This is a genomic window from Streptomyces sp. NPDC008125 (genome assembly GCF_042957125.1).
GTDB lineage: Bacteria > Actinomycetota > Actinomycetes > Streptomycetales > Streptomycetaceae > Streptomyces.
The window spans coordinates 1-57671 of record NZ_JBIBHR010000015.1; the positions used below are offsets into that span (position 1 = coordinate 1).

Annotated in this window: 42 protein-coding genes and 2 pseudogenes (1 of these 44 running past the window's edge); 34 read left to right on the forward strand and 10 right to left on the reverse strand. The window is 71.9% G+C overall.

The window, feature by feature from the left end:
* Positions 1 to 270: 270 nt before the first annotated feature.
* Complete coding sequence (gene mptB, locus ACFZAX_RS24290; protein ID WP_390964104.1) at positions 271 to 1767, forward strand: polyprenol phosphomannose-dependent alpha 1,6 mannosyltransferase MptB; 1497 nt, start codon at positions 271 to 273, stop codon at positions 1765 to 1767.
* 131 nt (positions 1768 to 1898) lie between these two features.
* On the opposite strand, the gene ACFZAX_RS24295 is transcribed toward mptB, so the two are convergent.
* On the reverse strand, positions 1899 to 4172 hold the full coding sequence (locus tag ACFZAX_RS24295; protein WP_390964105.1) for an FdhF/YdeP family oxidoreductase: 2274 nt from the start codon (positions 4170 to 4172) through the stop codon (positions 1899 to 1901).
* A 155-nt stretch (positions 4173 to 4327) separates the two neighbouring features.
* Here ACFZAX_RS24295 and polA point away from each other — a divergent pair, with 155 nt between their 5' ends.
* Entirely contained in the window at positions 4328 to 7039 is a 2712-nt protein-coding gene (gene polA, locus ACFZAX_RS24300) for a DNA polymerase I (RefSeq protein WP_390964107.1), read from the forward strand.
* Positions 7040 to 7349: 310 nt separating this feature from the next.
* Positions 7350 to 9077, forward strand: a complete 1728-nt coding sequence (locus tag ACFZAX_RS24305) for a lytic murein transglycosylase (RefSeq protein ID WP_390964108.1) — start codon at positions 7350 to 7352, stop codon at positions 9075 to 9077.
* Between the two features lie 488 nt (positions 9078 to 9565).
* On the opposite strand, the gene hrpB is transcribed toward ACFZAX_RS24305, so the two are convergent.
* A complete protein-coding gene (hrpB, locus tag ACFZAX_RS24310) occupies positions 9566 to 12118 on the reverse strand; it encodes an ATP-dependent helicase HrpB (RefSeq protein WP_390964109.1) in 2553 nt (850 codons plus the stop codon).
* A gap of 239 nt (positions 12119 to 12357) precedes the next feature.
* A complete protein-coding gene (locus ACFZAX_RS24315; protein ID WP_390964110.1) occupies positions 12358 to 13170 on the reverse strand; it encodes a methyltransferase domain-containing protein in 813 nt (270 codons plus the stop codon).
* Between the two features lie 433 nt (positions 13171 to 13603).
* Here ACFZAX_RS24315 and rpsA point away from each other — a divergent pair, with 433 nt between their 5' ends.
* On the forward strand, positions 13604 to 15112 hold the full coding sequence (gene rpsA, locus ACFZAX_RS24320) for a 30S ribosomal protein S1 (RefSeq protein ID WP_390964112.1): 1509 nt from the start codon (positions 13604 to 13606) through the stop codon (positions 15110 to 15112).
* 200 nt (positions 15113 to 15312) lie between these two features.
* Here the strand turns inward: rpsA and ACFZAX_RS24325 are convergent, their stop codons facing one another.
* Positions 15313 to 16275 carry a right-handed parallel beta-helix repeat-containing protein gene (locus ACFZAX_RS24325; protein ID WP_390964114.1) on the reverse strand — a complete coding sequence of 321 codons (963 nt, stop codon included), beginning with the start codon at positions 16273 to 16275 and terminating at the stop codon, positions 15313 to 15315.
* 367 nt (positions 16276 to 16642) lie between these two features.
* Between ACFZAX_RS24325 and ACFZAX_RS24330 the strand changes: the two genes are divergently transcribed.
* The 4 genes from ACFZAX_RS24330 to ACFZAX_RS24345 all read left to right on the forward strand — a co-directional run bounded on the left by ACFZAX_RS24330 (position 16643) and on the right by ACFZAX_RS24345 (position 20390).
* Entirely contained in the window at positions 16643 to 18169 is a 1527-nt protein-coding gene (locus ACFZAX_RS24330) for an FAD-dependent oxidoreductase (RefSeq protein ID WP_390964399.1), read from the forward strand.
* Between the two features lie 106 nt (positions 18170 to 18275).
* Positions 18276 to 19214: a PAC2 family protein gene (locus ACFZAX_RS24335; protein WP_386889356.1), complete on the forward strand. Its 939-nt coding sequence runs from the start codon at positions 18276 to 18278 to the stop codon at positions 19212 to 19214.
* An 88-nt stretch (positions 19215 to 19302) separates the two neighbouring features.
* Positions 19303 to 19923 carry a dephospho-CoA kinase gene (coaE, locus tag ACFZAX_RS24340; RefSeq protein WP_390964115.1) on the forward strand — a complete coding sequence of 207 codons (621 nt, stop codon included), beginning with the start codon at positions 19303 to 19305 and terminating at the stop codon, positions 19921 to 19923.
* A 98-nt stretch (positions 19924 to 20021) separates the two neighbouring features.
* Complete coding sequence (locus ACFZAX_RS24345) at positions 20022 to 20390, forward strand: tetratricopeptide repeat protein (protein ID WP_390964116.1); 369 nt, start codon at positions 20022 to 20024, stop codon at positions 20388 to 20390.
* 35 nt (positions 20391 to 20425) lie between these two features.
* Here the strand turns inward: ACFZAX_RS24345 and ACFZAX_RS24350 are convergent, their stop codons facing one another.
* On the reverse strand, positions 20426 to 20719 hold the full coding sequence (locus tag ACFZAX_RS24350) for a DUF6343 family protein (RefSeq protein WP_390964117.1): 294 nt from the start codon (positions 20717 to 20719) through the stop codon (positions 20426 to 20428).
* Positions 20720 to 20846: 127 nt separating this feature from the next.
* On the opposite strand from ACFZAX_RS24350, the gene ACFZAX_RS24355 reads away from it, so the two are divergent.
* Together ACFZAX_RS24355 and ACFZAX_RS24360 are read left to right on the forward strand one after the other, a co-directional pair.
* Positions 20847 to 21170, forward strand: coding sequence for an ADP-ribosylglycohydrolase family protein (locus ACFZAX_RS24355; RefSeq protein WP_390964119.1), 324 nt, complete (start codon positions 20847 to 20849; stop codon positions 21168 to 21170).
* 191 nt (positions 21171 to 21361) lie between these two features.
* Positions 21362 to 21508: pseudogene (locus ACFZAX_RS24360) on the forward strand (ADP-ribosylglycohydrolase family protein); the annotation flags it as partial.
* Between the two features lie 51 nt (positions 21509 to 21559).
* Here the strand turns inward: ACFZAX_RS24360 and ACFZAX_RS24365 are convergent.
* Complete coding sequence (locus ACFZAX_RS24365; protein WP_390964121.1) at positions 21560 to 21922, reverse strand: hypothetical protein; 363 nt, start codon at positions 21920 to 21922, stop codon at positions 21560 to 21562.
* 265 nt (positions 21923 to 22187) lie between these two features.
* Between ACFZAX_RS24365 and ACFZAX_RS24370 the strand changes: the two genes are divergently transcribed.
* The 5 genes and pseudogenes from ACFZAX_RS24370 (at position 22188) to ACFZAX_RS24390 (ending at position 28938) form a co-directional block, all read left to right on the forward strand.
* Positions 22188 to 23285: an SPFH domain-containing protein gene (locus ACFZAX_RS24370; protein WP_390964123.1), complete on the forward strand. Its 1098-nt coding sequence runs from the start codon at positions 22188 to 22190 to the stop codon at positions 23283 to 23285.
* Between the two features lie 398 nt (positions 23286 to 23683).
* Positions 23684 to 26641, forward strand: a complete 2958-nt coding sequence (locus ACFZAX_RS24375; protein WP_390964125.1) for an SNF2-related protein — start codon at positions 23684 to 23686, stop codon at positions 26639 to 26641.
* A gap of 74 nt (positions 26642 to 26715) precedes the next feature.
* Positions 26716 to 27999 (forward strand): SWIM zinc finger family protein, encoded by a 1284-nt coding sequence (locus tag ACFZAX_RS24380; protein WP_390964401.1) that lies wholly within the window; start codon positions 26716 to 26718, stop codon positions 27997 to 27999.
* Positions 28000 to 28082: 83 nt separating this feature from the next.
* The gene (locus ACFZAX_RS24385) at positions 28083 to 28814 is read left to right on the forward strand and encodes a hypothetical protein (protein WP_266703221.1); all 732 of its coding nucleotides are present in this window, start codon (positions 28083 to 28085) and stop codon (positions 28812 to 28814) included.
* A gap of 34 nt (positions 28815 to 28848) precedes the next feature.
* Positions 28849 to 28938: pseudogene (locus tag ACFZAX_RS24390) on the forward strand.
* 837 nt (positions 28939 to 29775) lie between these two features.
* On the opposite strand, the gene ACFZAX_RS24395 reads toward ACFZAX_RS24390, so the two are convergent.
* A complete protein-coding gene (locus tag ACFZAX_RS24395; RefSeq protein WP_390964128.1) occupies positions 29776 to 30987 on the reverse strand; it encodes an aminotransferase class I/II-fold pyridoxal phosphate-dependent enzyme in 1212 nt (403 codons plus the stop codon).
* 84 nt (positions 30988 to 31071) lie between these two features.
* On the opposite strand from ACFZAX_RS24395, the gene ACFZAX_RS24400 reads away from it, so the two are divergent.
* Together ACFZAX_RS24400 and ACFZAX_RS24405 are read left to right on the forward strand one after the other, a co-directional pair.
* Positions 31072 to 31743 carry a winged helix-turn-helix transcriptional regulator gene (locus ACFZAX_RS24400; RefSeq protein ID WP_390964130.1) on the forward strand — a complete coding sequence of 224 codons (672 nt, stop codon included), beginning with the start codon at positions 31072 to 31074 and terminating at the stop codon, positions 31741 to 31743.
* Positions 31744 to 31806: 63 nt separating this feature from the next.
* Positions 31807 to 32454 carry a uridine kinase gene (locus ACFZAX_RS24405; RefSeq protein WP_390964132.1) on the forward strand — a complete coding sequence of 216 codons (648 nt, stop codon included), beginning with the start codon at positions 31807 to 31809 and terminating at the stop codon, positions 32452 to 32454.
* Between the two features lie 88 nt (positions 32455 to 32542).
* Here the strand turns inward: ACFZAX_RS24405 and ACFZAX_RS24410 are convergent, their stop codons facing one another.
* On the reverse strand, positions 32543 to 33088 hold the full coding sequence (locus tag ACFZAX_RS24410) for a methylated-DNA--[protein]-cysteine S-methyltransferase (protein WP_390964134.1): 546 nt from the start codon (positions 33086 to 33088) through the stop codon (positions 32543 to 32545).
* A gap of 460 nt (positions 33089 to 33548) precedes the next feature.
* Between ACFZAX_RS24410 and ACFZAX_RS24415 the strand changes: the two genes are divergently transcribed.
* The 5 genes from ACFZAX_RS24415 to ACFZAX_RS24435 all read left to right on the forward strand — a co-directional run bounded on the left by ACFZAX_RS24415 (position 33549) and on the right by ACFZAX_RS24435 (position 40989).
* Positions 33549 to 34460, forward strand: coding sequence for an MHYT domain-containing protein (locus tag ACFZAX_RS24415; RefSeq protein WP_390964136.1), 912 nt, complete (start codon positions 33549 to 33551; stop codon positions 34458 to 34460).
* Between the two features lie 39 nt (positions 34461 to 34499).
* Positions 34500 to 36641 carry an excinuclease ABC subunit UvrB gene (gene uvrB, locus ACFZAX_RS24420; RefSeq protein WP_390964138.1) on the forward strand — a complete coding sequence of 714 codons (2142 nt, stop codon included), beginning with the start codon at positions 34500 to 34502 and terminating at the stop codon, positions 36639 to 36641.
* A gap of 150 nt (positions 36642 to 36791) precedes the next feature.
* Complete coding sequence (locus tag ACFZAX_RS24425) at positions 36792 to 37370, forward strand: TerD family protein (RefSeq protein ID WP_390964140.1); 579 nt, start codon at positions 36792 to 36794, stop codon at positions 37368 to 37370.
* Between the two features lie 260 nt (positions 37371 to 37630).
* Positions 37631 to 39586 carry a TerD family protein gene (locus ACFZAX_RS24430; RefSeq protein ID WP_390964142.1) on the forward strand — a complete coding sequence of 652 codons (1956 nt, stop codon included), beginning with the start codon at positions 37631 to 37633 and terminating at the stop codon, positions 39584 to 39586.
* A 347-nt stretch (positions 39587 to 39933) separates the two neighbouring features.
* The gene (locus tag ACFZAX_RS24435) at positions 39934 to 40989 is read left to right on the forward strand and encodes a TerC/Alx family metal homeostasis membrane protein (protein WP_390964144.1); all 1056 of its coding nucleotides are present in this window, start codon (positions 39934 to 39936) and stop codon (positions 40987 to 40989) included.
* Between the two features lie 96 nt (positions 40990 to 41085).
* On the opposite strand, the gene ACFZAX_RS24440 is transcribed toward ACFZAX_RS24435, so the two are convergent.
* Entirely contained in the window at positions 41086 to 41742 is a 657-nt protein-coding gene (locus tag ACFZAX_RS24440; protein WP_390964146.1) for an MBL fold metallo-hydrolase, read from the reverse strand.
* Positions 41743 to 41752: 10 nt separating this feature from the next.
* Positions 41753 to 42442 carry a maleylpyruvate isomerase family mycothiol-dependent enzyme gene (locus tag ACFZAX_RS24445; RefSeq protein ID WP_390964148.1) on the reverse strand — a complete coding sequence of 230 codons (690 nt, stop codon included), beginning with the start codon at positions 42440 to 42442 and terminating at the stop codon, positions 41753 to 41755.
* 176 nt (positions 42443 to 42618) lie between these two features.
* Between ACFZAX_RS24445 and uvrA the strand changes: the two genes are divergently transcribed.
* The 12 genes from uvrA to pgi form a co-directional block, all read left to right on the forward strand.
* Positions 42619 to 45657: an excinuclease ABC subunit UvrA gene (gene uvrA, locus ACFZAX_RS24450; protein WP_390964150.1), complete on the forward strand. Its 3039-nt coding sequence runs from the start codon at positions 42619 to 42621 to the stop codon at positions 45655 to 45657.
* A 335-nt stretch (positions 45658 to 45992) separates the two neighbouring features.
* A complete protein-coding gene (locus ACFZAX_RS24455; RefSeq protein WP_386889323.1) occupies positions 45993 to 46421 on the forward strand; it encodes a Rieske (2Fe-2S) protein in 429 nt (142 codons plus the stop codon).
* A 101-nt stretch (positions 46422 to 46522) separates the two neighbouring features.
* Positions 46523 to 48667 (forward strand): excinuclease ABC subunit UvrC, encoded by a 2145-nt coding sequence (gene uvrC, locus ACFZAX_RS24460; protein WP_390964153.1) that lies wholly within the window; start codon positions 46523 to 46525, stop codon positions 48665 to 48667.
* Positions 48664 to 49641, forward strand: a complete 978-nt coding sequence (gene rapZ, locus ACFZAX_RS24465; protein ID WP_390964155.1) for an RNase adapter RapZ — start codon at positions 48664 to 48666, stop codon at positions 49639 to 49641. Before uvrC ends, rapZ begins: the two co-directional genes overlap by 4 nt.
* Positions 49638 to 50672: a uridine diphosphate-N-acetylglucosamine-binding protein YvcK gene (gene yvcK / locus ACFZAX_RS24470; RefSeq protein WP_390964157.1), complete on the forward strand. Its 1035-nt coding sequence runs from the start codon at positions 49638 to 49640 to the stop codon at positions 50670 to 50672. The genes rapZ and yvcK overlap by 4 nt, the downstream gene beginning before the upstream one ends.
* The gene (gene whiA, locus ACFZAX_RS24475) at positions 50663 to 51652 is read left to right on the forward strand and encodes a DNA-binding protein WhiA (RefSeq protein WP_266703180.1); all 990 of its coding nucleotides are present in this window, start codon (positions 50663 to 50665) and stop codon (positions 51650 to 51652) included. The genes yvcK and whiA overlap by 10 nt, the downstream gene beginning before the upstream one ends.
* 446 nt (positions 51653 to 52098) lie before the next feature.
* A complete protein-coding gene (gap, locus tag ACFZAX_RS24480) occupies positions 52099 to 53109 on the forward strand; it encodes a type I glyceraldehyde-3-phosphate dehydrogenase (RefSeq protein WP_390964159.1) in 1011 nt (336 codons plus the stop codon).
* Positions 53110 to 53220: 111 nt separating this feature from the next.
* A complete protein-coding gene (locus ACFZAX_RS24485) occupies positions 53221 to 54432 on the forward strand; it encodes a phosphoglycerate kinase (protein WP_390964161.1) in 1212 nt (403 codons plus the stop codon).
* Between the two features lie 5 nt (positions 54433 to 54437).
* The gene (gene tpiA / locus ACFZAX_RS24490; protein ID WP_390964163.1) at positions 54438 to 55214 is read left to right on the forward strand and encodes a triose-phosphate isomerase; all 777 of its coding nucleotides are present in this window, start codon (positions 54438 to 54440) and stop codon (positions 55212 to 55214) included.
* 153 nt (positions 55215 to 55367) lie between these two features.
* Positions 55368 to 55604, forward strand: coding sequence for a preprotein translocase subunit SecG (gene secG, locus ACFZAX_RS24495; protein ID WP_266703172.1), 237 nt, complete (start codon positions 55368 to 55370; stop codon positions 55602 to 55604).
* 109 nt (positions 55605 to 55713) lie between these two features.
* The gene (locus tag ACFZAX_RS24500) at positions 55714 to 56049 is read left to right on the forward strand and encodes an RNA polymerase-binding protein RbpA (RefSeq protein WP_266703170.1); all 336 of its coding nucleotides are present in this window, start codon (positions 55714 to 55716) and stop codon (positions 56047 to 56049) included.
* A 233-nt stretch (positions 56050 to 56282) separates the two neighbouring features.
* Positions 56283 to 57671, forward strand: the 5' portion of a protein-coding gene (gene pgi, locus ACFZAX_RS24505; RefSeq protein WP_390964166.1) for a glucose-6-phosphate isomerase. The gene runs 264 nt beyond the window's last position; the window shows 1389 of its 1653 coding nt (coding positions 1-1389); its start codon is at positions 56283 to 56285; the stop codon falls past the right edge of the window.

Here is a 57671-nt window from a genome sequence, read left to right on the forward strand (position 1 = left end):
CTACGAACGCAAACCCGAGCACTTCCTCGCCTTCGTCGGCATAGCAGCAACCCTCATCTGCCACCGACGACTCACCAAATGAGACAACCTCTTAGGCGGCAGGTGTCCGGCGGACCGGGGGCTCGGAGCCGGGAGCGCGGAGTCGGCGGCTCGGAGCCGGGGCCCGGCGCGCGGACCGGGCCGCGTCGGCGGTCGGGGCCGGGCCGGGGTGTTCCCAGCCGGTCGTACGGCGGAGGGTGGCCGTTCACCGCGGTTCGGTAGGTTGGTCCGATGCGGGGACTGGGTGTCGTGGGATGTCGTCGGCTGGGACTGGCCGGTTCGCTGGGGGTCGGCGCGGGCGGCTGGGCCGCCGGGAGGCTGCCGGCGCACGACCCCTGGGGCTGGTGGACGGAGCGGGGCCATGCCGTGACCACCGCCGGGACCGTCCTCGTGTACGCCGGGCTCACCGCGCTCGTCGTCGCCTGGTGGGCGTACGGCCGGACCGGCGCCTCCGTACGGCACACGCTGGTGACGCTGACCTGGTGGGTCGCGCCGCTGCTGCTGGTGCCTCCCCTGTACAGCGCGGACGTCTACAGCTACGTCGCGCAGGGCGCGATGGTCCTCGAAGGCCACGACGTCTACAGCCAGGGCCCCTCGGTCCTGGACCCGGGGGGCTTCGCGGGCGACGCGGCGGCGAGCGTGGGCGGGCACTGGTCCGACACCCCCGCCCCCTACGGCCCCTTCTTCCTGCTGCTGGCGCGGGGCGCGGCGGCGCTCACCGGTGGCACCCTGGTCCCCGCGGTCCTGGTGCTGCGGCTGGCCGCGGTGGCGGCGCTGCTGCTGATCGTGTGGGCCGTGCGACGCCTGGCGCGCGAGTACGGGGCCGACGAGAGCGGGGCGCTCCGGCTCGCGGCGCTCAACCCCCTGCTGCTGATCCACGTGGTGGGCGGGGCGCACAACGACGGCCTGATGGCCGGGCTCGCGCTCGCGGGCGCGGTGTGCGCGCTGCGCGGCCGCTGGGTCCTCGGAGCCGTTCTGATCGGACTGGCGATGATGGTCAAGTCCCCCGCCGGACTGGCCCTGTTGTTCGTCGGCGTGATGGTGGGAAGATCCTCGGCCGGGTCGCCCGCGCGACGGATCGCGCGGGGAGCGTTCGGACCGGGGCTGGTCGCCGCCGCGACGGTGCTCCTGGTCTCCGTGGTGAGCGGCACCGGCTTCGGCTGGCTGCACACGCAGGGTGTCGCGGCGGCCATCCATACCTGGCTCTCCCTCTCCAGCGACCTGGGGGCCGGCCTCGGTGCCCTCGCCCACCTGGCGACGGGGGCGGACGGCGACACGGTGAAGTCGGCCGTGCAGCTCCTCGGGCTCGCCGCGGCGGGAGCCCTGATCGCACGCCTCGGGTGGCGGTCGGCGACCGGCCGCCTGGACCCCGTACTGGCGTTGGGCCTGGCGCTGACGGCGCTGGTGGTGCTCTCGCCGATGGTGCAGCCGTGGTACGTCCTGTGGGGCGTGCCGTTCGTCGCCGTACGGGCCTGCCGCGGTCCGGCCGGGCAGGGGCTCGCGGCGCTTTCGGCGGCCCTGGTGTACGAGACGCATCCCTCGGGCTCCACCCCCGGCATCGGCTTCGCGGTGGCGGGGGCGGTCGCGGTGGCGGGGGTGCTGCTGCTGCGCCGGGAGGCCGCGGCGGACCGGCTCGGGAGCGAGGGCGGCGGCGGGATCGGAGTGCCGGGTCCCCGCCGGGCCGACGGTGTGCGCGAGGGGGTGCGTGCGGGAGCGGCCTCGGTCTGAGCGGCTCCCGCACGAGCGGCCCGGGTCTGAGCGGCTCCCGCCCGAGCGGCCCCGGCCCCGCCCGGAGCCGCGTGGGTGCGTGCGGAGCCCGCTCTGCCCGGTGCCGTGTGCGGGCCGCCCGTGCGGCCGGGTCAGCCGGCGGGCTCGAAACGCACCACGACCGACTTGCTGGCGGGCGTGTTGCTGGTGTCGGCGGTCGAGTCGAGCGGCACCAGGACGTTCGTCTCGGGGTAGTAGGCGGCGGCGCAGCCCCGTGCGGTCGGGTAGTGGACGACGCGGAATCCGGGGGCGCGGCGTTCGGTGCCGTCCTTCCATTCGCCGACGAGGTCGGTGTAGGCACCGTCGGCGAGGCCGAGTGCGCGGGCGTCGTCGGGGTTGACGAGGACGACACGGCGGCCGTCCTTGATGCCGCGGTAGCGGTCGTCGAGCCCGTAGATCGTGGTGTTGTACTGGTCGTGGGAGCGCAGGGTCTGCAACAGCAGCCTGCCTTCAGGGAGTTCGGGGTACTCCACGGGTGCGGCGGTGAAGTTGGCCTTGCCGGTGGCGGTCGGGAAGCGGCGGGCGTCGCGAGGGCCGTGGGGGAGGGTGAAGCCGCCGGGGCGGGCGACGCGGGCGTTGAAGTCCTCGAAGCCGGGCACCACGCGGGAGATGCGGTCGCGGATCGTGCCGTAGTCCTTCTCGAACTCCTCCCAGGGGGTCTTCGAGCCGGGTCCGAGGACGGCGCGTGCCATGCGGGCGACGATGGCGGGTTCGGAGAGCAGGTGCGGGCTCGCGGGGGTGAGGTTGCCGCGGGAGGCGTGCACCATGCTCATGGAGTCCTCGACCGTGACGAACTGCTTGCCGCCGGCCTGGACGTCCTTGTCGGTACGGCCGAGGGTCGGCAGGATCAGGGCGCGGCTGCCGGTGACGGCGTGCGAGCGGTTGAGCTTGGTCGACACGTGGACGGTGAGGCGGGCGCGGCGCATCGCCGCCTCGGTGACGTCGGTGTCGGGGGTGGCGGCGACGAAGTTGCCGCCCATCGCGAAGAAGACCTTGGCGTCGCCGTCGCGCAGGGCGCGGATGGCACGGACCACGTCGTACCCGTGGTGGCGCGGCGAGGTGATGCCGAACTCCCGGTCGAGGGCATCGAGGAAGGCGGGCGCGGGGCGCTCGTATATGCCCATGGTGCGGTCGCCCTGGACGTTGGAGTGGCCGCGCACCGGGCAGACGCCGGCGCCCGGCCGGCCTATGTTGCCGCGCAGCAGAAGGAAGTTGACGACCTCGCGGATGGTCGGCACGGAGTGCTTGTGCTGGGTGAGGCCCATCGCCCAGCAGACGATGGTGCGCTCCGAGGCGAGGACCAGGCCGAGGGCCTTCTCGATGTCGGCGCGGTCGAGTCCGGTGGCGGTGAGGGTCTCGCCCCAGTCGGCTTCCCGGGCGGTCCGGGCGAACTCCTCGTATCCGTGGGTGTGTTCGTCGACGAACGCGGTGTCTACGGCGCCCTCCGTCTCCAGGACCAGCTTGTTGAGGAGACGGAAGAGGGCCTGGTCGCCGCCGAGGCGGATCTGGAGGAAGAGGTCGGTGAGGGCGGTGCCCTTGATCATGCCCTGCGGGGTCTGCGGGTTCTTGAAGCGTTCCAGGCCGGCCTCGGGCAGCGGATTCACCGAGATGATCTTCGCGCCGGCGTGCTTGGCCTTCTCCAGGGCGGAGAGCATGCGCGGGTGGTTGGTGCCCGGGTTCTGCCCGGCGACGATGATCAGATCGGCCTGGTGGAGGTCCTCCAGGGAGACGCTGCCCTTCCCGACGCCGATGGTCTCCACGAGCGCGGAGCCGGACGACTCGTGGCACATGTTGGAGCAGTCCGGCAGATTGTTCGTGCCGTACTCGCGGGCGAAGAGCTGGAGGAGGAACGCGGCCTCGTTGCTGGTCCGGCCGGAGGTGTAGAAGAGGGCCTCGTCGGGGGAGCCGAGCGCACGGAGTTCTTCGGCAATGATGGCGAAAGCGTCGTCCCAGCCGATCGCCCGGTAGGTGTCGCCCCCCTCGGGGAGGTACATCGGCTGCGTGATCCGGCCCTGCTGGCCGAGCCAGTACCCGCTGCGGCCGGCGAGGTCGGAGACCGGGTGCGCGGCGAAGAACTCCGGGGTGACCCGGCGCAGCGTGGCCTCCTCGGCGACGGCCTTGGCGCCGTTCTCGCAGAACTCCGCGGTGTGGCGCTTGTCGCCCTCCGGCCAGGCGCAGCCGGGGCAGTCGAAGCCGTTCTTCTGGTTGACCTTGAGGAGGGTCCGCGCGGTGCGCCCCAGTCCCATCTGCTGCCGGGCCATGAGCAGGGAGTGGGCGACGGCGGGCAGCCCTGCGGCGGCGTGCTGGGCCTCCTGGACCTGCGGGGCGTCCTGGACCGGGTCTCCGGTCGGGGGCTTCGTGGCCATGGTTGCTCCTCTTCGAGCGCGTGGGTTCCTCTCGTCCGATCCTGTCATGGCCATTGAGGGGTGCATCCGGAAGGAGAAGGGCGCATCCGGAAGGAGAGGGGCGCGGCGCCCGCGTGCGGTCCGTGATGTCGGTGGACCGTGGCAGGATCGTGTATGTGGCTGAGACAGCATCGAAGAAGACGGCAGACAACCGACCGCGCCTGCTCCTCATGGACGGGCACTCCCTGGCGTACCGGGCGTTTTTCGCCCTGCCCGCGGAGAATTTCACGACCGGGACGGGGCAGCCGACGAACGCCGTGTACGGCTTCGCCTCGATGCTGGCGAACACGCTGCGCGACGAGGCGCCCACGCACTTCGCGGTGGCGTTCGACGTGTCCCGCAAGACCTGGCGCTCCAAGGAGTTCCCCGAGTACAAGGCGAACCGCTCCAAGACCCCCGACGAGTTCAAGGGGCAGGTCGAGCTGATCGGCGAACTGCTGGACGCGATGCACGCGGACCGGTTCGCCGTCGACGGCTTCGAGGCCGACGACGTGATCGCCACGCTCGCCACCCAGGCGGAGGCCGCCGGGTTCGAGGTGCTGATCGTCACGGGCGACCGCGACTCCTTCCAGCTCATCACCGAGAACGTCACGGTCCTCTACCCGACCAAGGGCGTCTCCGAGCTGACCCGCTTCACCCCGGAGAAGGTCGAGGAGAAGTACGGCCTCACCCCCGCCCAGTACCCGGACTTCGCGGCGCTGCGCGGCGACCCGTCGGACAACCTTCCCGGCATCCCCAAGGTGGGCGAGAAGACCGCCGCGAAGTGGATCAACCAGTTCGGCTCCTTCGACGAACTGGTGGCGCGCGCAGACGAGGTCAAGGGCGTGGCCGGGCAGAACTTCCGCGACCACCTGGACTCGGTGCGGATGAACCGCCTGCTGACCGAGATGGTGCGCGACGTGGAGCTGCCGAAGGGCCCCGCCGAGCTCGAGCGTGCCCCGTACGACCGCGCCGCCGTCACCGGGGTGCTGGACGTCCTGGAGATCCGCAACCCGAGCCTGCGGGAACGGCTGCTCGCCGTCGACCCGGGCGCGGCCGAGGAGGAGGCACCCGCCCCGGCCGCCGGGATCGAGCTGGACGGCACGGTCCTGGGTACCGGTCAGGTCGCCGGCTGGCTGGCCGAGCACGGTGCGCAGCCGCTGGGCATGGCCACCGTGGACACCTGGGCGCTGGGCGCCGGCACCGTCACCGAGATCGCCCTGGCGGCGGTCGGCGGGGCCGCTGCCTGGCTGGACCCGACGGAGCTCGACGCCTCGGACGAGGAGGCGTTCACCGCCTGGCTCGCCGACCCGGAGCGGCCGAAGGTCCTGCACAACGCCAAGGCGGCCATGCGGGTCTTCCCCGAGCTGGGCTGGCACGTCGAGGGCGTCACCATGGACACGGCGCTCGCGGCGTACCTGGTGAAGCCGGGACGCCGGTCGTTCGCGCTGGACGCGCTGGCGGTGGAGTACCTCGGCCGCGAGCTGGCCCCCGCCGCCTCGGCGGACGGGCAGCTGGCGTTCGGCGCGGACGACCGCGCCGAGGCGGACGCCCTGATGACGCAGGCCCGCGCCGTGCTCGACCTCGGCGCCGCGTTCAGCACGCGGCTCAGGGAGGTCGGCGCGCTCGACCTGCTGCACGACATGGAGCTGCCCACCTCGATCCTGCTGGCCCGGCTGGAGCGGCACGGCATCGCCGCCGACCGGGCCCATCTGGAGGCGATGGAGCAGCAGTTCGCGGGCGCCGTGCAGCAAGCCATAAAGGAGGCGCACGCGGCGGTGGGCCGGGAGTTCAACCTCGGCTCGCCCAAGCAGCTCCAGGAAGTCCTCTTCGGTGAACTGGGCCTGCCCAAGACCAAGAAGACGAAGACCGGGTACACCACCGACGCCGACGCGCTGGCCTGGCTCGCCGCTCAGACCGAGCACGAGCTGCCTGTGATCATGCTGCGCCACCGCGAGCAGGCGAAGCTGCGGGTCACCGTCGAGGGCCTGATCAAGGCGATCGCGACGGACGGCCGTATCCACACCACCTTCAACCAGACGGTGGCGGCGACCGGACGCCTCTCCTCCACCGACCCCAACCTCCAGAACATCCCGGTCCGTACGGACGAGGGGCGCGCGATCCGCCGGGGCTTCGTCGTCGGCGAGGGCTTCGAGACGCTGATGACGGCGGACTACAGCCAGATCGAACTCCGGGTGATGGCCCACCTCTCCGAGGACGCCGGCCTGATCGAGGCGTTCACCTCGGGCGAGGACCTGCACACCACGGTCGCCTCCCAGGTGTTCGGCGTCGACAAGTCGGCCGTCGACCCGGAGATGCGGCGCAAGATCAAGGCCATGTCGTACGGACTCGCCTACGGCCTCTCCGCGTTCGGGCTCTCCCAGCAGCTCAACATCGAGGCGGGCGAGGCGCGTGGCCTGATGGACACGTACTTCCAGCGCTTCGGCGGAGTACGCGACTATCTCCACCGGGTCGTCGAGGAAGCCAGGTCCACCGGGTACACCGAGACGGTCTTCGGCCGTCGCCGGTACCTCCCCGACCTCAACAGCGACAACCGCCAGCGGCGCGAGATGGCGGAGCGCATGGCGCTCAACGCCCCGATCCAGGGCACCGCCGCGGACATCGTGAAGGTCGCGATGCTCCATGTCGACCGGGCGCTGACGCAGGCGAAGCTGAAGTCCCGGATGCTGCTCCAGGTGCACGACGAAATCGTGCTGGAGATCGCGCCGGGTGAGAGCGCCGAGGTGGAGGGGATCCTGCGCCACGAGATGGCCTCGGCCGTGTCGCTGCGCGCCCCGCTGGACGTGTCGGTCGGCGTGGGCGCCGACTGGGAGTCCGCGGCGCACTGACGAGGGCTCGACCCGAAGGGGCGCGCTCCCGCGTGACGGAGGCCGGGCACGAGATGCCCGGCCTCCGTCATGTCCGGTGCGTGTGCGGGTGTGGGTGCGTGTGCGGGCGCCGGGGCGGGAGCGGGAGCGGGGGCGTGGGTGGGCCGCGCACCCCGGAAGCGAGGCGCAGCACAACTTCGGTTGAACATCATGAAAAACCAGTAAGAACCGGTCAGACGCCTGTGTCGAACTATCAGGAGTTGCCGTAGGGTCACGGGAGTCCTCGCGCTGGGGAGCGCGAACAGCCGTCGTCGGGGAGGGACCAGACCATATGGCAGCGCAATTCGGCCGTCGCCTGCGCAGAGGGGCCACCAGCACCGCGGTGGCAGCCGCCGTCGTCGCGGCACTCTCCGCCTCCCAGGCGCCGGGCGCGACTCTCGGCTCGGCCGCACAGCCCGGCGGGAACGACCAGTCGGCCGCGGCCGAACCCGAAGAGGGCGCCGCCACCGGCAACGACCAGTACCACACCGACCTGCCGCCGCTGGCGGCCCCGGTCACCCCGGGCACGCCGAGCACCGCCGTCGGTCTCCCCGCCACCAGCGCCGAGTCGGGCATTCCGGCCACGGTGCTCGCCGCGTACCAGCAGGCCCAGTCGACCATCGCCGGCACCGACCCGGCCTGCCGACTGCCCTGGCAACTCCTCGCCGCCATCGGCAAGGTGGAATCGGGCCAGGCACGCGGTGGCAAGGTCGACGCGAGCGGCACCACGCTCAGCCCGATCCTCGGCCCCGCCCTCGACGGCAACGGGTTCGCACTCATCCCGGACACGGACGACGGCGCGTACGACAGCGACACCGTCACCGACCGCGCGGTCGGGCCGATGCAGTTCATCCCGTCCACCTGGGCGATCTGGGGCCAGGACGCCAACGGCGACGGACGCAAGGACCCCAACAACGTCTACGACGCGGCACTCGCCGCCGGGCGTTACCTCTGCGCCGGCACCCGGGACCTGTCCATCGACACCGACATCGACCGCGCGGTGCTGAGCTACAACCACTCCAGCGCCTACCTGTCGACCGTGCGGTCCTGGTTCGAGTACTACAACAACGGCACGCACTCGGTGCCCGACGGCACCGGCGTCCTGCCGACCACGCCCGGCCCGGCGACCGGCACCACGACCGGTCCGGCCTCGACCTCGCCGTCCTCCTCGCCCTCCGCCGCCCCCGTGCCCTCGCCGTCCCCGAGCGGAAAGCCCGGGACCGCCTCGCCGTCCCCGAGCCCCAGCGAGACGCCGAGCGGCAAGCCCGGGGGCACCCACCCCACCAAGCCGCCCACGACCACCACACCCCCGGCGCCCTCCGAGGTACCCAAGCTCGCCGGGATCGAGAACGCGGGCACCGGCACGCTGACCGCCACGGCGGGCCAGGACTTCGCCGGGGACGTCACCGTCCGGGCCGTCGACGGCGAGGGCGACAGCTTCGCCGGGGCTCCCGTCACCTTCACGATCAGCGGCGACACCGACGCCCGCTTCGCAGGCGGGGCCACCAGCGCCGAGGTCGTCACCTCGGCGGACGGCACCGCCGGCGCCCCGGCGCTGGTGGCGGGCGAGACCACGGGCGACTTCCAGATCCACGCCGCCGCCGGCACCACCGGGCAGTTCAGCCTCTCCTTCACGGCAACCGTCACCGCCCGCCGGGCCGACGACCTCGCCCGGACGACCAGCACCGCGCTGACGGCTGCCCAGGGAGGCGAGTTCACCGAGGACGTCCAGGTCAAGGCCACCCTTGGCGGAGCCGTCGCCTCCGGCGTCGCCGTCACCGCCACGATCCTCGACAGCGCGGGCCAGCCGGTGCCGGAGAGCCAGGGCCCCCGCCTCACCGGCGCGAACAGCACGGCGGTCACCACGCTCACCGGTCTGAAGACCGACGCGGACGGCCTGCTCACCCTCCCGCAGATCCACGCGGGCGACACGGCGGGCACCTACACGCTGCGGATCACCACCGAGGGCGGAGCTGTCCTCGACATCGAGCTCACCGTCGAGGCGCCGCCCGCCGCCTGACGCCGCTCAGCACCCTCCGCGGCCTGACGCCGCTCAGCACCCTCCGCGGCCTGACGCCGCTCAGCACCCTCCGCGCGCCCGTACCGAACACCTTCCGGTACGGGCGCGCGGGCCGTGCCGGCTCCGCGTCGTCCGGTCTGGGGCCGTGGCGGCTCCGCGTCGTCCGGTCTGGGGCCGTGTCGGCTCCGCGTCGTCCGGTCCGGGGCCGTGGCGGCTCCGCGTCGTCCGGTCCGGGGCCGTGTCGGCTCCGCGTCGTCCGGTCTGGGGCCGTGGCGGCTCCGCGTCGTCCGGTCTGGGGCCGTGTCGGCTCCGCGTCGTCCGGTCTGGGGCCGTACCGGCTCCCCGTCGTCCGGTCTGGGGCCGTACCGGCTCCGCGTCGTATCGCCTCCTCGTCGGCCCCCGCCGTCGTACCGCCCTACCTGCGTGCCCGGCCCTGTCGCCCGAGCCCCCGCGGCTCACCCCGCCGCCCAAGCGCGCGGCTCACCCGGTCATGACCGCTGCTCCCGCTTCAGCCGCGCCGAGGTGAACCGGGTGGCCTCCACCGTCGTGGGGTCCTCCGGCCAGGGGTGCCGGGGGTAGCGCCCGCGCAGCTCCGCGCGGACGGCCCGGTACCCCTCCCGCCAGAACGAGGCCAGATCCGCAGTCACCGCCGCCGGCCGCCCCGCCGGGGACAACAAGTGCACCAGCACGGGCACCCCGGCCACCGAGGGCGTCTCGGCCAGGCCGAACAGCTCCTGGAGCTTCACCGCGAGGACCGGCTGCTCAGCGCCGTACTCCACCCGGACACGCGACCCGCTCGGCACCTCGATCCGCTCGGGCGCCAACTCGTCCAGCCGGGACGCCTCACCGGTCGCCCACGGCAGCAACCGGCGCAGCGCCTGGCCCGCGTCGATCCGCCCCAGGTCCGCGCGGCGCCGCGCACGCGACAGCTCCGGCTCCAGCCACTCCCCGGCGCGCGCCAGCAGCGCCCCCTCCGACACCTCGGGCCACGGCGCCCCCAGAGCGCCGTGCAGGAATGCCAGCCGGGCCCGCAACTGCTCGCTGTCGCGGGTCCACCGCAGCAGCCCGGTGCCCTCCCGGCGCAGCCCCTCCAGGAGTGCGGTGCGCACCAGCTCCGGGGCCGGCTGCTTCAGCGGGCGCACCACCAGCTCCACCGCACCGAGCCGGTCCACCACGCGCGCCACCACGTCGCCGTCGCTCCAGCGGACCTCCTCGCCCCGGAACCGCAGGTGTCCCGCGGCGAGCACCGCGGTGTCCTCGTCGATCACCGCGGCCAGCCGCACCCGGGCCGACACCGCGTGCGTGGGCCGGTCCGCGACGGCGACCGCGAGCCATGGCGAGCCGCGCAGCCCCGAGCCGTCCCGCAACTCCGCTCCGGTCCCGGACGCCATCAGGAACGCCTCCCCGCCCCGGGCGCGCGCCACCCGTTCCGGGAAGGCGAGCGCGGCCACCAGCCCGACCGCGGCGTCGTCCGTGGCCGGAGCGGCGGCCCCGCCCACCGGTCCTCCTGCCGGCGCCCGCCCCTCCTCCGTCCCACCGCCGAGCGAGGACGACAGCCGGCGCACCTCCTGACGCCAGCGCGCGGCGTACCCGTCCCCGCCCCGGCGCGCGGTGCGCAGGGCCGCCGCCAGATCGTCGCCGTACTCACGCGGCGGCTCCTCGCTCAGCAGGGCCACCACCTCGGCCGCCCGGCGCCCGCCCACCTCACGGGCTCCGTCGACCAGGGCCCGCGCCAGCCGGGGATGGACACCGAGCCGGGACATCCGTGTGCCGCGCCCGGTCACCCGCCCGTCCCCGTCCACCGCGCCGACCGCCGTCAGCACCTCGCCGGCCGCGCTCATCGCCCCGGCGGGCGGAGGATCGAGCAGCGCCAGGCCCACCGCCCCCGGGTCGCCCCAGCACGCGGCCCGGAGCGCGAACGCCGTCAGGTCCGCGACCCGGATCTCCGGCGCCGGGAACCGGGCGAGCCGCCCGTCCTCCGCCTCCGTCCAGCACCGGTACACCGCACCGGGAGCTTCCCGTCCGGCACGGCCCGCCCGCTGCCGTCCGGTCGCCTGCGAGGCCCGCACGGTCGTCAGGGCGCTCAGTCCCCGGGCGTGATCGGTCCTGGGCTCCCGGGCGAGGCCGCTGTCGACCACGATCCGCACCCCGGGCACGGTCAGGGAGGACTCCGCGACCGAGGTCGCCAGCACCACCCGCCGCCCCCCGCCGGAGCTCCCCGCCAGGACCGCGTCCTGCACGGAGGCGGGAGCCCGTCCGTGAACCTGGAGCACCTCCGCCCCGGCTCCGGCGAGCCGGCCGGCGACCTGGGCGATCTCGCCGACACCGGGCAGGAAGCAGAGCACGTCGCCCTCCCGCTCCGCGAGCGCCCGGCGTACCACCTGAGCGACGTGCGCCAGCAGCGCGGGATCGACGCGCATCCCGTGCGGCGGCCGGACCGGTGCGGTGGGCGGCGCCCAGACGACCTCCACCGGATGGGAGATGCCGGTCGCCTCGACCACCGGGGCCCCGCCGAGCAGCCGGGCCCAGCCCTCCGCGTCGGTCGTCGCGGAGGCGGCCACCAGCCGCAGGTCGGGGCGGAGCGTCTCGCGCACGTCCAGCAAAAAGGCGGCGGCGGTGTCCGCGTCCAGGTGGCGTTCGTGGCACTCGTCGAGGATCACCACGTCGGAACCGGCGAGCTCCTGGTCGCGCTGGAGTCGCTGGAGCAGCACCCCGGTGGTGACGACCTCGACCACCGTGTCCGGGCCGACCGCCCGCTCGCCCCGCACGGTGAAGCCGACGCGACCGCCGGGCCGCTCACCGAGGAGCCACGCCATGCGGCGGGCCGCGGCGCGTGCCGCGATCCTGCGGGGCTCGGCGACCACGACCCGGCGCGGAGGACCCTCGCCGGTCAGCCCCGCGAGGGCGAGCGGGACGAGCGTGGTCTTGCCGGTGCCCGGCGGCGCGCAGAGCACGGCGGTGCCCCGCTCGTCGAGCGCCCGGCGCAGGGCGGGCACGGCGGTGCGGACGGGGAGGTCGGCCAGGGCATCGGTACGGATCACGCACCCAGTGTCGTACGGGCGGCCGGACGCCCCCACCCCCGCACGGGGGAGCCACTTCCCCCGTGCGGGGGAGGCGGCGTCGGCAGGGCGTCCGGCAGAGTCGCAGGAGTCAGCAGAAGCAGGTGACGGAGCCGGCCGACAGGGCCGGGCGACGGAGCCGGCCGGCAGAGTCAGCACGACTCGGCCGGCCACGGGCAGAGGGGGACGGACGGATGAGGTACAGGCGGAGGGGGACGGGGTCAGTCCCGTTCGCAGACGAAGATCGCCGTGCCCGGGATGAGGTTTCCGCGCAGCGGCGACCAGCCGCCCCACTCCTGGTGGTTCCACTCCGGCCACTCGGGTTCCACCAGGTCGACGAGGCGGAAGCCGGCCGCGACCACGTCCCGGACCCGGTCGCCCAGCGTCCGGTGGTGCTCCACGTAGACGGCCTCGCCCGCATCGTCCTGCTCCACGTAGGGGACGCGGTCGAAGTAGGACGCCGCGACGGAGAGGCCCTCCGGTCCCGGCTCGTCGGGGAAGGCCCACCGGATCGGGTGGGTCACCGAGAAGACCCAGCGGCCGCCCGGCCGCAGCACCCGGCGGACCTCGCGGAAGACGCGTACCGGGTCGGCGACGAAGGGGACGGCACCGTAGGCGGAGCAGGCGAGGTCGAAGGAGCCGTCCCGGAAGGGCAGCATCCCGGCGTCCGCCTCCACCAGCGGCACCTCGTCGCCGATCCGCAGGGCGTGCTGGAGCTGCCGGTGGGAGAGGTCCAGGGCGACCGGGCGGGCTCCCTGCGCGGCCAGCCAGCGGGAACACTGCGCCGCGCCCGCGCCGATCTCCAGAATGTCGCGGCCCGCGAGGGAGGCGGTGGGCCCGAGCAGCGCGGCTTCCGCCTCGTCGAGTCCTTCCGGACCCCAGACGAACCGGTCGTCACCGAGAAACGCCCCGTGGTCGCTCTGATACTCGTCCGCGTTCCGGTCCCACCAGCCGCGACTGGCCCGGCTGCTCTCCGTGTCGTCCGCCTCGCGGCGGGTCGCTTCCGGTTCGGTTCCGTAGGTCTCTTGGCTCATCGTGTCCGTCGTTGTAGTTTGCCTGTACCCACCGCATGCGGTGGGGTGCGGGGAGTGTCCGTGCGGCCGTACCCGGCCCCGGGCGCAGGCTTCCGGCGACGCGCGAGCGAGGAACTTCCACGTTCCGAAACTGGCCGGATACCGCCTCGACGCGGCCGAGTTGTGCCGGTTATGGACCGGTGCGCCCCGCGTGTGCCCCTTCGCGCATTGACCGTGTCCGGCTGCCCCCGTATGCTACAAGTTGCGCTGCGAGCCTGCGCGCCTCAGACCTAGCAGGCCGCGCTCGCGTCTGTTGCATGTCCCCTCGGTTGTCGAGGTGTCTCCCGGAAACGGGTCGGGCACTTTCCAGGCTGTCCGGCTTCTGCAGAGGCGATACGGGTTCACGGCGTAGCAGTACCTACGACTCTCTGTCCGTACCGGAGCCCTTTCCCACATGACGAGCAGCACCGAGACCACCGCCACCACTCCGCAGGTTGCGGTCAACGACATCGGCGACGCGGACGCGTTCCTCGCGGCGATCGACGAGACGATCAAGTACTTCAACGACGGCGACATCGTTGATGGCGTCATCGTCAAGGTCGACCGCGACGAGGTCCTCCTCGACATCGGTTACAAGACCGAAGGTGTCATCCCGAGCCGCGAGCTCTCGATCAAGCACGACGTCGACCCGAACGAGGTCGTCAAGGTCGGCGACGAGATCGAGGCCCTGGTTCTCCAGAAGGAGGACAAGGAAGGCCGCCTGATCCTCTCGAAGAAGCGCGCGCAGTACGAGCGTGCTTGGGGCACCATCGAGAAGATCAAGGAAGAGGACGGCATCGTCACCGGTACCGTCATCGAGGTCGTCAAGGGTGGTCTCATCCTCGACATCGGCCTCCGTGGCTTCCTGCCGGCGTCGCTCGTCGAGATGCGTCGCGTCCGCGACCTCCAGCCCTACGTGGGCAAGGAGCTCGAGGCGAAGATCATCGAGCTGGACAAGAACCGCAACAACGTGGTCCTGTCCCGCCGCGCCTGGCTGGAGCAGACCCAGTCCGAGGTTCGCCAGACGTTCCTCACCACCCTGCAGAAGGGTCAGGTCCGCTCCGGCGTCGTCTCCTCGATCGTCAACTTCGGTGCCTTCGTGGACCTGGGTGGCGTCGACGGTCTCGTCCACGTCTCCGAGCTGTCCTGGAAGCACATCGACCACCCGTCCGAGGTTGTCGAGGTCGGTCAGGAAGTCACCGTCGAGGTTCTCGACGTCGACATGGACCGTGAGCGCGTCTCCCTGTCGCTGAAGGCGACGCAGGAAGACCCGTGGCAGCAGTTCGCCCGTACGCACCAGATCGGTCAGGTCGTCCCGGGTAAGGTCACCAAGCTCGTTCCGTTCGGTGCGTTCGTGCGCGTCGACGAGGGCATCGAGGGCCTGGTGCACATCTCCGAGCTGGCCGAGCGCCACGTGGAGATCCCGGAGCAGGTCGTCCAGGTCAACGACGAGATCTTCGTCAAGGTCATCGACATCGACCTGGAGCGTCGTCGGATCAGCCTCTCGCTGAAGCAGGCCAACGAGTCCTTCGGCAGCGACCCGGCCTCGGTCGAGTTCGACCCGACCCTGTACGGCATGGCCGCGTCCTACGACGACCAGGGCAACTACATCTACCCCGAGGGCTTCGACCCCGAGACCAACGACTGGCTCGAGGGCTTCGAGGCGCAGCGCGAGGTCTGGGAGACCCAGTACGCCGAGGCGCAGCAGCGCTTCGAGCAGCACCAGGCCCAGGTCATCAAGTCCCGCGAGGCCGACGAGGCCGCCGCTGCCGAGGGCGCTGCTGCCCCGGCCGGCGCCCCGGCTGCCTCGGGCGGCAGCGGTGGCGGCTCGTACTCCTCGGAGTCGGCGGACAACGCCGGCGCCCTGGCGTCGGACGAGGCGCTCGCCGCTCTGCGCGAGAAGCTGGCCGGCGGCCAGAGCTGAAGCTCTGACCCTGGCGACCGCTGACGGACGGCGGTAGCAGGAGTAGGTACGCACGAGGCCCGTCCCCTTCGGGGGGCGGGCCTCACGCGTGTCCGTGGTGACCTTCACGCGTGCCGGAGGTGACCTTCACGCGTGCCGGTGGTGGCACTCACACGTGGTGGCGGGCCGCCACCCGTGCCCAGGTGGTGACCGTCGTGGGTCTACGGGGTGACGCCGATGTTGGTCAGGCCCGCGCCGCCGGTCACCGTGTTGTCGGAGTACACGGTCGTGGCGCAGCTCGGCGTGTTCGCGGTGACGTTGATCGCCAGCCGCAGGGTGCCGGTGGCGCCGGTGAGGTCCGAGGCGTTGTCCCGGAACACCGTGCCGCAGCCCCAGCCCGGCTGCTGGGTGTGCGTCTCGTAGCCGGTGTTGGTCGTACGGGAGCCGGTGTTGCCCTGGACGAGGACGCCGTTGCCCTTCACGTCGACCCAGGAGTCGTCGTAGTTCGCGCCGGTGAGCCCGCTGCCGTCGAAGGTGTTGCCGATGATCCGGGCGCCGGTGGTGCCTTCCTTGATGTCGACGTTCTCGCCGCCGACGCCCGGGCCGATGAGGTTGCCGGTGATCAGGACCCGGTCGCTGTTGTCGGTGAGGTCGCCCGCCGTGCCGACGTAGACGCCCTCGCCCATGCCGCGCCCGTCGTGCCCGGTGTCGTAGATCCGCGAATCCCGGATGGTTCCGTCCTTGCTGGACGTGCGGAAGTGCACGCCCTCCATGTCGAGGTCGTGGATGGTCACCGAGTCGATGACGACCCCGTTCGCGGAGTCGGTCACGATGCCCTTCTGGCCGCCGGTGACGGTGACGCCCCGCACGGTCCAGTACGAGGCGCCGTTCAGGTGCAGCCCGTAGCCGCCGCTCGCGGTGAGGACCGCCGCGGAGGAGCCGGTCAGGGTGATGCGCGCGTCGGCGGTGCCCGGGACGGTCACCTTGAAGTTGCCGGTGTAGGTGCCGTCCGCGAGGTGGATCGTGTCGCCGGGGACGGCTGCCACGAGTGCCGCCTTGAGCTGTTTCGCGGTGCTGACGTCGACGACGCCGGCCGCGTCGGCCGGTCCCGCCGAGACGAGGGTGAGGCCGCAGGTGACGAGGGCGGCGGCGAGCAGCGGGGCCAGGGGGGTGCGGGTGCGCATGGAGGTGCCTTCCCGGAGAGTCCAGACGTCTCGTACGTGAATCGGGGGCGAGGACCTGAACGTACGTCTCCGGGACGTGCCGCCTCGGGGACGCGTGTTGCCCCGAGACGTTAGGGGTGCGGGCGGAGAGCGTCAAGGTCTGGACCATTGCCCGAATATCGGTTCGCATTCTTCTTCGAGAGAAACATGTGGGATACACGAGTAACTGACGGGCCGTAACACGCACTTGCCAGTATCCCGACATCGCCAAGATCCACGGAGGAGTCGGGACATGACCCCTATATCCAGCATGCCGAACGGTGCCGCGTCCGGTTCGAGCCGCCGCAGTTTCCTGCGTCAGGTCGGTCTCACCAGTGGGGCCGGCGCCATGTTCGCCACCATGGGTGCGCTCGGTCTGGCCCCCACCGCCCAGGCCGCGAGCCGCGAACCCGTCTTCCACGCCCCCAGCAAGGGCGACTTCAACCTGAAGGGCGGCCGGGCGGCCGCGAAGGTCGTCATCGTCGGCGGTGGCATCGCCGGCCTCGCCTCCGCCTACGAGCTCGGCAAGGCGGGCTACGACTGTACGATCCTGGAGGCCCGGGCCTTCACCGGTGGCCGCAATACGACGATCCGCGGCGGCGACACCACCACCGACCTGTACGGGAACAAGCAGACCGCCAAGTTCCACGACGGGCAGTACATGAACGCCGGTCCTGGCCGGATCCCCCAGTGGATGGTCACGCTCGACTACTGCCGCGAACTCGGCGTCCCCGTGGAGGTGTTCACCAACGTGAACGCCAACGCGTACATCTTCAACGAGCGCAACGGGATGAAGGCCCCGATGCGCTACCGCACCGCCAAGGCCGACATGTACGGCTACGTCTCCGAACTCCTCGCCAAGGCGACCGACATGGGCGCCCTGGACCGTCAGGTCTCCGCCGACGACCGGGAGAAGCTCCTGGAGTTCCTGAAGGACTTCGGCGACATCGGCGACACCCTCGAATACACCGGCAGCCCGCGCCGCGGTTACCGCGTCGACCCCGCCGCCGTGGGCACCCCCGGCGAGCTGCTCGGGGACGTACCGACCGCCTCCGAGATCTTCGCGACCAACGTGGGCCGTTACTTCTCCTTCGAGTTCGAGTACGACCAGGCCATGCTGATGTTCCAGCCCGTCGGCGGCATGGACCGGATACCGGCGGCCCTGACCAAGGCGATCGGCAGCCGCCGCATCCGTACGGGCGCCGCCGTCACCGACATCCGGGACACCCCGCACGGCGTCACCGTCACCTACACGCAGGACGGCCGCACCCGCACCATCGACGCCGACTACTGCATCGCCGCGCTCCCCCCGAACATCCTGGCCAAGACCTCGCACAACCTCGGCTCCGCCGTGCAGACCGCACTGGAGGGATGCAAGCCCTCCTCGGCCGGAAAGATCGGCCTGGAGTACAAGAGCCGCTGGTGGGAGACCGACCACCGGATCTACGGCGGCATCACCGAGACCGACATGGACCTCTCCCACATCTGGTACCCGTCCTACGGCCACAACGGCGACCGCGGCCTGGTCATCGGCTACTACAACACCGGCACCAACGCCGACTCCTACGCGGCGCTCGCGCCGAAGGAACGCGAAGCCCGCGCCCTCGCCCAGGGCGTCAAGATCCACGGCGAGAAGTACCGTACGGAACTCGCCTCGTCCTTCTCGCACCACTGGCGCCAGACCCCCCACCTGGAGGCAGCCTGGCACTCGCTGGCCGGAGGCCCGGAGTCCGCCGCCTTCGCCCCGCTCAACAAGGCGGCCGGCCGCGTCTACTTCGCGGGCGACTACCTCAGCAACACCGACGCCTGGCAGCACGGGGCGTTCACCTCGGCCCGCAAGGCCGTGACCGCGCTGCACAGCCGCGTGCTCGCGTGACGCCGGTGTCCGCGCCCGCGTAAACACCCGATGACGGGGCACGGACGGGGAATGTCCGTGCCTCCAGGGGTGTTCTCCTTCAGGAATACGAGAAGGAGCGGTAACTGTGCCTGATCCGCAGAGTCTGTACGAATGGGAGCCGAAGGGGCTGGCCGTCGTCGACATGGCGCTTGCCCAGGAGTCGGCCGGCCTGGTCATGCTCTATCACTTCGACGGGTACATCGACGCCGGTGAGACCGGCGAGCAGGTCGTCGACGGACTGCTGGAGTCGCTGCCCCACCAGGTGGTGGCCCGCTTCGACCACGACCGCCTCGTGGACTACCGCGCCCGGCGCCCGCTGCTCACCTTCCGGCGCGACCGCTGGACGGCGTACGAGACCCCGACGCTGGACGTCCGCGTCGTCCAGGACGCCACCGGCGCCCCCTTCCTCCTGCTCTCCGGGCCCGAACCGGACGTGGAGTGGGAGCGGTTCGCCGCTGCCGTCGAGCAGATCGTCGAACGCCTCGGCGTCCGGCTCTCGGTGACCGTCCACGGCATTCCGATGGGAGTGCCGCACACCCGCCCGGTCGGCCTCACCCCGCACGGCAACCGCGTCGACCTGATGCCGGGACACAGCACCCCGTTCGACGAAGCGCAGGTCCCCGGTTCGGCCGCAGCGCTCGTCGAGTACCGGCTGGCCGAGGCCGGTCACGACGTGCTCGGCGTGGCCGCGCACGTCCCGCACTACGTCGCCCGCTCCGCCTACCCGGACGCGGCGCTCACCAGCCTCGAAGCGATCACCGCCGCGACCGGCCTGGTGCTGCCGACCGTCGCGCACTCCCTGCGCACCGCCGCGCACCGCACCCAGACCGAGATCGACCGGCAGATCGGCGAGGGCGACGAAGAACTCGTCGCCCTCGTCGAGGGACTTGAGCACCAGTACGACGCGATCGCAGGCTCCGAGACCCGGGGCAACCTCGTCGCCGAACCGGTGGACCTGCCGTCGGCCGAGGAGATCGGCCTCGAATTCGAGCGCTTCCTCGCCGAGCGCGAGGGCGACGCCTGACGGCGGCTGTCCGGTACACCGCCCCGGTGCGCCGGACAGCCGCCACCGGGTGGCATGTGCGCCCGTCCGGCCCCGTAGGCTGCCGCCCATGCTGAAAGTGGGCCTGACCGGCGGCATCGGTGCCGGCAAGAGCGAAGTGTCCCGGCTGCTCGTCTCGTACGGGGCGGTACTGATCGACGCCGACCGCCTCGCCCGGGAGGTCGTCGCCCCCGGAACGCCGGGACTCGCCGCCGTCGTGCGGGAGTTCGGCGCCGGTGTGCTCCATGAGGACGGCAGCCTGAACCGGCCCGCCCTCGGTGCCGTCGTCTTCGGCGACGGCGAACGGCTCGCCGCCCTCAACGCGATCGTGCACCCCCTGGTCCGCGACCGGACCGCCGAACTGGAGCGCGCGGCCGGCCCCGGGTCCGTCGTCGTCAACGACGTCCCGCTGCTCACCGAGAACGGCCTGGCCCCCCTCTACGACCTGGTCGTCGTCGTCGACGCCACCCCCGCCACCCAGCTCGACCGGCTCGTCCGGCTGCGCGGCATGACGGAGGCCGACGCGCGGGCCCGGATGGCGGCCCAGGCCACCCGCGAGGAGCGGCTCGCCGTCGCCGATCTCGTCGTGGACAACGACGGCCCGCTCGACGACCTGGAACCGCAGGTGCGACGGGTGTGGGACGAGCTGTCCCGGCGGGCGGCCTCCGGCCGTGCGGGGCAGGCGGAATAGCGGCACACCGAAGGGCGGGCGCAGGGGTCGACGGGGCCGCGGAACAACGCGGCCCCGCCCGACGTTGCAAACACCCGAGCGAAGGGAAGGATCCGACCGTGCCCGAACGGAACCCGGAAACCCATGTGATCGACTTCCGCGCCGCCGAGCAACTGCTTGCCGCGCGTGACCCCAAGGGTGCGGTGAAGCTCCTCGACTCGGTGATCGCCGCCCACCCGGAGAACACCGCGGCCCGGCTGCTGCGCGCCAGGGCGTTTTTCGCGGCGGCCCAACTCCGCCCGGCGGAGCTGGAGTTCGAGCTGGTCCTGGAGCGCGAGCCGGACAACGCCTTCGCCCACTTCGCGCTGGCCCGCACCTTCCAGCGGGCCGGGCGGCCGGAGCAGGCCACCCGCCACTTCCGGCTCGCCGCCGCCCTCGACCCGAATCCGGAGTACCTGACGGCCGCGCGCTTCGACAGCCGGGACTGAGTCCTCGGCGGGGGCCGGGGCAGGGCCCCCGGCGCTCACGGAGTCCTCGTCCACGGCCGGCGCGTCCGCCCGTCGCCGTGGCCGGGTTCGTACGGCGGGACCTCCTTGCCCGGCTGGAAACGGGAGCCCTGGCGCATCCGGTGGACGATCACCGCGACGTCCGCCGCGGTCACCACCAGGAGCACGCCGCATGCCGCGGCCCAGCCGGGACGGTCGGCGAGCGAGAACGCGACCACCCCGAACAGGGTCCAGGCGACGCCCCACAGACTCAGCCAGAGCCGCATGCGCAGGGGACTGCGCGCGGTCACGGGTTCACTGCCGGTACGCATGTCGCATCACCACCTCACGTCCAGCATGGACCCGTGCCGCCGCATGTGCGGAACGCCGCCGTGCACACCGCACGTCGTCGTACGCGGCACGTCGTCGGGGCGTGCGGGAGACCGGAGGGGGACGTTGGTGCCGGGTATCGGGAGCGCGGTCCGCAGGGCACGGGTGCGGGGACGTCTGCTGGGTGGCGCCGTCGGCGACGCCCCGGGCAACCCGGTGGAGTTCCTCTCGCCGGCCGGTACCCAGCGGGCCCACGGGCCGCTCGGTGTACGCGGCCTCGCTCCGGACTCCGAGGGGGGCGTCGGCCGCATCACGGACGACACCCGGATGACCCTCTTCACGGTGGCAGGACTGATCCGCGCGGCGAACAGCGGCAGCAGCGCCGGACGCACGGGTGGGGTGCGCAGCGCCTCTCTGCGGTGGCTCGACACCCAGAACCACCCGTCGCAGTAGGCCCGCGGCGGTGACGACGCGACGCGCACCGGATGGCTGCGCCGACAGCAGCTGCTCTACGCGCGCAGGGCCCCCGGCAACGCCTGCCGACCCTGCCGACCGGTCTCGCCGCCGGGCACGTCCCGGACGAGAGGGATGCCCCCGGCGCACCCGGGCCGGTGAACTCCGGCTCCAAGGGCTGCGGCACCGTGATGAGGTCCGCCCCCTTCGGGCTGACCGGGCAGTCCCCGGCGGACGCGTGCGCGCCGGCCGCCCACTGCGCGAAGATCACCCACGGCCATCCGACCGGAGCGCTCGCGGCCGGGGCCTTCGCCGCGATCGTCGCGTACCTCCTGGCCGGAGGGCCGCTACCCCGGGAACTGAGCCCCGGCCTCCGGCCGGAGTGGTGCTCAGTGCACGAGGGTGTAGCTGCGCCAGACGGGCGTGCCGGCGGCGTCCACGTCGGTGAGCCGGGTCGACAGGTAGGTGCTGCCCTTGCCGGTGCAGTCGCGGGAGCGGTAGAGAACCATGTCGATGAGGGTGTTGTTGTCGACCGCCTTCGCGCCCCCGGGCAGCGGGTGGCAGCCCCGTACCAGCGGGCTGTTCTCCCTGACCTCCAGGTCGCGCTCGGTGGTGTAGGTGACCGGCCCGACCGCGGTGCGGCCGAGACCCGAACAGCCCGAGGCGCCCAGCGCGGTGAGGGTCAGCAGTACGACCCCCGCGGCGACGCGGGGACGGCGGAGTCGGCGGTGGGGCGTCGCTGTCACGGACATGGGCGGGTCCTCGTCTGCTCGTCCGGATCGTCAGGGCGGTACGTAACCGGCGCGAAGGTGCCGGTCCGGCGGATGCCGGTACGGAGTTCCGTACGGGCGCATGCCACGCTGCCCGCTCCCGCGCGTCCCGGCACCCGGGGTGGGCCGACCGGGCGACATCCGGGAGCGTCTCGGGTTCCACAGGGGTGCGAAAAGGGCATAACGTGTTAATAGGCAACGGTTCCGCCCCGGTGCCGTTGTGCCGTGCCAGTGGCAGGGGGCCGTCATGGTCCAAGTGCTAGTGATCGCGATCGTCGCGGTGCTCGCCGTCTGCGGTCTGTTCGCAGTCGCGGGAGTCCGCGTCGTCAGACAGTACGAGCGAGGGGTGGTGCTCCGGCTCGGCCGGCTCCGCAAAGAGATCAGGGGACCCGGACTCACGATGATCGTGCCCGGAGTGGACCGGCTCCGTAAGGTCAATCTGCAGATCGTCACGATGCCGGTCCCCGCCCAGGACGGGATCACCCGGGACAACGTGACGGTCCGGGTGGACGCCGTCATCTACTTCAAGGTGATCGACGCGGCGAGCGCGGTCATCCAGGTCGAGGACTACCGCTTCGCGGTCTCGCAGATGGCGCAGACCTCACTTCGGTCGATCATCGGCAAGAGCGACCTGGACGACCTGCTGTCCAACCGCGAGAAACTCAACGAGGGCCTGGAGCTGATGATCGACAGCCCGGCCGTCGGCTGGGGCGTCCAGATCGACCGGGTCGAGATCAAGGACGTGTCCTTGCCGGAGACGATGAAGCGCTCCATGGCCCGGCAGGCGGAGGCCGACCGTGAGCGCCGCGCCCGTGTCATCAACGCGGACGCCGAACTCCAGGCCTCGAAGAAGCTCGCGGAGGCCGCGGGCCAGATGTCCGCACAGCCCGCCGCCCTCCAGTTGCGGCTGCTGCAGACCGTGGTCGCTGTCGCGGCGGAGAAGAACTCCACGCTCGTGCTCCCCTTCCCGGTGGAGCTCCTCCGCTTCCTCGAACGGGCCCAGCAACCGCAGGCGGGCGACGGGCAACCGCGTCCCGCCGCCTCCGGCACGCGACCTGCGGATCCTGGCTTCTCCGGCACGCGGCCTGCGGATCCTGGCTTCTCCGGTCCGCACCCGGAGGGCCCCGTGACCTCCGGTACGCGGCCGGCGCCAGGGCCCGCACCGTCCGCCGCCGCGAACGGACGTCAGCCCGCGGCGGCGCGCGGGGCCGGCGCGGGGACCCCGCCGGCCCCGGCCGCCCGGCCGCGCCCCTCGCCCCCGCCCGGGTCCGCCACCCGCCCGCGCCCCGCGCCGCCCGCCGACGCCGGTGCCCAGCCCCGGCCGGACCGGCTTACCCGGCACTGAGACCGGCCGCCGTGAGGGACCGGCCGCCGTGAGGGACCGGCCGCCGTGAGGGACCGGCCGCCGTGAGGTCCCCGCGTGAGGGACTGCCCGGCGTGAGACCGCCCGGTGGTCGAGCGGTGATCGGGCCACCCGAACCGGGGCCGCCCGGAACTGAGGTCCGGGCGGCCCCGCCCTGTGTACGCCCGGGCGGGCCGCCCGGACCGCGTCCGCGCGCGGGCGCCGCCCCGGAGCCGACCCGTGTTCACGCCCTCGTACCCCGCTGACCTGGTCCGATTCCGGACGTGGCGCGGCTCTGTCGGACCGCCCGCCTAGACTCGTCGGAGCCGGGAACGACACCGGCGGTGACACCGGGACGAGGCGTGCGCGCGCCCGGACGAGAGCAGGAGGGGGTGGCCGGTATGGCGGTGCGGGACCTGTCCGACACGGAGACGGGCCGCCTGCTGCGGCGCGCCGCCGTTTTCCTGCCCGGCGCCCTCCCCAGGGACGGACGGATCGCGTTCTGGGACCCGGAGGACAGCGGCTGGGACCCGGCGGACCACCTGGACCACTCGGACGGGGGCGGGGCGGAGGCCTCCCCGCCGGAGCCCCGCAGCGACGACGGCCCCGTCGTCACCGGGATCACCGTGGTCCGCGCCCACGGCGCACGGGCCTCCGGCACGCAAGAGGTCCGGTGCCACCAGGTGCCCGCCCTGCTGCTGCCGGTCGCGGACGCCGTGACGCTGCTCGCCGGAGCGCGGCACCTGCCCTCCGTGCACCCGTCCACCCGCTGCTGGGGCGCGGCGGCCCTGCACGCCCTGAGCCTGGTGGCGCGCGGACGGATGCTGCCCGGGCTCACCCCCGACGACCACGACGCCTGGCGGGCCGGTCCGCGCGACGCCACGGACGTGGCCCACCTGAGGGCCGTCGCCGCGGCCCTGCCGCCCGAGGGGTACGCGGTCCCGCTGCCCGGCACGCCCCCGCTGCGCCTCGCGGACCCGGAGTTCCTGGTCGGGGCGTTCCTGGACGCGGTCGCCGACGCCCTGCCCCGGACTCCCGCCGCGGCCTTCGCCTCCGGAGCGCCGTTCGCCGCCCGGGAGGCGCAGCACCTGCCCGGCGTGGCCGCCTGGGCGGTCGAGGTCGCCGCCGGGCTCGACGCCGGCGTGCAGATCTCCCTCCGGCTCGACCTGTCGCCCTTCGAGCTCTTCGACAGCTCGGACAGCCACGCCCCCGACGGCATGTCCGGCGGGCCCGACGACCCCGCCGTACGGCACGCCGCCGCGGCCGTCGTCCAGGTGCACAGCCTCGCCGACCCCACCCGTGTCACCGACGCCGCAGCCCTCTGGGACGGCACCGCGGGCGAGCCGTTCGGGCCGCGCGCCCGCGTCGACACCGTGCTCGCGCTGCGCCGGGCCGCCCGGGCGTGGGCACCGCTGGAGCGCCTGCTCGACCAACCCGTCCCGGACGTCCTCGCGCTCACCGAGGACGAGCTGTACGAGCTGCTCGGCGCGGCCGGCGCCCGCCTCGCGGACCTCGGCGTCAGCCTCCACTGGCCGCGCGAGCTCGCCCGCTCGCTCACCGCCTCCGCCGTCGTCCGCCCCGCCCCGGGCTCGGCCACCGACGGCACCTCCTTCTTCGACGCCGAGCGCCTCTTCGCCTTCGACTGGCAGCTCTCCCTCGGCGGCGAGCCGCTGACCGAGGCCGAAATGGACCGTCTCGCCGAGGCGCACCGGCCGGTGGTGCGGCTGCGCGACCAGTGGGTGGTCGTCGACCCCGGCCTCGTCCGCAAAGCGCGCAAGCGGGAACTCGGGCTGCTCGAACCCGTCGAGGCCCTCGCCGTCGCCCTTACCGGCAGCGCTGAGCTCGACGGCGAGCAGGTGGAGGCCGTACCGACCGGCGCCCTCGCCGCCCTCCGCACCCGCATCCTCGACGAGGACACCGTCCTCGCACCGCCGCCCGGTCTGCACGCCACCCTCCGCGACTACCAGCTGCGCGGACTGACCTGGCTGGACCGGATGACCTCGCTCGGCCTCGGCGGCTGCCTCGCCGACGACATGGGCCTCGGCAAGACGATCACCCTGATCGCGCTGCACCTCCACCGCGCCCACCCGGCTCCCACCCTGGTGGTCTGTCCCGCCTCCCTGCTCGGCAACTGGCACCGCGAGATCAACCGCTTCGCCCCCGGGGTACCCGTCCGCCGTTTCCACGGCGCGGACCGCACCCTCCCCGGCGAGGAGGCCGGATTCGTGCTGACCACCTACGGCACGATGCGCTCCGGCGCGGAGCAGCTCGCCGCACACGACTGGGGCCTGGTCGTCGCCGACGAGGCGCAGCACGTCAAGAACCCGCACTCCTCCACCGCCAAAGCCCTGCGTACCATCCCCGCGCCCGCCCGCGTGGCGCTCACCGGCACCCCGGTGGAGAACAACCTCTCCGAGCTGTGGGCGCTGCTCGACTGGACCACCCCGGGACTGCTCGGCTCCCTCAAGGCGTTCCGTTCCCGGCACGCGCGGGCCGCCGAGAACACCGGCACCGCCGCGGGGCTGGGCAACGACGAGGCCGTCGAACGGCTCGCCCGCCTGGTCCGCCCCTTCCTGCTGCGGCGCAAGAAGTCGGACCCCGGGATCGCCCCCGAACTCCCGCCCAAGACGGAGACCGACCACCCCGTCTCCCTCACCCGGGAGCAGGCCACGCTCTACGAGGCGGCGGTCCGCGAGACGATGGCGCGGATCGAGGCTTCGGAGGGGATGGCCCGGCGAGGCCTCATCATGAAGCTGCTCGGCTCCCTCAAGCAGATCTGCAACCACCCGGCCCAGTATCTGAAGGAGCCCGCCCCGCGCCTGGACGGCCGCTCCGGCAAGCTCGCCCTTCTCGACGAGCTGCTCGACACGATCCTGTCGGAGGACGGATCCGTGCTGATCTTCACCCAGTACGTCTCGATGGCCCGGCTGCTCTCCGCCCACCTCGAAACCCGCGCGGTGCCCTCGCAGCTGCTGCACGGCGGCACCCCGGTGGCCGAGCGCGAACGCATGGTCGACCGGTTCCAGCAGGGCGAGGTCCCCGTCTTCCTGCTCTCCCTGAAGGCGGCCGGTACCGGACTCAACCTCACCCGCGCCGCCCACGTCGTCCACTACGACCGCTGGTGGAACCCGGCGGTCGAGGAGCAGGCCACCGACCGCGCGTACCGCATCGGCCAGACGCAGCCCGTGCAGGTGCACCGCCTGATCGCCGAGGGCACGGTCGAGGACCGCATCGGCGAGCTGCTGGAGGCCAAGCGCGCCCTCGCCGACGCCGTGCTCGGCGACAGCGGCGAAAGCGCGCTGACCGAGCTCAGCGACCGGGACCTCGCCGATCTCGTCGCGCTCCGGAGGCCCGCGTGAGCCCCGCACCCGGCGCCCGTACCCCTGGCGCCCGCGACCCCGGCGTCCGCTCCCTCGGCGTCCGCACCCCCGCGGTGCGGGCCGGCAGCCGTGCGCCCGCCGCCCGGCCCGGCCCGGACGGACTGCGCCGTACGTTCGAGGCCGTCCCCGCGCGTACGTCCGCCGAGGGCGAGCCCTTCGCGGACAGCTGGTGGGGCCGCGCCTGGGTGGACGCGCTGGAGGGGCTCTCGCTGGACGAGGGGCGCCTCGCCCGGGGCCGCGCGTACGCGGACGCGGGCCACGTCGCCGCGATCACCGTCACCCCCGGCCGGGTCGTCGCGTACGTGCACGGCAGCAGGCCCCGCCCGTACCGCGCGGAGATCCGCCTGCGGGTCTTCACCGAGAGCGGCTGGGACACCCTGCTGGACGCGGTCGCCGCCCGCCCGGGGCACTTCTCCGCGTTGCTGGCCAGAACCATGCCGCACGCCCTGGTCGACACCGCGGAGGGGGCCGGTGTCCGGCTGCTGCCGGCCGTCGACGACCTCGATCCGACCTGCTCCTGCCCCGACCGGGCGCTGCCCTGCAAACACGTCGCGGCGCTCTGCTACCAGACGGCCCGTCTGCTGGACGCCGATCCGTTCGTGCTGCTGCTCCTGCGCGGACGCGGTGAGCGAGAACTCCTGGACGAGCTGGCCCGGCGCAACGCCGAGCACGCCGCCCGCGAGCGCCCCGAGGTCCCCGAGGCCCCCTCCGTGGCCGCCCGGGAGGCGTTCGCCGAGCGCTACCTGCCGCCGCTGCCGCCCCCGCCGCCCGTACCCGCCCTTCCCGGCAGGCCGCCGGCCTACCCCGAAATGCCCGGCGCCGGCGACCCGTTGGCGCTGGACCAGCTGGCGACCGACGCGGCGGCCCGCGCCCACGCGATCCTCACCACCGGCCGCGACCCGATCGCCGGGCTGAGCGCCTGGCAGGACGCCGTGCGGCTGGCCGCCGCCGGACCCACCGCCGGGCTCACCGCCACCAGCCGCACCCTCTACCGCGAACTGGCTTACGCCACCGGCCGGAACACCACCGACCTCGCCCGTGCCGTGGCCGCCTGGCGGCAGGGCGGCGCGGAGGGCCTCGCCGTGCTGGAGACCCCCTGGGACCCGCCGGCCGGCCCCTTCGACCGGGCCCGCCCGGCCCTGGCAGCCGCCGAATTCCCCCGCTTCCAGCCCCGGCGCAACCACCTCACCCACCCCGGCGGCACGCTCCAGCTCCGCTTCGGCCGGGACAACCTCTGGTACGGCTACGAGGCCGACCCCGGCAGCGAGGACTGGTGGCCCCGCGGCATGCCGGGCACGGACCCGGTGGGCGTCCTGCTGGCACTGCTCGGCCGCTGACCGGGCCCACGGGACGGGACGTGGCGAACAGCGGGCGGAAAACCCATGGAGGCACGCGTGTTGCCGGTGCTAACTTCCTGGGCGTGGCGAAACTCAATCAGATCATCGCAGTCGAGAAGGGCGTCAAGTCCAAGGCCCACCAGGACCTGACGGCGGCCCACCACGGCCTGCAGAAGCCCGGGTTGCTGGCCGGTCTCTCCCGTACGTACCAGCCGAAGGACGAGGAGGGCGAGCAGCTGCCGCCCGAGTCGACGCTGGTGCAGGTCAAGGCCGAGGACGTGCTGCGGGACACCGCCGCCGCACTGACCCGTCTCTTCGACGTGACCGCCACCAAGGACTGGGCGAACTGCGCGGCCCGTGCGGACGTCACCGTCGACGGCCGGGTGCTCGTCGCGGACGCCCCCGTCTCCTACCTCCTCTTCCTGGAGAAGCAGCTCACCGACATCGGCACCTTCGTCCGCAAGCTCCCGGTGCTGGACGCCTCCGAGGCGTGGGCGCAGGACCCGTCGGCCGACGCGTGGAAGACCGAGCCGGTGCGCACCCTCCGTACGAAGAAGGTGCCCCGCAACCACGTGAAGGCGGAGGCCACCGAGAAGCACCCGGCGCAGGTCGAGGTGTACTACGAGGACGTGCCGATCGGTTACTGGACGACGGTCAAGTTCTCCGGCGCCCTCCCCGCCCGCCGGGTGCGGGAGCTGACGGAGCGGGTGGAGAAGCTCCAGCAGGCCGTGAAGTACGCCCGTGAGGAGGCCAACGCGGCCGAGGTCACCGACCAGCGGGTGGGTGACGCGGTCTTCGGTTATCTCTTCGGGTGACCGACCATGGATTCCCCGGCCACGGACGACCGCGGCCGGGGTGCGCGAGGAGCGCAAGCTGAAACTGAGGCTTGTCGTGACGGACGCGGTTCCAGTGGAGGTTCGACTCCTCCCTCCGGCACCACCGGCCCCTGCCCCCGCCCGACAGCGGGGCGGAGCCGGTACGCACCGACTCCCGGCCGGAGTAGCCCAAGAGGCAGAGGCAGACCGCGATCAATCTCAGACTCTTGCTCCAGACTCAGCATGGGCCGCCGATCGCCGGATCGACCGGGCCAGGGCCCAGCGACGTCGAAATGCCAGTTCGAATCTGGCCCGCAGAGCTCGATCTGCGGTGGTCCAAAGGCAGGACGCGACGACATCATGACTGACCCTGGTCCTTAAACGTGCCGGTGTGCGACGAAGGCGGCACCCACAGGGCCCGGAGGCCGGCTACGCCTCCGGGCCCGCTCCTGTTTCCAGGGAGGTTCCTTCACGGAGGACGACCCACCGGAACGCGGGAACGTGCCGGCCCCGGCCCGCCCGCCGTCGGAGTGATCCGCGCGGTGCCGGTGAGGCCCGGGAAAGCTGACCCGGTGAGCGCACTTTCCGACCTCGCTGCTCTCCGAGTGCGCCTGTGAACCACTCGCGGCAGCGATCTACGCGGGCGCCGTCGCCGTCACCAACCTGCGGGGGGCCGGCCATGCTCAGGACGGGACGGGACGGCCGGTGGGCGCCGGGCGCGGGCCCGGCGGCGGACGGGGCGGTGCCGGACGGCGCGGCGGCCGGCACCGCCTGGTCGGTCTTTGCCGACCTCGGGGCGCGGGCGCTGGTCTTCGCCGTGTCCGTGCCGCTCGCCTTCGCCCGGCACCCCTTCGCGGCGATCTGGTTCTGGCTCGCCGACATCCCGCTCAGGGCTGGTACGCAGGGCCCGCCCTTCCTGGCACGCGCCGGGCCCGCCGCCGACCCGCGCCGGGCCCCCGCCTCACTGCCGGTAACCCTCCAGGAAGCGCCCGATGCGGCTGATGGCCGCGTCGAGGTCGTCGGCGTGCGGCAGCGTCAGGATGCGGAAGTGGTCGGGCCGGGGCCAGTTGAAGCCGGTGCCCTGCACCACCTGGATCTTCTCCCGCAGCAGCAGATCGAGTACGAACCGCTCGTCGTCGACGATGTTGTGCACCTTCGGATCGATCCGGGGGAACGCGTAGAGCGCCCCCTTCGGCTTCACGCAGGACACCCCGGGGATCTCGTTCAGCTTCTGCCAGGCGCGGTCGCGCTGTTCGTGCAGCCTGCCGCCCGGGGAGACGAGTTCGCGAATGGTCTGCCGGCCGCCGAGCGCGGCCTGGATGGCGTACTGCGCGGGGGCGTTGGCGCACAGCCGCATGGAGGCCAGTGTGGTGAGCCCTTCGAGGTAGCCGCGCGCGTGCGCTTGCGGACCGGAGACCACCAGCCACCCCGAACGGAACCCGGCGACCCGGTACGTCTTGGACAGCCCGCTGAAGGTGAGGGTGAGCAGGTCCGGGGCGAGGGAGGCGACCGGGTGGTGCACGGCGTCGTCGTAGAGGATCCGGTCGTAGATCTCGTCGGCGTAGACCAGCAGTCCGTGCCGGCGGGCCAGGCCGAGGATGCCCTCCAGGGTCTCCTTCGAATAGACCGCGCCGGTGGGGTTGTTGGGGTTGATGATCACCACGGCCCTGGTGCGGTCGGTGATCTTCGAGGCCATGTCGGCGAGGTCCGGGTTCCAGTCCGACTGCTCGTCGCACGTGTAGTGGACGGCCTTGCCGCCGGCGAGGGTGATCACCGCCGTCCAGAGCGGGTAGTCCGGACTCGGTACGAGCACCTCGTCGCCGTCCTCCAGGAACGCCTGGACGGCCATGGAGATCAGCTCGGAGACCCCGTTGCCGAGGAAGATGTCGTCCACGTCGACGTCCGGCAGTCCCATCGCCTGGTAGCGCTGGGCGACCGCGCGGCGGGCGGACAGGATGCCGCGCGAATCGGTGTAGCCGTGCGCCTGGGGGAGCATCCGGATCATGTCCTGGACGATCTCCTCGGGCGCCTCGAAGCCGAACAGCGCGGGGTTGCCCGTGTTGAGGCGGAGCACGCTGTGGCCCGCCTCCTCCAGCGCGTTCGCCTGCTCGATGACCGGGCCGCGGATCTCGTAACAGACCTCGTCGAGCTTGCTGGACTGCCGGAACTCCATGCGGTTCCTCCCCTGCCGATTGTGATACTTGGTTTTACCAAGCCCGACCTTGGAAAGTCCAACAACATGTCTAGACTGCGTCCTATGCCACGTCAGCAGCAGCCAGCAGCGCGCCCCGTACGCCGACGCAGTTACGACCAGTTCTGCGCCACCGCCCGAGCCCTGGACTCCGTCGGGGACCGGTGGACCCTGCTGATCGTCCGTGAACTGCTGGCCGGGCCGCGCCGCTACACCGATCTCCACGCGGACCTGCCCGGCGTCAGCACGGACGTCCTCGCCTCCCGCCTCAAGGACATGGAGCAGAGCGGCCTCGCCCTGCGCCGCAAACTGCCGCCCCCGGCCGCCGCCTCGGTCTACGAACTCACCGCCCGGGGCAGGGAGCTGCTCCCGGTCCTCACCGCCCTCGCCCAGTGGGGCGCGCCCGCCCTGGAGGAACGCCGCCCCACCGACGCCGTCCGCGCCCACTGGTTCGCCCTCCCGCTGCGCCGCTCCCTGGCGGCGACGACCCACTCCGGCCTGGTGGAAGTGCACCTGGACGAGGGCGACTTCCACGTGCGTACGGGCTCCGTGCCGCCCGGCGAGGAGGTCTACGGCTACGGCGGCGCCCCCCATGCCGACGCCCGCATCGTGCTGGACGCCGAACTCTGCCTGGCCATGGGCCGGGACGAGACCGGCTTCGCGCAGGCGGTGAAGGACGGCCGCGTCGAGGTGTACGGCGAGAGCCCGCTCGCCACGGAACTGCGCGGCGGCCAGTAGGGCCACGTCAGGTGGCGACCGGCCACCGGCCCGGGGGCGCGAGGCCCGGTGGATGATGGGCGGGTGCGATACGAAGCGATCACCTGGGACCGGCTGGCCGAGGCCCTCGCCGCGCACGCGGACGGGCTGAGCCCGGACGGCGGCGGGCCCTGGCTCAGGATCGGTGTCGACGGCGCCCCCGCCGCGGGCACCGGCCCGTTGGCCGAACGCCTCGCCCAGGCCCTGCGACTGCGCGGGCGTGCCGTACTCGTCGTGTCCACCGAGGGATTCCTGCGCCCGGCGAGCCTGCGGTACGAGTACGGCAAACGGGACCCCGACTCGTACGCGCGGGGCTGGTTCGACACCGGAGCGCTCTGGCGCGAGGTGTTCGGGCCGCTGGAAACGGGCGGCGGCGGACGGGTCCTGCCGGACCTGTGGGACCCGGTCACCGACCGGGCCACCCGCAGCCCGTACCACGAGCTCCCCGAAGGCGGGGTACTGGTGCTGCACGGACCGTTGCTGCTGGGGCAGTGGTACCCCTTCGACCTCTCGGTCCATCTGAGGCTCTCGCCGGGCGCGTTGCGGCGCCGCACGGACGAGCAGGCGCTGTGGACCCTGCCCGCCTTCGCGCGGTACGAGGAGGAGACCGCCCCCGCCGACCGGGCCGACGCCGTCGTCCGCGCGGACGACCCCCGCCACCCGGCCTGGACAGGGCTCGGGGACCGGGAGTGAGGCGCCCGGCCGGGACGGCCTCGGAACCAGGTCTGGGGCGGTGTTGGGCCAGGTCCGGGTCAGCGACGGAACAACGGCTGGGCCGCTGTCAGAACAACGGCTGGGGCAGCACGCCCTCCAGCTCCAGCAGCCGCCTCTTCGTCTCCAGCCCGCCGCCGAACCCGCCGAGCCCGCCGTCGCTCTCCACCACCCGGTGGCAGGGCACCACGACCGGCAGTGGATTGGCCCCCATGGCCGCCCCCACCGCCTGCGCCCCGTCGGGTCTGTCCACCCGGGCGGCCAGTTCCCCGTAACCGACGACGGAGCCGTAGGGGACGCCGGTGGCGAGCTCCTGGAGGACCCTCCGGTGGAAGCCCGAGGTCAACGACCAGTCCAGCGGCAGGTCGAATGCCCGCAGCGTGCCGTCGAAATAGGCGTCGAGCAGACGGCCCGCAGCGGCGGGCGCGGTCGAGCCACCGCCCTCCACCGGCTCCGCGCCGAGCCTGTCCCTGAGCATCGCCAGAGTCCGGTCACGCACCGGAGGACGCGCGTGGAAGGCCACCGAGACCAGGCCGGTGCCGGTCGCGGCGAGCATCAGGGGCCCGATGGGGCTCGCCACCACCGACCACTCCACCCGGAGGGCGCCGTTCGTCATACTGAGAACGGTAGTGCCCATCACTGACAGCGCCGGTGCCACGGGCGGCCCCGGGCCCTGGGATCCGTGACGTGCGAGCCTCGTACGCGTATGGTCCGCCGGGGCGTGAGGGGCGCACGCCGGGGTGCACGAGGAGTCGCAGGATTGTGACGGTCGCCCTCACCCGGGGGAGAAGTGGTGAGGACCCGATCATGGGCGCCCTTTTCGCCACCGTCCCAGCTCACGGGCGATAAAATGCCGCCCTTGTGTTCGCTTGCCGGGGTTCCCGGGTTCCGGCGGAACTCCGGGTCCTCCGGAGGCGCCACCGTGGACCGCGCGCCCCGATCCTTCGACCGAGGAACAGCACCGGTCCGGCGGCGACCGGCGGCTTCCCCGGTCGGCGGAAGCCATGGGCCCCCGGCCCGCCCGCCGACCGGCAGAGCACCACCAGCACCGCGTTTTCGTGAAGGGCGTATCCAGCATGCAGGGCACAGTCGACGGCTTCTCCTACGGCCTCGTGACTCCCGTCGCGGCCTTCCTCATGGCCTGCCTCGGTGCCGCGCTGGGACTGCGCTGCACCGCCCGGTCCGTCGGCACCCCACCCGGCGGGACCGGCCCGATCCGGACGGCAGGCCCGGACCGGACCGGCCGCCCGTACCGGGCCGGATGGCTCGCCCTCGGTTCCACGTCCATCGGCTCCGGGATATGGACGATGCACTTCATCGCGATGATGGGCTTCCGCATCGACGAAGTCCCGATCACGTACGACCGGACGCTGATGTACGCGAGCCTCGCGGTGGCGATCGTCATGGTCGGTATCGGCATCTTCATCGTGGGATACCGGGGAGCGACGCCGCTGGCCCTGGTCACCGGCGGCACCATCACCGGCCTGGGGGTGGCCTCCATGCACTACCTGGGCATGGCGGCCATCGCCTTCCACGGGCGGTTCGCCTACTCGACGGCCACCGTGGTCCTCTCCGTCGTCATCGCCGTGGTCGCCGCCACCGTCGCGCTCTGGGCGGCCGTCTCCCTCCACGGTCTCCTGCCGAGCCTGGGCGCCGGCGTCGTGATGGGGGCCGCCGTGAGCGGCATGCACTACACCGGCATGGCCGCCCTCCGCGTCCACCTGGTCTCCGGCGCCGCCGACGCGTCCGGGAGCGAACCGATCGGCTCGATCCTCGTACCACTCCTCGTCGGGCCGCTGGCCTTCCTGCTGCTCGCGGGGGTGATCGTGCTGTTCGACCCGCTGATCGTCGGAGGCGACCCCGGCCCGGACGACGCCTCCCGCCGGACGCAGACCGGCACCGACCGGCGTGGAATCCCGGTCCAGCGCCGCGGCGACACCGCGGCCGAGCCCGCGTTCGACAGCGCCCACAGGCCCCGGCGACCCTGATCAGCAGCCGTTGTCACTGGCGGGTCGTACGGTGGATGCATGCGGCCCGTTTCGAAGATCGAACGTTCGGTGGCACCTTTCGAGGTCGTCAGCCCCTACCAGCCCAGCGGTGACCAGCCGACGGCCATCGCCGAGCTCGACAAGCGCGTCAGGGCAGGTGAGAAGGATGTCGTCCTGCTCGGCGCGACCGGCACCGGCAAGTCGGCGACCACCGCCTGGATGATCGAGAAGCTCCAGCGGCCGACCCTCGTCATGGCGCCCAACAAGACGCTGGCGGCGCAGCTGGCCAACGAGTTCCGCGAACTGCTGCCCAACAACGCCGTCGAGTACTTCGTCTCGTACTACGACTACTACCAGCCCGAGGCGTACGTCCCGCAGTCGGACACCTACATCGAGAAGGACTCCTCGATCAACGAGGAGGTCGAGCGGCTGCGCCACTCCGCGACGAACTCCCTGCTCACCCGGCGGGACGTCGTCGTCGTCGCCTCCGTCTCCTGCATCTACGGTCTCGGTACCCCGCAGGAGTACGTCGACCGCATGATCCAGCTCAAGGTCGGCGACGAGATCGACCGCGACCAGCTGCTGCGCCGGTTCGTCGAGATCCAGTACACCCGCAACGACCTCGCCTTCACCCGCGGCACCTTCCGGGTGCGCGGCGACACGATCGAGATCTTCCCGGTCTACGAGGAGCTCGCCGTCCGCATCGAGATGTTCGGCGACGAGATCGAGGCGCTCTCCACCCTCCACCCGCTCACCGGCGAGGTGATCAGCGAGGACACCTCGCTGCACGTCTTCCCCGCCACCCACTACGTCGCCGGTCCCGAGCGCATGGAGAAGGCGATCACCGGCATCGAGCAGGAGCTGGAGGAGCGGCTGGCCACCATGGAGAAGCAGGGCAAGATGCTGGAGGCCCAGCGGCTCCGCATGCGCACCACGTACGACATCGAGATGCTCCGTCAGATCGGCACCTGCTCCGGCGTCGAGAACTACTCGATGCACTTCGACGGCCGCTCGCCCGGCACCGCCCCGAACACCCTCCTCGACTACTTCCCCGAGGACTTCCTGCTGGTGCTGGACGAGTCTCACGTCACGGTGCCGCAGATCGGCGCGATGTACGAGGGCGACGCCTCCCGCAAGCGGACCCTCGTCGACCACGGCTTCCGCCTGCCGTCCGCCCTGGACAACCGCCCCCTGAAGTGGGAGGAGTTCCAGGAGCGGATCGGCCAGACCGTCTACCTCTCCGCCACCCCGGGCAACTACGAGCTCTCGCGCGGCGACGGCTTCGTCGAGCAGATCATCCGCCCGACCGGGCTGGTCGACCCGGAGATCGTCGTCAAGCCCACCGAGGGCCAGATCGACGACCTCGTGCACGAGATCCGGACCCGCACCGAACGCGACGAGCGGGTCCTCGTCACCACCCTCACCAAGAAGATGTCCGAGGACCTCACCGACTACTTCCTGGAACTCGGCATCCAGGTCCGGTACCTCCACAGCGACGTCGACACCCTGCGCCGCATCGAGCTGTTGCGCGAACTGCGCTCCGGCGAGTACGACGTCCTGGTCGGCATCAACCTCCTGCGGGAGGGGCTCGACCTGCCCGAGGTGTCGCTGGTGGCGATCCTCGACGCCGACAAGCAGGGGTTCCTGCGCTCCGCGACCTCGCTCATCCAGACGATCGGACGCGCGGCGCGCAACGTCTCCGGCCAGGTCCACATGTACGCGGACAAGATCACCCCCGCCATGGCGCAGGCCATCGACGAGACCAACCGGCGCCGCGAGAAGCAGATCGCGTACAACACCGAGCGCGGCATCGACCCGCAGCCGCTGCGCAAGAAGATCAACGACATCGTCGCCTCCATCGCCCGCGAGGAGGTCGACACCGAGCAGCTCCTCGGCACCGGGTACCGGCAGACCAAGGGCGCCAAGGCCCCGGTGCCGTCGCTCGGCGGCAAGGCGAGCAAGGCCGGGGAGGTCAAGGCCGACTCCGGGAAGACCCGTGCCAGGGGCGCGGTGACCAGCGACCGGCCCGCCGAGGAGCTGTCCGGGATCATCGAGGAGATGACCGAGCGGATGCGGGCCGCCGCCGCCGACCTCCAGTTCGAGGTCGCCGCACGTCTGCGCGACGAGGTGGGCGAATTGAAGAAGGAGCTGCGGCAGATGAAGGAGGCCGGGATCGCCTGATGCGCGGGGAGATGTCCTCCCCGTGTTGCAAGAACGACACAGAACGCACCGGACCGGGTTCCGGTGCGGGCGCCATGCGTAGGGTGCGGGGAAACCGCATACGGACGGTTGCGGAGCACGACGCGGAGCAACGCGGAGAGGGGACAGCGCGTGACGGTCAACATGACCAAGGGCCAGGCGATCAGTCTGCAGAAGCAGGACGGGGGAACCCTGACCGCGGTGCGGATGGGGCTCGGCTGGAAGGCGGCGGCGCGCCGCGGTTTCTTCGGATCGCGCACGCGGGAGATCGACCTGGACGCCTCGGCGGTCCTGTTCGCCGACAAGCAGCCGGTGGACGTGGTGTTCTTCCGCCATCTGGTGAGCGACGACGGCTCGGTCAAGCACACCGGTGACAACCTCGTGGGCGGCGCCGGATCGGGCGGCGACGACGAGGCGATCCTGGTGGACCTGGCGAGGGTCCCGGTCCACATCGATCAGATCGTCTTCACGGTGAACAGCTTCACCGGGCAGACGTTCCAGGAAGTGCAGAACGCCTTCTGCCGCATCGTCGACGAGACCAACGGCCAGGAACTGGCTCGCTACACGCTCGACGGCGGTGGCCAGTACACCGCCCAGATCATGGCGAAGGTGCACCGGGCGGGCGCCGGCTGGCAGATGACGGCCCTCGGCACTCCGGCCAACGGCCGCACGTTCCAGGACCTGATGCCCGCGATCCTGCCGCACCTCTGACGGCCACCCGCCGAAGAACCCGTCCGGACCACCGCCGCGCGCGGCGGGACGGGACCGGCGGAACCGGACAGAACCCACGGGCCCACGGGTCCACCCAACTCCCGGAGGCTCCCGCCGCCGGGAGTTGCGCGTACCCGGGGCGCACCCCGCGAGGGCACGCACACGTACACGCAGGCATACGCATACGCACACGCACGCACGCGGACACGCTCATGCGCGCGCTCAGGCACCGACACGTCACGCAGCAAGGGGACAGGGCAATGACGGCCGAACTCGTCCGGGGGCAGAACCATCCGCTGCCTTCCACCCGCCTGGAGGTCCGGGTGACGGCGGGCTCGCCCGTCGTGGCCGGAGCCGCTCTCTCCGACGAGCGGGGCACCGTACGGGGCGCCGCCTGGGTCGCCCACCCGGGGGAGCCCCGGCTGCCCGGCGTCGAGGTGCCCCGGCGTGCCGCCTTCGAGCACCGGCTCGCTCTCGACCTCGATGCCCTGCCCGGGGAGGTGCACCGGGTCACCGTCCTCCTCGCGCTTCCCCGGACGCCCGGCACCCCTGCCGGGTTCGGCGCGGTCGCCGCCCCTCGCGTGGCCGTGAACGGGCCCGACGGCACCGGGATCGCCGACTTCACCCTCACCGGGCTCGACACCGAGACAGCAGTCAGCGCCCTGGAGTTCTACCGTCGCGCCGGTGCCTGGAAGGTACGCGCCGTGGGCCAGGGGTACGCCTCCGGACTCGCGGGCATGCTCGCCGACCAGGGCTTGACCGGAGCGGAGGCACTGGCAGCCCTGATCCAGGAGGCGGCCGCGGACCCCCTCGTCCCCGCCCAGGCCGGACCCGCCGTCCCGCACGCCACTCCGCCCACCGGAGCGGAGTCGCAGGCCGGTGCGGGTGCCGGTGCCGGTGTGGGTGTGGGTGTCGGTACGGAGGCGGACGCGGCGGTGATCCCGCCCGGCGGCCGCATCGACTACGCGCACCCGCGCCGCCAAACCACCCCGGCCGCCGTACCCACCGCATCCGCGACCACCCCGCGTGCCGCGTCAGCCCCGCCCTCCGCGACCGCCCCCTCCGCCGAGCCCTCCGGGCCCGCCGCACCGGTGGCCGGGGACGCCGCGGGCCACACCCTGGACGAGCGGCTCTACCACCAGGTCTGGGGCATGTTCGAGGACCTGGCCCGCAGCGTCGCCGCCTACCGGGGCGCCGTCGACTTCGCGGAGACGCGGTTGGAGGCCGAGCTCGACCGCGCTCTGTCCGACCCGCGCAACCGCATCGGCGGGGCGGGGGACGCCGCACGCGAGGAGGCCAGGGCGAAACGCGACGAGCTGGTCGCCCGAGCCCGGGAGGTGCTCGACCGGGACCTCGCCCAACTGGTGGCCGAGTCCGAGGTGGTGGAGCCCGCGCTCCCGGCCGCCTGCGCCGGCTGGGACAGCCCCGTCTGGCACACCCGCCGGGCCCCGGCCGGACAGCCCTGGGCCCTGCGGCTCGGTGACGTCCATCTGCCCGAGTGCCCCGAGCTGCGCATTCCGCTGCTGGTCCGGCTCCCCCTGGAGCGCGGGCTGTGGATCGACGCGGGGCGGAGCGAATCGGGTGCCGATCTCCTGCTGGACGGCACGGAGCGCAAGCGCCTCGCGCTGGACAGCGCCGTCGCCCACGCCGTACGGCTGCTCGCCGCGTACCCGGCGGGGGAGATGTCGCTCCAGGTCATCGACCCGGCGGGGACCGGTGCCGCCGCCCTCGCGCCGCTGATCCGGGCCGGTGTGCTCGCCGGGCCGCCGACGCGGGGAGCCGCAGGGGTCGACGCCGTCCTCGATCACCTCACCCGACGCGTCGACCTGGTCCAGATGGCGGTGCGGGCGGGTGCCGCCGACGCACTGCCGCCCGGTCTCGACCCCGCCGGACAGCTGCTCGTCGTCAATGACTTCCCCCACGGCTTCGACGACCGCGCGATCACCCGGCTGCGCTATCTCGCCGAGGAGGGCCCCTCGGTCGGGGTGCACCTGCTGCTGGTCGCGGACCAGGAGGAGGCGTCCGCGTACGGGCCTGTCCTCGCGCCGTTCTGGCGAGGGCTCCTCCGGCTCACCCCGCTCGCCGGTGACCACCTCGCCGACCCCTGGGTGCGGCACGTGTGGACGTACGAACCCCCTCGGGTGCCACAGGGCAGCCGGATCCTGGAGGAGGTGCTGGCCGCGGTGTCCGAGGCGCGGCGGGCCGGGGGCCACTGAAGCGCGCGGCCCGAAGCACGCGTGTCGCAGGGCCAGGGGGGCCCGGAAGGGGCCGCGCCGACGCGTCGTAGGGACGCGGGCGCCGGGAGGGTGGTCGCGCTAACGCAGTAGGACGTCACGGACCAGGGTCTTTTGATTCTCCTTTGCCATTCTCTTTACCTTTTCTTGGGTCTTCCTGTACCGTTTCTTGGACGGAGGGGAGTATTCCCACACGTGGCGTTCCCGTCAGTACGGACTGTGACCGGTCCCGGGGCGCCGGCCCGGCGCACATCCCGTGCGCCCGGGTGGAAGAGACCTCCGGCAGCGACGACGCTGATCAGTAGCCGTAGCGAACTGCCGGAGGCGCAGTGGACGTTTCATGGACCCTCTGGGTGCTGACCATTCTCGGTCTGGCCGCCCTCATCGCCGTCGACTTCTTCATCGGGCGCAAGCCTCATGACGTGTCGACCAAGGAAGCCGGTATCTGGACGGTCGTCTGGATCACGCTGGCGGCCCTCTTCGGCCTGGGCCTGCTGGTCTTCGGCAACAGCCAGTCCGCCGGTGAGTTCTTCGCCGGCTTCATCACCGAGAAATCGCTGAGCGTCGACAACCTCTTCGTCTTCGTCCTGATCATGGCGAAGTTCTCGGTGCCCTCCCAGCTCCAGCAGCGGGTGCTGCTGGTCGGGGTGCTGATCGCACTGGTGCTCCGGACGGTCTTCATCGCCGCGGGCGCGGCCGTCATCGCCAACTTCTCCTGGGTCTTCTACATCTTCGGCGCGTTCCTGATCTACACGGCGTGGAAGCTGATCCAGGAGGCGCGGGCCGACGAGGAGGAGGACGAGTTCGAGGAGAACCGGCTCCTCAAGTCCATCGAGCACCGCTTCGGCGTCGCCGACCGGTACCACGGCACCAAGCTCTTCATCCGGAACAACGGCAAGCGCGTCATGACCCCGCTGATGGTCGTCATGCTCGCGATCGGCACCACCGACGTGCTGTTCGCCCTCGACTCCATCCCCGCGATCTTCGGCCTGACCCAGGACCCGTACATCGTCTTCACGGCCAACGCGTTCGCGCTGATGGGCCTGCGCCAGCTGTACTTCCTCATCGGCGGCCTGCTGAAGAAGCTGGTCCACCTCAGCTACGGGCTCTCGGTGATCCTCGGCTTCATCGGCGTCAAGCTGGTGCTGCACGCGCTGCACGAATCGGGCCTGCACGTCCCGGAGATCTCGGTCCCGCTCTCGCTCTCCGTCATCTGCGGCGTCCTGGTGATCACCACCATCACCAGCCTGATCGCGAGCCGGAGGCAGGCGGCTGCGGCGGAGGCCGGAGCCAACGGGTCCGGTCCGGCGTCCGGGTCCGACCCCGCGTCCGAGCCGGACCCCGCGTCCGAGTCCCGCAAGGGCAGCAGCAGCGTCGGCGGCTGACGCGCACCACCCCGTCTCCGCCCCACTCCGCGAGGACGAACGGGGGGCGCCCCGGTACCGGCTCGGTACCGGGGCGCCCCCATTCGTCGGGGACCGTCACCAGCCCCGGGCGCGCCACTCCGGGAGCTGTCCGCGCTCGTCGCCGAGCGTGGTGTCGTGGCCGTGGCCCGGGTAGACCCAGGTCTCGTCGGGCAGCTGGTCGAAGAGCTTGGTCTCCACGTCGTGGAGCAGGCTCGCGAAGGCCTCGGGGTCCTTGCGGGTGTTGCCGATGCCGCCGGGGAAGAGGCAGTCGCCGGTGAAGAGGTGCGGAGCCCCGTGCGGGTCGTCGTAGACCAGCGCGATGGAGCCCGGGGTGTGGCCGACCAGATGGCGGGCGGTCAGAACGACCTCGCCGACCCGGATGGTGTCGCCGTCCTCCACGAGTACGGCGGTCGGGACCGGGATGCCCTCGGCGTCGTACCGGCCGGCGTACGTGACGGCGCCGGTGGCGGCCACCACCTCGGCCAGGGCCTGCCAGTGGTCACCGTGCCGGTGCGTGGTGACCACGGAGGCGATGCCGTCCTCGCCGACGAGCCGCAGCAGGGTGTCCGCCTCGTCGGCGGCGTCGATGAGGAGCTGCTCGCCGGTGGCCCGGCAGCGCAGCAGGTAGGCGTTGTTGTTCGTCGGGCCGACCGCGACCTTGGAGATCATCAGGTCGGTCAGCTCGTGCACGTCCGCGGGTCCGCCGACCCGCACCGCTCCGCTGTAGGTCATGGGCGGCAGCCTATAGCGGCGGCAGTACGGGGAGGGGACCGCCCTCCACGGTCAGCGCCGAGCCGTCACGGCGGCCCGAGAGCCACCCCAGCAGCTCCGCGTCCGACCCGCTGACCACGACGTGCGGGCCGTCCGCGCCGCCGCCCGTGGTCCGGAGGCGGCCGTCCCCGGACCGGATGCCGGTGGAGACCACCTGCGGATGGCGCACGAAGCGCTCCGCCAGGAAGTCGGTCTCCCGGACCGTGAAGTCCTCCGGCAGATCCTCCAGCTCGTACCCCGCGCCGAGGTCGACGTGGTGCAGCTCGATCTCGGCCCAGCGGCGGAACGGCAGCTCGGAGGCGGAGTCCGTCACCCCGTTGCGCAGCTGCACGGTGCGTGACCAGTCGGCGGGCAGGGCCGCCTCGGCAAGGAACCGCTCGGTGCTCGCGCGCAGATCGGCCAGCTGCTCGGCGAGCGGCCGGGGCGCGCCGGCCTCGATCTCGCGGTCCCGGATTTCGCCGCCCGCGTACATCGGGAGTCCGCGGAGAACATTTCGGAGCGCGTCGGCGTTACGTGACAGGTGGGCCAGGACATGGCCCCGGCTCCAACCGGGCAGTCGGGACGGTGCGGGAACGGTGGATTCGTCCCATAATTCCGCAGCTGCGAGCAGCCGTTCCGTAGCTCCGCGTACAGATGCCAGGTCGCGCACATGATCGCTCATGCGACCGAGCGTAGCCCCGCCACTCGTTCGGGTGAAGGAGGTTACGGCCGGCCGGAAATCGAATGTGCGTGCTATACGCTCGAAGTCGAAACCTTTCAACACCGCTGTGGCGCCCCCCATACCCTGGACAGGGGGCTCAGTTCCCCCCGTTTCTCTCAAGAAAGGTGCGGACCGGCGTGGCCGACCGTCTCATCGTCCGTGGCGCGCGCGAGCACAACCTGAAGAACGTCTCGCTCGACCTGCCCCGTGACTCCCTCATCGTCTTCACCGGGCTGTCCGGGTCGGGCAAGTCCTCCCTCGCGTTCGACACGATCTTCGCCGAGGGGCAGCGGCGCTACGTCGAGTCGCTCTCCTCGTACGCCCGGCAGTTCCTCGGCCAGATGGACAAGCCGGACGTCGACTTCATCGAAGGTCTCTCGCCCGCCGTCTCCATCGACCAGAAGTCGACCTCGCGCAACCCGCGCTCGACGGTCGGCACCATCACGGAGGTCTACGACTACCTCCGCCTGCTCTTCGCCCGGATCGGCAAGCCGCACTGCCCCGAGTGCCGGCGGCCGATCTCCCGCCAGTCGCCGCAGGCGATCGTGGACAAGGTCCTCGGCCTGCCCGAGGGAAGCCGCTTCCAGGTGCTCTCCCCACTGGTCCGTGAGCGCAAGGGTGAGTTCGTCGACCTCTTCGCCGACCTCCAGACCAAGGGATACAGCCGTGCCCGGGTGGACGGCGCCACCATCCAGCTCTCCGAGCCCCCCACGCTGAAGAAGCAGGAGAAGCACACCATCGAGGTGGTCATCGACCGCCTCACGGTGAAGGACAGCGCCAAGCGCCGGCTCACCGACTCGGTGGAGACGGCCCTCGGCCTCTCCGGCGGCATGGTCGTGCTCGACTTCGTCGACCTCCCCGAGGACGACCCCGAGCGCGAGCGGATGTTCTCCGAGCACCTCTACTGCCCGTACGACGACCTCTCCTTCGAGGAGCTGGAGCCCCGCTCCTTCTCCTTCAACTCGCCCTTCGGCGCCTGCCCCGACTGCACCGGCATCGGCACCCGCATGGAGGTCGACGCCGAGCTCGTCGTCCCGGACGAGGAGAAGTCGCTGGACGAGGGGGCCATCCATCCGTGGTCGCACGGCCACACCAAGGAATACTTCGGCCGTCTGATCGGCGCGCTCGCCGAGGCCCTCGGCTTCCGTACGGACATCCCGTGGGCAGGCCTGCCGCAGCGCGCCAAGAAGGCCCTGCTCCACGGCCACAAGATCAAGACCGAGGTGCGCTACCGCAACCGGTACGGCCGCGAGCGCGCCTACACCACACCGTCCTTCGAGGGCGCGGTCCAGTTCGTCAAGCGGCGCCACTCCGAGGCCGAGAGCGACTCCAGCCGGGAGCGCTTCGAGGGGTACATGCGCGAGGTGCCCTGCCCGACCTGTGAGGGCACCCGCCTCAAGCCGATCGTCCTCGCGGTCACGGTGATGGAGAAGTCCATCGCCGAGGTCGCCGCGATGTCGATCAGCGACTGCGCCGAGTTCCTCGGCCGGCTGAAGCTCAACGCCCGCGACAAGAAGATCGCCGAGCGGGTCCTCAAGGAGGTCAACGAGCGGCTGAGGTTCCTCGTCGACGTCGGCCTGGACTACCTCTCGCTGAACCGCGCGGCCGGCACCCTGTCCGGCGGCGAGGCCCAGCGCATCCGCCTCGCCACCCAGATCGGCTCCGGCCTGGTCGGCGTGCTGTACGTACTGGACGAGCCGTCCATCGGCCTGCACCAGCGCGACAACCACCGGCTGATCGAGACCCTGGTCAGGCTCCGCGACATGGGCAACACGCTCATCGTGGTGGAGCACGACGAGGACACGATCAAGGTCGCGGACTGGGTCGTGGACATCGGCCCCGGCGCGGGGGAGCACGGCGGCAAGGTGGTCCACTCCGGATCGCTGAAGGATCTGCTGGCCAACAAGCAGTCCATCACCGGCCAGTACCTCTCGGGGAAGCGGGAGATCACCGTCCCCGACGTCCGTCGCCCGGTGGACCCGGGCCGACGGCTCACCGTCCACGGCGCCCGGGAGAACAACCTCCAGGACATCGACGTCTCCTTCCCGCTGGGCGTCCTCACGGCCGTCACCGGGGTCTCCGGGTCCGGCAAGTCCACCCTGGTCAACGACATCCTCTACACCCACCTCGCCCGTGAGCTCAACGGCGCCAAGTCCGTCCCCGGCCGGCACACCCGGGTGGACGGGGACGACCTCGTGGACAAGGTGGTCCACGTCGACCAGTCGCCCATCGGGCGGACCCCCCGGTCCAACCCGGCGACGTACACCGGAGTCTTCGACCACGTCCGCAAGCTCTTCGCGGAGACGATGGAGGCGAAGGTGCGCGGCTATCTGCCGGGCCGCTTCTCCTTCAACGTGAAGGGCGGGCGCTGCGAGAACTGCTCGGGCGACGGCACCATCAAGATCGAGATGAACTTCCTGCCCGACGTGTACGTGCCGTGCGAGGTCTGCCACGGCGCCCGGTACAACCGGGAGACCCTGGAGGTCCACTACAAGGGCAAGTCCATCGCCGAGGTGCTGGACATGCCCATCGAGGAGGGCCTGGAGTTCTTCGAGGCCGTCCCGACCATCGCGAGGCACCTGCGTACCCTCAACGAGGTCGGCCTCGGATACGTCCGGCTCGGGCAGTCCGCGCCGACGCTCTCCGGTGGCGAGGCGCAGCGCGTGAAGCTGGCGAGCGAGCTCCAGAAGCGCTCCACCGGCCGCACGGTCTACGTCCTGGACGAGCCGACCACCGGTCTGCACTTCGAGGACATCAGCAAGCTGATCAAGGTTCTCTCCGGGCTGGTCGACAAGGGCAACTCCGTCGTCGTCATCGAGCACAACCTCGATGTGATCAAGACGGCGGACTGGGTCATCGACATGGGCCCCGAAGGAGGCAACGGCGGCGGTCTGGTGGTCGCCGAAGGCACCCCGGAGCAGGTGGCAGCCGTGCCCGCCAGCCACACCGGGAAGTTCCTCCAGGACGTTCTGGACACCGACCGGATCAACGAGGCGGCCGTGCCCTCCGTGCGCAAGCCGGCGCGCAAGGCGGCAGCCAGGAAGACCGTCGCCAAGAAGACGGTCGCCGCCCAGGCCGCCCCCGCCCGGCGGACGGCCACGGCCGCCGTCACGGCGAAGCAGCCGGCCGCGAAGAAGCCCGCGGCCAAGAAGGCGACCCGCGCCCGCAAGGCCTGACGTGCCTTGGTACGGCCCGCCGAGGTGCTCCGTCCCGCCCGGGAGGAGGCACCCCGGCGGGCCGTACCGCGTCCTGCCCGGGCCAAACGGGGCCACGGGGCCACGGGGGCCCGTCGGCCCGACCCCCGTGCCCGTGCCCGATCCCATGTCCCGATCCCACGTCCCGTTCCCGTGCCCCGGACCCGGGCGCCGGGGCGCCGATCTCCGCCGGTATCGTCGGTTCTGTCGTCGTGCGCCCCGGCCGGGCGCCCCGTCGTCCCACCGGCCCGCGACGCCCGTACCTCCGTGTGCGCTTTCCCGCACGCCCCGTACCACCGACCTCCGTGGAGACCGCGATGTCCGGCTTGCCCGCCACCCGCCGCACCGTGCTGAAGGGTGCCGCGCTCGCCGGTGCCGCCGGGCTGGGAGCGGCTGCCTGCTCCACGGAGTCCAAGCTCGGCCACGCCCAGAACCCCACCCCGACCGCGCCGGTGGACCTCGGCGCGGCGGACGCCGTCCCGGTCGGCGGGTCGAAGCTCTACCGGGAGCAGCGCCTCCTGGTGACCTGCCCGGCGAAGGGGCAGTACAAGGCCTTCAGCGCCCAGTGCACCCACGCCGGCTGCGTACTGGCCAAGATCGAGAAGAACGAGGGGCACTGCCCCTGCCACGGCAGCATCTTCGACACCACGACCGGCGAGGTCATCCAGGGCCCGGCCACCGTGCCGCTGCCCGCCGTCCCGGTCAGCGCGGAGGGCGGCCGGCTCGTGGCCGGGCCCGGCGCCTGACCCAGGGCGGCAGGGGCCCCGACGGCCGGGGCGGACGGCGAGCACCGGCACCGTGCGGACGGCACCCCCGGGTGTCACCGGCCGGAAGTAGGGTGTGAGACATGGCAGACCCCTCCAGCTACCGCCCCAAGCCGGGACAGATCCCCGACTCCCCGGGGGTCTACAAGTTCCGCGACGAGCACCGCCGGGTGATCTACGTCGGCAAGGCGAAGAACCTACGCCAGCGCCTCGCCAACTACTTCCAGGACCTGGCCGGCCTCCACCCGCGCACCCGCACCATGGTGACCACGGCGGCCTCCGTGGAGTGGACGGTCGTCTCCACCGAGGTCGAGGCGCTGCAGCTGGAGTACTCCTGGATCAAGGAGTACGACCCCCGGTTCAACGTCAAGTACCGGGACGACAAGAGCTACCCGTACCTCGCGGTCACCCTCAACGAGGAGTTCCCCCGGGTCCAGGTCATGCGCGGCGCCAAGAAGAAGGGCGTGCGCTACTTCGGCCCGTACGGCCACGCCTGGGCGATCCGCGAGACCGTCGACCTGATGCTCCGCGTCTTCCCCGTCCGTACCTGCTCCGCCGGGGTCTTCAAGAACGCCGCCCGCACCGGCCGTCCGTGCCTGCTCGGTTACATCGGCAAGTGCTCGGCGCCGTGCGTCGGCCGCGTCAGCCCCCAGGAGCACCGCGAACTCGCCGAAGAGTTCTGCGACTTCATGGCCGGCCGCACCGGCGCCTACATGCGCCGCCTGGAGAAGGAGATGATGCTCGCGGCCGAGGACATGGAGTACGAGCGCGCCGCCCGCCTCCGGGACGACATCGGGGCGCTCCGACGGGCCATGGAGAAGAGCGCCGTCGTGCTCGCCGACGCCACCGACGCGGACCTCATCGCCGTCGCCGAGGACGAGCTGGAGGCGGCCGTCCAGATCTTCCACGTGCGCGGCGGCCGGGTGCGCGGACAGCGCGGCTGGGTCACCGACAAGGTCGAGGCCGTCGACACCTCCGGTCTCGTCGAGCACGCCCTCCAGCAGCTGTACGGGGAGGAGACCGGCGACTCCGTACCCAAGGAGGTCCTCGTCCCTGCCCTGCCCGAGGACCCCGACGCGGTCTCCGAGTGGCTCGCCCACCGCAGGGGCTCCCAGGTCAGCCTGCGCATCCCGCAGCGCGGCGACAAGAAGGACCTGATGGCCACGGTCCAGCGCAACGCCCAGCAGGCCCTCGGCCTGCACAAGACCAAGCGCGCCTCCGACCTGACCACCCGCTCCCGGGCCCTGGAGGAGATCGCCGAGGCGCTCGGCCTCGACACCGCCCCCCTGCGCATCGAGTGCTACGACATCTCCCACCTCCAGGGCGACGACGTCGTCGCGTCGATGGTCGTCTTCGAGGACGGCCTCGCCCGCAAGAGCGAGTACCGCCGCTTCCAGATCAAGGGGTTCGAGGGCCAGGACGACGTCCGGTCGATGCACGAGGTGATCGGCCGCCGGTTCCGCCGCTACCTCCAGGAGAAGGAGCGCCTGGGGGAGTGGGAGGAGACGCCCGGAGCGGACGCCTCCGAAGCGGGCCCGCACCGAGGCGATGCCCCGCAGGACAGCGCCCCCGCCTCCATCGAGCCGCAGCCGCGCGCACTCCACGACGACACCGAGCCGCGCGAGGACGCCGCCCTCCGTCAGGACACCGCTCCCCGCGAGGACACCGCCCTCCGCGAGGACACCGAGCCGCGTGAGGACGACGGCCGCCCCAAGCGGTTCGCCTACCCGCCGCAGCTCGTCGTGGTCGACGGCGGGCAGCCCCAGGTGGCCGCCGCGAAGCGGGCCCTGGACGAGCTGGGCATCGACGACATCGCCGTCTGCGGCCTCGCCAAGCGCCTCGAAGAGGTCTGGCTGCCCGACGATGACGATCCCGTCGTGCTGCCCCGCTCCAGCGAGGGCCTCTACCTCCTTCAGCGCGTCCGTGACGAGGCCCACCGCTTCGCCATCACCTATCAGCGTGCCAAGCGGGCCAAGCGGGTCCGCAGCAGCCCGCTGGACGGCGTCGCAGGCCTCGGCGAGAGCCGGAAACTCGCCCTGCTCAAGCATTTCGGCTCCGTCAAGAAGCTGCGACAGGCGACAATCGACGAGATCTGCGAGGTACAGGGGATAGGCCGCAGGACCGCGGAGTCGGTGGCCGCGGCCCTCGCCACGGCCGCCCCGGCCGCACCCGCCGTGAACACGGCCACAGGAGAGATCATTGACGAGAACGACGGGGGCACGCCATGACCGACCATGACCACCGCCAAGCGGAACCCACCCGACCGGACCCGGACCGAACAGACGGAGCGGCACACGTGAGCACGGGCACCACCACCGAGACGGGCGACGTCGTCACGGCGGCCATCCCCGAACTGGTGATCATCTCCGGGATGTCCGGCGCCGGCCGGTCCACCGCCGCGAAGTGTCTGGAGGACCTCGGCTGGTTCGTCGTCGACAACCTCCCGCCCGCGCTGATCCCGACCATGGTCGAACTCGGCGCGCGCTCGCAGGGCAACGTGGCCCGGATCGCCGTCGTCGTGGACGTGCGCGGACGCCGCTTCTTCGACAACCTCCGCGAGTCCCTGGCGGACCTGGAGACCAAGCACGTCACCCGCCGGATCGTCTTCCTGGAGTCCTCGGACGACGCCCTGGTCCGCCGGTTCGAATCCGTCCGCCGCCCCCACCCCCTCCAGGACGACGGCCGCATCGTCGACGGCATCGCGGCCGAGCGCGACCTGCTGCGCGAGCTGCGCGGCGACGCCGACCTGGTCATCGACACCTCCAGCCTCAACGTCCACGAGCTGCGCGCCAAGATGGACGCCCAGTTCGCCGGCGACCAGGAGCCGGAGCTGCGCGCCACGGTGATGTCGTTCGGCTACAAGTACGGCCTGCCGGTCGACGCCGACCTCGTGGTCGACTGCCGCTTCCTGCCGAACCCGCACTGGGTGCCCGAGCTGCGCCCCTTCACCGGCCTGAACGAGGAGGTGTCCGCGTACGTCTTCGACCAGCCGGGCGCCAAGGAGTTCCTCAACCAGTACACCGAGCTGCTCCAGCTCGTCGCCGCCGGTTACCGCCGCGAGGGCAAGCGCTACGTGACCATCGCGGTCGGCTGCACGGGCGGTAAGCACCGCTCCGTCGCGATGTCGGAGAAGCTCTCCGCCCGTCTCGCGGCCGAAGGGATCGAGACCGTCCTCGTCCACCGGGACATGGGGCGCGAGTGACCAGCGTCAACCTTCGGCTGCGGAGGCTGAGCCGAGCGGGCTCACTCCGCTCCGGGCGAAGGCGCGGCGGCCCGCCGAAGGTCGTCGCCCTCGGCGGCGGCCATGGGCTCTCCGCCTCGCTGACCGCGCTGCGCCGGATCACCGGCGATCTGACGGCCGTCGTCACCGTCGCCGACGACGGCGGGTCCAGCGGCCGGCTCCGCGACGAGTTCGGGGTGCTCCCGCCCGGCGACCTCCGCAAGGCCCTCGCGGCGCTCTGCGGGGACGACGACTGGGGGCAGACCTGGGCCAGGGTCACCCAGCACCGCTTCGAGTCCCGGGGCGACCTGCACGGGCACGCGGTCGGCAACCTGCTGATCGTGGCGCTCTGGGAACAGCTCGGCGACCACGTCCAGGCCCTCGACCTGGTCGGCACGCTGCTCGGCGCGCACGGCCGGGTGCTGCCCATGTCCGCCGTGCCGCTGGAACTCCAGGCTCAGGTCAGGGGCCACGAGCCGGACCGCCCCGACGCGATCGTGACCGTTCGCGGCCAGGCGACGGTGGCGCTCACCCCGGGCGAGGTGCAGTCCGTGCAGGTGGTGCCGCACGCCCCGCCCGCCGTCCCGGAGGCGGTGGAGGCCGTCCTGGACGCGGACTGGGTGGTGCTCGGACCCGGCTCCTGGTTCTCCTCGGTCATTCCCCATCTGCTGGTCCCGGATCTGCTCGACGCGCTGGTCGCGACGAAGGCCCGCAAGGTGCTCTCGCTGAACCTCGCGCCGCAACCCGGTGAAACAGATGGCTTCTCCCCGCAGCGTCATTTGGAGGTTTTGGGGCGACACGCCCCTAAACTCGCCTTGGACGTGGTGCTGGCCGACGAGGCCGCCGTGCCTGACCGCGAGTCCCTCGCCGATGCCGCCAAGCGGCTCGGTGCCGCAGTGGAGCTGGCGCCTGTGGCCTCGCCGGACGGTGTTCCGATTCATGATCCGGAGCTGCTGGCCGCCGCGTACGACCGTATTTTTCGGATGCATGGAAGGATCGGCCCATGGCGATGACGCCAGCGGTGAAGGACGAAATCTCTCGGCTTCCCGTCACCCGGACCTGCTGCAGGAAGGCGGAGGTCTCCGCGATCCTCCGCTTCGCGGGCGGGCTCCACCTGGTGAGCGGCCGGATCGTGATCGAGGCGGAGCTGGACACCGCGATGGCGGCCCGCCGGCTCAAGCGCGACATCCTGGAGATCTTCGGGCACGCCTCGGAGCTGATCGTGATGGCCCCCGGCGGGCTGCGGCGCGGCTCCCGGTACGTCGTACGTGTCGTGGCCGGCGGCGACCAGCTGGCCCGCCAGACCGGTCTGGTGGACGGCCGGGGCCGTCCCATTCGCGGGCTGCCCCCGCAGGTGGTCTCGGGGGCCACCTGCGACGCCGAGGCGGCCTGGCGCGGGGCCTTCCTGGCGCACGGCTCGCTCACCGAGCCGGGCAGGTCCTCCTCGCTGGAGGTCACCTGCCCCGGTCCCGAGGCGGCGCTCGCGCTGGTCGGGGCCGCACGCCGGCTCTCCATCGCCGCGAAGGCCCGCGAGGTCCGCGGGGTCGACCGCGTGGTGGTCCGCGACGGCGACGCGATCGGCGCCCTGCTGACCCGCCTCGGCGCCCACGAGTCCGTACTGGCCTGGGAGGAGCGCCGGATGCGGCGCGAGGTCCGGGCGACCGCCAACCGGCTCGCCAACTTCGACGACGCCAACCTCCGCCGCTCCGCCCGCGCCGCCGTGGCCGCCGGTGCCCGCGTGGGCCGCGCCCTGGAGATCCTGGGCGAGGAGGTCCCCGAGCACCTCGCCGCCGCCGGCCGGCTGCGCATGGAGCACAAGCAGGCCTCGCTGGAGGAACTGGGCGCGCTCGCCGATCCGCCGCTGACCAAGGACGCCGTCGCCGGGCGCATCCGCCGGCTCCTGGCGATGGCCGACAAGCGGGCCCAGGACCTCGGCATCCCGGGTACCGAGTCCACCCTCAGCGAGGAGATGGCGGACGGCCTGGTCGGCTGAGACCGGCGCGGCGGGACCCCTGTCGTATACGGCCGCCGCCGGCGCTCCCTCCACGGAGACGCCGGCGGCGGCTTTTTCGCTGTCCGGAGAAGACACCGGCCGGGGCGCGCGCGGAGCGCGGGGCGGAGCGCCCGACGTGGGCCGGGGGCGGGCGGCGGGGGCCGGTGCGGGCCCGTCATGCCCTGATCGTCCGTGTGTGCACGGGCGTTGGGCACATTTCCTTCGACGCCGGACAGAATCCGGTTTGCGGCCCGAAGGCCCACCGGGGGACCCCCGGTGAGGCGGAGCCCCCGTTTCCTACTGGTCGGTAGGGCTCATCGGGGCGCGTACGAGGGCTCTCGATGTCACCTGCGGGCCACATGAGAGGTAGGGTCGGAGGCGGTCGGGGACATCCCATACAACTCGCCGGCGTCGAAACCCGGCGTACCTAACGAGGAGATCGGTTCGTGACGATCCGCGTAGGCATCAACGGCTTTGGCCGCATCGGTCGTAACTACTTCCGCGCGCTGCTGGAGCAGGGTGCGGACATCGAGATCGTGGCTGTCAACGACCTGGGTGACACTGCGACCACGGCTCACCTGCTGAAGTACGACACCATTCTGGGTCGTCTCAAGGCCGAGGTCAGCCACACCGCCGACACCATCACCGTCGACGGTCACACCATCAAGGTGCTCTCCGAGCGCAACCCGGCCGACATCCCCTGGGGTGAGCTGGGCGTCGACATCGTCATCGAGTCGACCGGCATCTTCACCAAGAAGGCCGACGCCGAGAAGCACATCGCCGGTGGCGCCAAGAAGGTCCTCATCTCGGCTCCGGCCAAGGACGAGGACATCACCATCGTGATGGGCGTCAACCAGGACAAGTACGACGCCGCCAACCACCACGTCATCTCCAACGCCTCCTGCACCACCAACTGTGTGGCGCCGATGGCCAAGGTTCTCGACGAGAACTTCGGCATCGTCAAGGGCCTGATGACGACGGTCCACGCGTACACGAACGACCAGCGCATCCTGGACTTCCCGCACTCGGACCTGCGCCGCGCCCGCGCCGCCGCCGAGAACATCATCCCGACCACGACGGGTGCCGCCAAGGCCACCGCCCTGGTTCTGCCCCAGCTCAAGGGCAAGCTCGACGGCATCGCGATGCGCGTCCCGGTCCCGACCGGTTCCGCCACCGACCTGGTCGTCGAGCTCAAGCGTGAGGTCACCAAGGACGAGGTCAACGCCGCGTTCAAGAAGGCCGCCGACGACGGCGACCTGAAGGGCTACCTCACCTACACCGAGGACCCGATCGTCTCCTCGGACATCGTCAGCGACCCGGCGTCCTGCACCTTCGACTCCTCCCTGACGATGGTTCAGGAAGGCAAGACGGTGAAGATCCTCGGCTGGTACGACAACGAGTGGGGCTACTCCAACCGCCTCGTCGACCTGACCGTCTTCGTCGGCGGCCAGCTCTGATCCTCGGATCGGCAGGCATCTCGATGTAGTGAGGGGCTCGGACGGCGCGACGCAGCGCCGTCCGGGCCTTCTCGCGTGCTCATCCGTCCTTTCCAAGGAGTCCTGGAACAGATGAAGACGATCGACGAACTTCTCGCCGAAGGGGTCGCCGGCAAGCGGGTATTCGTCCGCGCCGACCTCAACGTGCCGCTCGACGGCACCACCATCACCGACGACGGCCGCATCCGCGCCGTCCAGCCGACCGTCGCCAAGCTCGCCGAGGCCGGCGCGCGGGTCATCGTCGCCTCGCACCTCGGCCGCCCGAAGGGCGCCCCGGACCCGGCGTTCTCGCTGGCTCCCGCCGCCGCCCGGCTCGGTGAACTGCTCGGCACCGAGGTCGCGTTCGCCACCGACACCGTGGGCGAGTCCGCCACGGCCACGGTCGCCGCCCTCACCGACGGCCAGGTCGCCGTCATCGAGAACCTCCGCTTCAACGCCGGTGAGACGTCCAAGGACGACGCCGAGCGCGGCGCCTTCGCCGACCAGCTCGCCGCCCTCGCCGACGTGTACGTGGGCGACGGCTTCGGCGCGGTGCACCGCAAGCACGCCTCGGTCTTCGACCTCCCGGCCCGGCTGCCGCACGTCGCCGGCTACCTCATCGCCACCGAGGTCGGCGTCCTGAAGAAGCTCACCAGCGACGTCAAGCGCCCCTACGCCGTGGTCCTCGGCGGCGCCAAGGTCTCCGACAAGCTCGGCGTCATCGACCACCTGCTGGAGAAGGCCGACCGCATCCTGATCGGCGGCGGCATGGCGTACACCTTCCTCAAGGCCCAGGGCCACGAGGTCGGCATCTCGCTGCTCCAGGAGGACCAGGTCCCCACCGTGCAGGAGTACCTCAAGCGCGCCGACGCGCGCGGCGTGGAGTTCGTGCTCCCCGTCGACGTCCTCGTCTCCTCCGAGTTCCCGGACCTCAAGACGAAGGCCCCGGCCAACCCCACCGTCGTCGCCTCCGACGCCATCCCGGCGGACCAGGAGGGCCTGGACATCGGCCCCGAGACGCGGAAGCTGTACGCGGCGAAGCTCGCCGACGCGGCCACCGTCTTCTGGAACGGCCCGATGGGTGTCTTCGAGCACCCCGACTACGCCGAGGGCACCCGCGCGGTCGCCCAGGCGCTCGTCGACTCCCCGGCCTTCAGTGTCGTCGGGGGTGGCGACTCCGCCGCCGCCGTCCGCATCCTGGGCTTCGACGAGAACGCCTTCGGCCACATCTCGACCGGCGGCGGCGCCAGCCTCGAATACCTCGAGGGCAAGTCGCTCCCCGGCCTCGCCGCATTGGAGAACTGAGCCAGATGAGCACCCGTACCCCGCTGATGGCGGGCAACTGGAAGATGAACCTCAACCACCTCGAGGCCATCGCCCACGTCCAGAAGCTCGCCTTCGCGCTGGCCGACAAGGACTACGACGCGGTCGAGGTCGCCGTCCTGCCGCCCTTCACCGACCTGCGCTCCGTGCAGACCCTGGTGGACGGCGACAAGCTGAAGATCAAGTACGGCGCCCAGGACATCTCGGCGCAGGACTCCGGTGCGTACACCGGCGAGATCTCCGGCTCCATGCTCGCCAAGCTGAAGTGCGCGTACGTGGCCGTCGGCCACAGCGAGCGCCGCCAGTACCACGGCGAGAACGACGAGATCTGCAACGCCAAGGTGAAGGCCGCCTTCAAGCACGGGCTGACCCCGATCCTCTGCGTCGGCGAGGGCCTGGACATCCGCAAGGCCGGTGACCAGGTCTCCTACACCCTCGCGCAGCTCGACGGCGCCCTCGAGGGCGTCCCGGCCGAGCAGGCCGAGTCGATCGTGATCGCGTACGAGCCGGTCTGGGCCATCGGGACCGGCGAGGTCGCCACCCCCGAGGACGCCCAGGAGGTGTGCGGAGCCATCCGCCGCCGGCTCGCCGAGCTGTACTCGCAGGAGCTGGCCGACGCCGTCCGTATCCAGTACGGCGGCTCCGTGAAGTCCGGCAACGTCGCCGCGATCATGGCGCAGCCCGACGTCGACGGCGCCCTTGTCGGCGGTGCCGCGCTGGACGCCGACGAGTTCGTCAAGATCGTCCGCTTCCGCGACCAGTGAGTATGCGCTAGCGCCGATCCGTCGTACCCTTGCGGGGGCCGGGGTGGGTTCCACCCTCGGCCCCCGTTGTGCTTCACACATTGCGTAGAAGTAGTTTTCAGAAGCATTTTTCTCAGAAGCAGTCCAGGAATTTCCGGAAAGTAGGGACCAGCCGTGATTTTGGCGTTCGAGATCGCCCTGATCGTCTTCAGCCTGCTGCTGATGCTGCTGGTGCTGATGCACAAGGGCAAGGGCGGCGGCCTCTCCGACATGTTCGGTGGCGGTATGCAGTCCTCGGTCGGCGGTTCCTCGGTGGCCGAGCGCAACCTCGACCGCATCACCGTGGTCGTCGGCCTGTGCTGGTTCGCGAGCATTGTGGCACTCGGCCTGCTCATCAAGCTGGACAGCTGACGCATCGTCCGCGATTGCCGGTGACCGTGTAACTCCAATCACTGGACGCGCGTTGGGCCTTACGTAGACTGGGGCATCTTCGAGCAGCATCACGCAGGGAGTTACGACCGTGGCAAGTGGCAACGCGATCCGGGGAAGCCGGGTCGGAGCGGGGCCGATGGGGGAGGCCGAGCGGGGCGAGTCCGCACCGCGCCTCCGCATCTCCTTCTGGTGCTCGAACGGGCACGAGACGCAGCCGAGCTTCGCCCATGACGCGCAGGTACCGGAGACCTGGGACTGCCCCCGATGCGGCTTCCCGGCGGGCCAGGACAAGGACAGTCCGCCCGACCCGCCGCGCACGGAACCGTACAAGACGCACCTCGCGTACGTACGCGAGCGGCGCAGTGACGCGGACGGCGAGGCCATTCTCGCCGAGGCGCTCGCCAAGCTCCGCGGCGAGATCTGAGAACACCCCGCCCGGCTCCCGCCCCCGACGTCTTCCCGGCGGGAGCCGCGCTTCTTCGTACCGCCCCGTTCACCGGCCGGCCACCCCCCGGGTGCCGGCCGGAACGCTTTCGTAGCCTGCGGACGCACGATGTCCCGCACCGGGCCATGCCCGCGCGGCACCCGCGACCAGGATCAATTAGGTTGGGGGGTGCAGCGGGGAGCAGGTACGAGAAGAATGGGCTGATACCCGGGATGAACGCACAAAGCCGAACCAAGCTCAACCAGACGCCCGAGTGGGCGGCCCTCGGCAAGCACCGCGAGGAGCTGGGCGGGACCCACTTGCGGGAGTTGTTCGCCGAGAACGCGGACCGCGGCGCCGCCTACACCCTCCGGGTGGGCGACCTGCACATCGACTACTCCAAGCAGCTGGTGACCGACGAGACCCTGCGTCTGCTGCGCGACCTCGCCGCCGCCACCGGAGTCGCCGAGCTGCGGGACGCCATGTTCCGCGGCGACAAGATCAACACCACCGAGGACCGCGCCGTCCTGCACACCGCGCTCCGCGCCCCGCGCGACGCGGTGATCGAGGTCGACGGCGAGAACGTCGTGCCGGCCGTGCACGCGGTCCTGGACAAGATGGCGGCCTTCGCCGACCGGGTCCGGTCGGGCGAGTGGACCGGCCACACCGGCCGCCCCATCAAGAACATCGTCAACATCGGCATCGGCGGCTCCGACCTCGGCCCCGCCATGGCGTACGAGGTGCTGCGCTCCTTCACGGACCGCTCCCTCACCCTCCGCTTCGTCTCCAACGTCGACGGCGCGGACCTCCACGAGGCCGTCCGCGACCTGGACGCGGCCGAAACGCTCTTCATCATCGCCTCGAAGACGTTCACCACCATCGAGACGATCACCAACGCGACCTCCGCCCGCGACTGGCTCCTCACCGAGCTGAAGGCCGGTCAGGACGCCGTGGCCAAGCACTTCGTCGCGCTGTCGACCAACGCCGAGAAGGTGTCGGACTTCGGCATCGACACGGCCAACATGTTCGAGTTCTGGGACTGGGTCGGCGGACGCTACTCCTACGACTCGGCCATCGGCCTCTCGCTGATGATCGCCGTCGGCCCGGACCGGTTCCGCGAGATGCTCGACGGCTTCCACCTCGTGGACGAGCACTTCCGCACCGCCCCGGCGGAGGAGAACGCCCCGCTGCTGCTGGGCCTGTTGGGTGTCTGGTACGGCCAGTTCTTCGACGCCCAGGCGCACGCGGTGCTGCCCTACAGCCACTATCTCTCCAAGTTCACCGCCTACTTGCAGCAGCTGGACATGGAGTCCAACGGCAAGTCCGTGGACCGGGACGGCAATCCGGTCGAGTGGCAGACCGGCCCGGTCGTCTGGGGCACCCCGGGCACCAACGGCCAGCACGCGTACTACCAGTTGATCCACCAGGGCACCAAGGTCATCCCGGCCGACTTCATCGGCTTCGCCGCCCCGGTCGCCGACCTGCTGCCCGGACTCATCGCCCAGCACGACCTGCTGATGGCCAACTTCTTCGCGCAGACCCAGGCGCTCGCCTTCGGCAAGACGCCCGAAGAGGTCCGCGCCGAGGGCGTGCCCGAGGAACTGGTCCCGCACAAGACGTTC

What these genes read in the sequence shown, in the direction of transcription:
- uvrB (WP_390964138.1), top strand. Translation starts at nt 34,500, where the DNA reads ATGCGGCCCGTTTCGAAGATCGAACGTTCGGTGGCACCTTTCGAGGTC.
- ACFZAX_RS24400 (WP_390964130.1), top strand. Translation starts at nt 31,072, where the DNA reads ATGCCACGTCAGCAGCAGCCAGCAGCGCGCCCCGTACGCCGACGCAGT.
- ACFZAX_RS24325 (WP_390964114.1), bottom strand. Translation starts at nt 16,275, where the DNA reads ATGCGCACCCGCACCCCCCTGGCCCCGCTGCTCGCCGCCGCCCTCGTC.
- uvrC (WP_390964153.1), top strand. Translation starts at nt 46,523, where the DNA reads ATGGCAGACCCCTCCAGCTACCGCCCCAAGCCGGGACAGATCCCCGAC.
- ACFZAX_RS24295 (WP_390964105.1), bottom strand. Translation starts at nt 4,172, where the DNA reads ATGGCCACGAAGCCCCCGACCGGAGACCCGGTCCAGGACGCCCCGCAG.
- rapZ (WP_390964155.1), top strand. Translation starts at nt 48,664, where the DNA reads ATGACCGACCATGACCACCGCCAAGCGGAACCCACCCGACCGGACCCG.
- ACFZAX_RS24370 (WP_390964123.1), top strand. Translation starts at nt 22,188, where the DNA reads ATGGTCCAAGTGCTAGTGATCGCGATCGTCGCGGTGCTCGCCGTCTGC.
- ACFZAX_RS24315 (WP_390964110.1), bottom strand. Translation starts at nt 13,170, where the DNA reads ATGAGCCAAGAGACCTACGGAACCGAACCGGAAGCGACCCGCCGCGAG.
- mptB (WP_390964104.1), top strand. Translation starts at nt 271, where the DNA reads ATGCGGGGACTGGGTGTCGTGGGATGTCGTCGGCTGGGACTGGCCGGT.
- coaE (WP_390964115.1), top strand. Translation starts at nt 19,303, where the DNA reads ATGCTGAAAGTGGGCCTGACCGGCGGCATCGGTGCCGGCAAGAGCGAA.
- tpiA (WP_390964163.1), top strand. Translation starts at nt 54,438, where the DNA reads ATGAGCACCCGTACCCCGCTGATGGCGGGCAACTGGAAGATGAACCTC.
- ACFZAX_RS24455 (WP_386889323.1), top strand. Translation starts at nt 45,993, where the DNA reads ATGTCCGGCTTGCCCGCCACCCGCCGCACCGTGCTGAAGGGTGCCGCG.
- ACFZAX_RS24415 (WP_390964136.1), top strand. Translation starts at nt 33,549, where the DNA reads ATGCAGGGCACAGTCGACGGCTTCTCCTACGGCCTCGTGACTCCCGTC.
- ACFZAX_RS24305 (WP_390964108.1), top strand. Translation starts at nt 7,350, where the DNA reads ATGGCAGCGCAATTCGGCCGTCGCCTGCGCAGAGGGGCCACCAGCACC.
- rpsA (WP_390964112.1), top strand. Translation starts at nt 13,604, where the DNA reads ATGACGAGCAGCACCGAGACCACCGCCACCACTCCGCAGGTTGCGGTC.
- ACFZAX_RS24365 (WP_390964121.1), bottom strand. Translation starts at nt 21,922, where the DNA reads ATGTCCGTGACAGCGACGCCCCACCGCCGACTCCGCCGTCCCCGCGTC.
- ACFZAX_RS24440 (WP_390964146.1), bottom strand. Translation starts at nt 41,742, where the DNA reads ATGACCTACAGCGGAGCGGTGCGGGTCGGCGGACCCGCGGACGTGCAC.
- ACFZAX_RS24330 (WP_390964399.1), top strand. Translation starts at nt 16,643, where the DNA reads ATGTTCGCCACCATGGGTGCGCTCGGTCTGGCCCCCACCGCCCAGGCC.
- ACFZAX_RS24350 (WP_390964117.1), bottom strand. Translation starts at nt 20,719, where the DNA reads ATGCGTACCGGCAGTGAACCCGTGACCGCGCGCAGTCCCCTGCGCATG.
- ACFZAX_RS24375 (WP_390964125.1), top strand. Translation starts at nt 23,684, where the DNA reads ATGGCGGTGCGGGACCTGTCCGACACGGAGACGGGCCGCCTGCTGCGG.
- ACFZAX_RS24430 (WP_390964142.1), top strand. Translation starts at nt 37,631, where the DNA reads ATGACGGCCGAACTCGTCCGGGGGCAGAACCATCCGCTGCCTTCCACC.
- whiA (WP_266703180.1), top strand. Translation starts at nt 50,663, where the DNA reads ATGGCGATGACGCCAGCGGTGAAGGACGAAATCTCTCGGCTTCCCGTC.
- ACFZAX_RS24395 (WP_390964128.1), bottom strand. Translation starts at nt 30,987, where the DNA reads ATGGAGTTCCGGCAGTCCAGCAAGCTCGACGAGGTCTGTTACGAGATC.
- ACFZAX_RS24410 (WP_390964134.1), bottom strand. Translation starts at nt 33,088, where the DNA reads ATGACGAACGGCGCCCTCCGGGTGGAGTGGTCGGTGGTGGCGAGCCCC.
- ACFZAX_RS24445 (WP_390964148.1), bottom strand. Translation starts at nt 42,442, where the DNA reads ATGAGCGATCATGTGCGCGACCTGGCATCTGTACGCGGAGCTACGGAA.
- ACFZAX_RS24485 (WP_390964161.1), top strand. Translation starts at nt 53,221, where the DNA reads ATGAAGACGATCGACGAACTTCTCGCCGAAGGGGTCGCCGGCAAGCGG.